We start from the raw sequence: 54,700 nt of genomic DNA, 5'->3' as shown, positions 1-54,700 counted from the left end.
CTGCCCGGGGTCACGGCCACCAAGCCCGGCTCCGCCCAGGTCCCGCTGCCCGGCATCGCCGCGGACGTCGTGGACGAGAACGGCGAATCCGTGCCCAACGGCCACGGCGGCTTCCTGGTGATCCGCGAACCCTGGCCCGCCATGCTGCGCGGCATCTGGGGGGACCCGGAGCGGTTCAAGGAAACCTACTGGTCCCGTTTCGAGACCATGTACTTCGCCGGCGACGGCGCCAAGAAAGATGACGACGGCGACATCTGGCTCCTGGGCCGGGTCGATGACGTGATGAACATTTCCGGGCACCGGCTCTCCACCACCGAGATCGAATCCGCCCTCGTCTCCCACCCCTCCGTCGCCGAAGCCGCCGTCGTCGGCGCCGCGGACGAGACCACCGGCCAGGCCGTCGTCGCGTTCGTGATCCTCCGCGGCGACGCCGTGGACACCGGCGACACCATCATCCAGGAACTCCGCACCCACGTGGGCAAGGAAATCGGCCCCATCGCCAAGCCCAAGACCATCCTCGTCGTCCCCGAACTGCCCAAGACCCGCTCCGGCAAGATCATGCGCCGCCTGCTCAAGGACGTCGCCGAAGGCCGCGACGTGGGCGACGCCACCACCCTGGCGGACAACACCGTCATGGCCCAGATCGCGCAGTCCCTGAAGAAGTAACGGCCGCCGTCGGCCCGGTCAGTCCAGCCCCGCCCGGGCTGGACTGACCGGGCTGGACTGACCGGGTCGACGGCGGCGCTGCCCACTTTGGGGGCGGCGCCGCCGCCGTCTGTCCGGATCTCAGTGCCGCGAACGGGCGTCGACGAGGACCGCCTCGAAGGTCGTGGCAGCGGGCGTGGTGAACTTGGCGTTGACCACGGCGAGCGTGTCGCCGAAGAGTGCCGCCGTCGTCGGGATATCGAAGTGCGGGCTGGTGATGACCTCCCGCACCTCACCGGAGGACAGGTTCCGGTCCAGCCGGATGCGGCTGACCTGGTTCAACATGTTCTGGACCGCCCAGAGGGTGTCTCCGCGGACGATGATGCCGTCGACGTAGGGCAGCGTGACGGGGGCACCGGAGCTCTCGGTCAGGGTGATCAGCCGGTTCGATCCGGTGCCCGGGTCAACGGCGTACAGGGCGCTCCGGACGGTGTGGGCGACGATCAGCGTCTTTCCGTCCCGGACCGCAGCGATGCCGTTGAGGTTGAACCCCTTCTCGAGGGCTCCGGCCGGTTCCTTCAGGGCCAGCGTCCGCACCTTACCCGGATCGCCGTGGCGGTTCACCGGGACGAAGTACAGCTCGCCGGCCTGCGAATTGGTGAACCAGGCGCCTTTATCTGTCAGCGTGACGTCGTTGATGAAGCTCGTGCCGCGCCCGGCCAGCTGGTAGACCGCCACCGTCTTCTTCGTTTCGAGGCTGTAGACGTAGGCCTGCCCGGTGGCGGCGCCTGCCACGAAGAGCAGCCCGTGGCGCAGATCGGCCTTCATTCCGACAGCTGCCCTGCCGCCCGGGGCTTCGATGAACCGCTTGGCGGTGCCTTTGTGGACGTCGCCGCGGTAGATGTTCCCGTTGAGCAGGTCCCCGGCGAAGAACGTGGAGCCGTCCCCCGCGGCGATGCCCTCCGCCCCGGTGGCGCCGGGAAGGGTGATCACTGACGGCCCGCCGTCGGATCCTGTCCTGTCCGCCGCCGCCATGGGCGCCGGGGCGAGGAACGCCGCCAAGGCGAGCAGGGCAACAGCGGCCTGGCGGATGAGCTTTCCTGAATAGTGGTTGTTGCGCATGATGACGCTCCCGGATCGGGCTTGTCCGCGGGAACTGGCCAGTACGGGAGCTCCGCACGATGGTCCCTCCAGTCTAGGGAGGGAGGCCGTGGCGGGCCAGAGCCGCAGCCTTTCCCGGGGCCCGCAACCGGCGGGTTTTTGCCGAGGAATTCCGGCGGCATTCCCGTGCGGAGGGGCGCGCGGGCGGACACGCAACGCGATACATTGGCAGGCATGAGCGAAGCCATCCCCGCCGCCTCCGGCCGCGGTACCGTCCTGGTCCTCAACGGACCCAACCTGAACCTGCTCGGCACCCGTGAACCCGAGAAATACGGCACCTCCACGCTGGCCGACGTCGAACAGCTCGCCAAAGACGCCGGCGCCGCGCACGGGCTGGACGTCGAATGCTTCCAGTCCAACCATGAGGGCGCCCTCGTGGACGCCATCCACTCCGCCCGCGGCAAGGCGATCGGCATCGTCATCAACGCCGGGGCCTACACCCACACCTCGGTGGCAATCCGGGACGCAATCTCCGCCGTGCAGCTGCCCGCCGTCGAAGTCCACATCACCAATGTCCACGCCCGGGAGGAATTCCGGCACCACTCGTACCTCTCGGACATCAGCAAGGCCGTGATTGCCGGCGCCGGGATCATGGGCTACCGCTTCGCGGTGGAGTACCTTGCCGGGCTGCAGGGGCCGCAGGGGCCGCAGTCCGGCGAGGACTGAGCATGTCCCCCGCGGACCCCGCCGGCCCGCCGGCCCGCCGGAGGCATCGGCCACCGCGGAGTGGTACCGGCACTTCGGGACCGTCGACGCGCCCGGCAACTCCGCGTGTTACGCCGGGTGGTCCGTGGGCATCGCGGAGGACCCGGAACTGATCCGCCGCATCGAGGAGTGGCCGTACAACAAACGCCAGCCGCTGCTGATGCTCGCCGCGGCCCGGTACCTCGGCGCGCAGATCAGCCCCTACGCTGATTTCCGGAATTTCCTGGACGCACACTGGACGGACATCTCAGGGATCGTGCTCTCCCGCGCCACCCAGACCAATGAGGCCGGGCGCTGCGCCAGCCTGCTGCCGTCCCTCGCGCGGATCGCCGCCGCGGAGGGCCGGCCGCTGGCCCTCATCGAGGTGGGGGCCTCGGCCGGGCTCGCCTTGTTCCCGGACCGTTACGGCTACGAATTCGTCGACGGCGGGAGCGACGGCGGTTCCGCCGGCACCGTGCACCGGCTGGTTCCGGCCTCGGCGCCGCCGGGTACCTTTCCGGTCCTCCGCTGCACCGTCTCCGGCCCGGTTCCGGTCCCGGTTGAACTGCCCCGGGTCGTGTGGCGGGCCGGGATCGACCTCAATCCCCTGGACGTCCGTAACGCCGACGACGTCGCGTGGCTGGAGGCGCTCATCTGGCCGGAGCAGGACTTCCGTCGTGAGCGGCTCCGCCAGGCGATCGCGATTGCCCGGCAGGAACCTCCGCTGCTGGTGGCCGGGGACCTCAACGAACAGCTCGTGTCCCTGGCCCGGCAGGCGCCGGCGGACGCTGCCCTGGTGGTGTTCCACAGTGCGGTCCTGGCCTATCTCGACGCCGGAGGCCGTGACCGGTTCCGCAGCACGATCGCCAGCCTCGCGGCGGAACGGGGCTGCCATTGGCTCTCCAACGAGGGCCACACTGTCATGCTCCAGGAAGACCGCTCCAGCGTGGTGCCGGAAATGGACGACGCCCGGCTCCGCGGCCGGTTCCTGCTGCTGCACAACGGAGAGCCCGTGGCCATCGCCGGACCGCACGGTCAGAGCCTGGAGTGGCTGCGGCCCGCTATTTCTTGATGCACTGCCCGGCCGAGACGGGGTCGCTCAGACCCGGCGCCTGCTCGGCGACCGGACCGAGATCAGCCATGGTGATCGCGAACCCCAGCGAGGACTCGGTGGTGGCCTTCGCAAAGATCACGCCCGCGACCTGCCCGTCGGTGGTCAGCAACGGCCCTCCGGAATTGCCCGGCTGGACGTCACCGGCGAGCCGGTACACGTCTTCCGGGGCCGCGTTGTTGCCGTAGATGTCCGGGACCAGCACGGTGGCGATGTCCTGCACCGTGGCCGGCTTGGACTGGAACGGCCCGCCGTGCGGATAGCCGGCGAACGCGGCCGGACTGCCGGCGGAGAGGTCGGAGCCGAGCGGCAGCGGTGCGGTGCGCAGCCCGTCGACGGCCAGGACGGCGAGGTCGTGCTGGTTATCGAAGTACACGATGCGTCCGGGCAACGCGCCCCCGCCGGGGATTTCCACCACCGGTTCCGGTACTCCGGCGACCACATGGGCATTGGTCACCACACGGCCGGGCGACACCACAAAGCCGGTTCCGGTCTGGTTCTGTCCGCACTGGTACGCGGTTCCGGCGATCTTCAGCACGGAGCCGGCAGCCTTATTCAAGGCAGGGGTATCCGTGCTGGCGTCGGGGACGGCCACCGGCTGGCCCTGCCCGAAGCCGTCCAGCAGGGTCGGAATGCCCTCACCGATCACGGTGGACCGCAGCTGGGCCATGGAGGTCTTGAGAGGGGTCGGCGTCATGCCGTCGATAAAGCGAATCACCTTGGACTCGGCAAGCTGCTGGGAGACGAAGGGGACGCCCAGGGCTCCGATGCTGAACGCCAGCATGGACATGACGAGGGCGGACACCACGACATTCACGCCGCCGCCAACCACGCGGTCTGCGGTCCTGAGCGGGCTGATCCGGACCGCGCTGCGGATCGTCCGCCCGGCCATGGTGCCAAGCCCGTGGCCGATGATCATCAGGAGGACGGCGGCGGCCACGATCGCCGCCAGCCGCCAGCCGCTGTCTTCCACCAGGCCGCTGACAATAGGGACGGAAACGAAGGCGGCCACGGCGCCGGCCGCGAAGCCGGCGATGCCTCCGAGCGTCACCAGGAAGCCGTTGCGCAAGCCATGGATCAGGTAGGACACGAGCGTCAGAACCAACGCCAGGTCCAAAATGGTCAAGCCGAACACCGGGTGCTCCTCACAGACAGGTGAGCCCATTCTACTGGGGGCAGCTGACAGTTCGCCCAACGCCCGATGCCCGCCCCGGGCCGGCACGGGCTCCCGCGGGGCTCCCGGCGGCTCTCCTGCGGCGTCCTTTAGGGCGTTTCGGTGCCAACTACGTCACAGAGGCGCCAAAATTCTGAAACAATGACTAAAGCGCCCCAGCCGACACAGTTAGTCAGGAGATTTCATGGATATCGAGGTATTGCGCCGCGCACCCCTTTTCGCCACGCTCGACGACGAGGCGTTCCGTCTGTTGACGGACGAACTCACCGAGGTGGACCTCTCACGCGGAGCCTCGGTATTCCGGGAAGGGGACCAGGGCGACCAGCTCTACTTCATCGTCTCCGGCAAGGTCAAGCTCGGCCGCACATCGCCGGACGGCCGGGAATCGCTGCTGGCCATCCTCGGCCCGGGCGAGCTCTTCGGCGAAATGGCACTGTTCGATCCGAGCCCCCGTACGGCCACCGCAACGGCCGTCTCGGAAACCCGCCTGGCCGGGCTGAAGAACGAGAGCCTCAATGCCCTGCTCCGCACGCGCCCCGAGGTGTCCGCCCAGCTGCTGCAGGCACTGGCACGCCGCCTGCGCCGCACCAACGATTCCCTCTCCGACCTCGTCTTCTCAGACGTCCCCGGCCGCGTGGCCAAGGCACTGCTGGATCTGGCCGACCGCTTCGGCCGCCCCGCGACCGACGGCGTCCTGGTCGCGCATGAGCTCACGCAGGAAGAGTTGGCCCAGCTGGTCGGCGCTTCCCGCGAAACCGTCAACAAGGCCCTTGCCGAGTTCGTCCAGCGCGGCTGGCTGCGCCTGGAGGCCCGCGCCGTCGTCATCCTCGACATGCAGCGTCTCCGCCAGCGCTCCCGGTAGGGCTGGCACCATACCTGGAAGGCCGGCTCCGCGGAAACGGAGCCGGCCTTCGGTGTTTAAGCATATGAATCCACCGCCGGGACATGCCCAGTCCCGGCGGCGAGGATTGGGCATAATGCCACCATGCCCAACGGCCCAGCCCAGCGGAGGACATGCCCACTCCCGACTCCCGTGCCCGGAGGACATGTCCATCCTTAGCTCCACGGCCCACTGGACCGCCCATTCCTGGCTCACGTGCCCGCGGGACATGCCCATCTCTGGCGGCAAGGACTGGACATAATGCCACTATGCCCAACGGCCCAGCCCAGCGGAGGGCATGTCCAGTGGCGGCACGGGATGCGTGGAGTGCGTCAGCGTTCGCGCTGGGGCTCGCCGGCTACGGTCTTCGCCGCCTCGACCTCGAGCATGAGCCTGCCTTCTTCCTCGACGAGCTTGGGCTGGTAGACGTGGGCCTTGCGCTTGTAGCTCAGGTACGCGATGCAGCCGTTGGCGGCGGCCATCTTCTCGAGCATGATCTCCGAGCCGGGCACAAGGAGTTCGCCCAGGGGCCGCCCGACGGTGTTCTCCTGGCCCACCTCGTCGCCGAGGGCCGGGGTGTCGCGCCCGGCGATGACCTTGCGGACGCAGACCCAGCGGCCCCAGATCCCCTTGCTGGCCAGCAGGGAGGGCTGCTGGTTGACGGGCAGGGTGGCCGCGAAGTAGCGCGTGTTGAAGCGGCGGTGCGGAAAGTCCGGGCTGAGCCAGTTGACCAGCGGCTTGAGCAGGTCCGTCCGCACCGAGAGCCCGCGCTTGGTGAGCGCCTCGGTGAAGGACTTCTCCTGGTTCGCGACGGCCTCGCGGGCCCGCATCCACTCGGGGGTGGAGGTCCCCTCCACCGTCGTGGACAGGTCCGGGCCGGCGAGCAGGATGCCGGTCTCCTCGAACAGCTCACGGATGGCGCCCACCACGTGGCGGCGCGCCAGCCCGACGTCGGACGTCCCCATCTGCTCGGCCCAATGCTGGGGTGAGGGGCCCAGCCAGCCGACGGCGTCGTCGTCGGACGCCTCCAGCGAGCCGCCGGGGAAGGCGAGCACGCCCAGCGGCGAGGACCCGGGCCGGTAGCCCAGCCAGGTCTCCAGGCCCGTGGGCGAATCCCGCAGGAGGACGACAGACGAGGCGAACCTGGCCGCGCGGGGCGTCCGTTCGCCGTGTTCGAGCCAGCTGCGTGCTGCCCCCTCCAGATCGGCGGGAAGGACGAACAGGCGTCGGGCTAACTGAGGCAAGGGAAGTGACCGGTCCTCTAGGCGAATTCGGCGATGAGTTCGACCTCAACGGGAGAGTCGAGCGGCAGGACAGCCACGCCGACGGCGGACCGGGCGTGCTGGCCGGCGTCGCCCAGGACCTTGCCGAGCAGCTCGGAGGCGCCGTTGATGACGCCGGGCTGGCCGGTGAAGGACGGATCCGAGGAGACGAAGCCGACCACCTTGACGATCCTGGTGATGCGGTCCAGATCGCCGATGACGCTCTTGACCGCGGCCAGGGCGTTGACGGCGCAGACGGCGGCGTAATGCTTCGCGGCTTCCGGGGAGACCGTGGGCTCGTCCGAGGCGCCCTCCGTGCCCGAGGACACCTTGCCCGTGGCTTCGAGCTTGCCGTTGATGAACGGCAGCTGCCCGGAGGTGTAGACGTGGTTGCCCGAAATCACCGCGGGGAAGTACGCGGCCACGGGGGCCGCCACGTCCGGCAGGGTCAGTCCAAGCTCGGCCAGGCGCTGTTCGACGGCGGACGACGCGCCCGCGTGCGCGGTGTTCCCGGCGCTGGTCCCGGCGTTAGTACCTGCGGTGGTTCCGGTCGTGCTGCCGCCTTCGACGGCGCCTGCCGGTGTGGCTGCTGCTGGGGTGCTCATGGCTACTGCTTCTCCCTCTTCAGGTAGGCAACCAGGCCGTTTCCGTCGGGGCCCGGAACAACCTGGACAAGCTCCCAGCCGTCGTCGCCCCACTGGTCCAGGATCTGCTTTGTAGCATGGATGATGAGCGGTATCGTGGCGTACTCCCATTTGGTCATGAGCTAGATCCTAGTTCGTTGCCGGTAAAGTGGAAAACATGGCGACTGGCAAGAACCCTTTATTCGACACGGCCACCACCCTCGGAAAGCTCCTGGTTTTCCTCGGCGTGAGCGCCATTTGTGGCGTCCTGGTGGCGGGGCTCCTGGTCCCTGCGGCCGCTGTTTCCGGCAGCGCGGCGAGCGGCTCGATCCAGTTTTTTGACACCCTCCCGGCCGAGCTCAAGGTGGACCCGCCCAGCCAGTCGACGACGATCCTCGCGGCGGACGGCAGCGTGATCGCCAACCTCTATGCGGAAAACCGGACCCGCGTGTCGCTGGACCAGATGTCCCCGTACATCAAGGATGCGGTCATCGCGATCGAGGACAGCCGCTTCTATGAACACGGCGGCGTGGACACCACCGGCATCCTGCGCGCCCTCGTCAGCACCGCCCGGGGCAACAAGCAGGGCGCGTCGACCATCACGCAGCAGTACGTCAACAACGTCATCAACTCCTCCCTCGAGGCCGAGGGCAGGAGCGGCGAGGTCCTCCTCAACGGCGTCAACAAGGGTGTGGGCGACAAGCTCCGCGAGATGAAGCTGGCCATCGCCCTGGAGAAGAAGTTCACCAAGGAGCAGATCCTTGAGGGCTACCTGAACATCGTCTTCTTCAACCGGGACGCCTACGGCATTGAAGCCGCCTCCAAGTTCTTCTTCAGCACCACCGCGAAAGACCTCACCCTGCCGCAGGCCGCGCTGCTGGCCGGCGTCGTGAACAGCCCGTCCTTCTATGACCCGATCACCCACCCGGACAACGCGAAGTTCCGCCGCGACCTGGTCCTGCATTCCATGCTCAGCCAGGGGAAGATCAAGCAGGCCGACTACGACGCCGCCGTGGCCGCACCGGTGACAACCAAGGTCACCCAGCCCCGCCAGGGCTGCGCGTACTCGACGACGGCGCCCTACTTCTGCGACTACGTCCTGCACCTGCTCCTGAACAACCCGGCCTACGGCGCCGACGCCAACGAGCGCGAGCGGAAGGTGTTCCGCGGCGGCCTGACCATCAAGACCACGCTGGACCCGAAGGCCCAGGCCGTCGCCCAGACCCAGGTTGACGCTTCGGCCGGAGCGAACCCCGACAAGTGGGGCGCCTCGCTGGTGTCCGTGCAGCCGGGCAGCGGCAAGATCATCTCCATGGCGCAAAACACCGTCTGGTTCCCCACCGACGGCAAATTCGACCAGACCCAGAACTTCAACGTGGACAGCCAGGACGCGAAGGGCCAGGACCTGAACGGGCTGGGCGGTTTCCAGCCCGGCTCCACCATGAAGCCCTTCACATTTGCGGAGTGGCTCAACGAGGGCAAGTCGATGAGCACCCAGCTCAACGGCGCCGTGCGGCGCTACCCGCAGAACTTCCCCTGGAAGAACACCTGCCCGGCGCCGACGGTGGGCTGGTATGACGCCACGAACCAGAGCCATGACCTGCAGAACGCAGACGAGGACCACTACAAGTACATGTCCGTCCTTGACGGCCTGGCAAACTCCATCAACACCATCACGTTTGCCTCGGCCGCGCAGGTGGACCTGTGCGGCATCCAGAAGATCGTCGACGCCGTGGGTATCCACGGCGGCCTGCCGACGACCGGCGACCCCAACCCCAAGGTGCCCATGACCACCCTCGGTAACCTGATCGGTTCCACCCAGACGGCGCCCCTGACCCTGGCCAGCGCCTTTGCCACCTTCGCGAACGACGGCAAGTACTGCGAGCCGATCGCCATCGAATCGGTGACGGACCAGAGCGGCGCCCAGTTGCCGGCCCAAGCCACCAGCTGCCGGGATGCCGTCAAACCCGAGGTGGCCCGCGGCGTCGCCTACGCCATGCAGGAAGTGCTCAACCGCGGCTCCGGCTCGCTCATCCAGCCCCGGATCTCCACCAGGACCAGCTTCCCGATCGCAGGCAAGACCGGAACCAACGACAACAACAGTTCCACCTGGGTGGCGGGCTACACCACAGGCCTGGCGACCGCCACCTGGTTCGGCGACCCGCTGGGCAACCAGCTGCGTTCCGGCCAGAACGTGACCATCAACGGCAAGTTCTACAAGGGCATCGACGGCTACATGATCGCGGGCCCGCAGTTCTCCAACTACATGGCCCAGGTGGCGCCCGGCTATGGCACCAACCCGTTCCAGGCCCCGCCGTCGAGCATGCTGGGCGTTCCCGCGGCGCCGCGCCAGACGGTCCCGTCGGCTCCGGCGCAGGCTCCGGCACCAGCGCCTGCCCCGGCACCCGCGCCCGCGCCCGCGCCGAGCACACAGGCTTCGGTCCCCGCGGCGGCCCCCGGCGTCGCAGCCCCGCCGGCTCCCTCTGCTCCTGCCGCGCCGTAGCCGATGACCGCCACAAACGCGCTGGCACGCCGCGCCCGGAGCATCGGGCGCGGCGTTGCCGTCACCGCAGCGGTTGGCGCCGCGACCGGAACCGCGCTGGCCGGCTACGGCCTCTGGGAGAAGAACCAGTTCGTCCTGCGCGAGGAAACCGTGCCCATCCTGCCGGCCGGCTTCGGCCCGCTCCGGGTGCTGCACCTGTCCGACATCCACTTTGTGCCGGGCCAGCGCCGGAAGGCCCGGTGGCTCGCCTCGCTGGCGGAGCTGGAACCGGACCTGGTGGTGAACACCGGCGACAACCTCAGCCATGCCAAGGCGGTCGAGCCACTGCTGCAGGCACTGCGTCCCCTGCTGGAGTTCCCGGGCGTCTTTGTTCCGGGCTCCAACGACTACTACGGACCCCGGATCAAGAACCCCGCCTCCTATTTCCTCGGGCCCTCCTCGCGGCAGAAAGACCCGGAGACGCTGGACTGGCCGCGGCTGCGTTCGGGCTTCGGCATCTCCGGCTGGGTGGACCTGACCAACCGTTGCCAGTCCCTCGTGATCAACGGCCTGCGCTTTGACTTCTCCGGCGTCGACGATCCGCATCTGGGGCTCGAGCGGTACGCCGGCTGGCCCCGCGGCACGAAGGGCCAGGACACCACGCCGCACCTGCGCGTCGCCGTCGCCCATGCCCCCTACCAGCGCGTGCTGGACCATTTCACCGAGGCGGGGGCCGACCTGCTGCTCGCCGGCCACACCCACGGCGGCCAGATCTGCCTCCCGGGCTACGGCGCCCTCGTCGCCAACTGCGACCTCCCCACCTGGCGCGCCAAGGGCCTGAACACCTGGGAAAGCAACGGAAGCACGACGCCGGTGAACGTCTCCGGCGGGATCGGCACCTCCCGCTTCGCCCCGGTCCGCATCGCGTGCCGGCCCGAGGCCGTGCTGCTCACGCTCACCTCCCGCGACTGAGCGCGACTGAGCATGCCCCGCCGCGGGGCACAGCAGTGGACATGCCCTCCCGTGTTTCCCGGCCCCCTCGGGACATGCCCTCCCCCGGGCGGGACCGCTGGACATAGTGGCATCGTGCCCACTCCTTGCGGCCAGGACTGGGCATGTCCCCTGACTCGGGAATCCCTTGCGGAACGGCCTCGGCGGGCGGGATGCTGGGGGCGTCCGATATCGTGTGAACCGGGTCACCCGTGACCTAGGGTAGTTGCTACAGGAAACTACATCCCCGGTGCGTTTTAAGAAGCAGGCATGGCCAAGCAGACTCCATTTTTCACGTCAATCAGCCGACTCTATCCGCACGTGCGGCCGATCCTCCCCCGGCTCTTCATGGGCCTGGCCTGCGCGCTGCTGGCGAGCGTGGTGGCGCTGGCCATCCCCCAGGTGCTGCGCGTGCTCATCAACGAGTCCCTGAAGCCCGGCGGAAGCAGCCGGGCGGTGTGGATCGCGTCGCTCGTGGTCCTGGGCCTGGGAATCGCCGAGGCCGGCCTCGTGGCGCTGCGCCGGCAGTTCGTCATCAACCCCGCCACGACCGTGGAGACCCGGATGCGGGTGTCGCTGTATGGCCACCTCCAGGACCTGACGGTCTCCTTCCACGACCGCTGGGGCTCCGGGCAACTGCTCTCCCGGGCCATGACGGACCTGAACTTCCTCCGCCGCTGGATGGCGTTCGGCGCGATCATGCTCGTGGTCACCACCCTCACCGTCGTGATCGGCGTCGCCGTGATGTTCTCGATGAGCTGGCAGCTGGCCCTGATCTTCCTGACCGCGGCCGCCCCGATCATGGCCTACGGCTTCCGCTTCCGGGCCCGCTTCAGCAAGGCGACGCGCCGCAGCCAGGACCTGGCCGGGGACCTCGCCACCACCGTCGAGGAGTCGGTCCACGGCATCCGCGTGCTCAAGGCCTTCGGCCGCGGCCGGGAGGCGCTGGAGAACTTCAACGAGCAGGCCGAGGAACTCCGGCGGACCGAGATCGCCAAGGCCAGGCACCTGGCCGTCTTCAGCCTGGTCGTGACGCTGCTGCCCGAGCTGGCCCTCGGCGCCGGGCTCGTCGTCGGCGTCGTGCTGGCCGCCCGCGGTGAGCTGAGCATCGGCGCCCTCGTGGCGTTCTTCGCCACCGCCGCAGTGATCGCCGCCCCGGTGGAATTCTCCGGCATGCTGCTGGCCATGGCCTTCACCGCCAAGGCCGCGCTGGACCGGCATTTCGAGGTGATGGACTCGGTCAACACCATCGCCAGTCCGGAGAGCCCGCGCCGGCCCGCCGTGCTCAAGGGCGCCCTGAGCTTCAACCACGCCGGCTTCGCCTTCGAGGACGCCCCGGACAAGCCGGTCCTGAAGGACATCACCCTGGACATCCGGCCCGGCGAAACCATGGCCCTGGTCGGCATCACGGGAAGCGGCAAGAGCACCCTGCTCCAGCTGGTCCCGCGCCTCTATGACGTGACGCAGGGATCCATCACCATCGACGGCGTGGACCTGCGGGATTTCAGCGTCGAGGAACTCCGCAGCGTGGTCGCCGTGGCCTTCGAGGACACCACGCTGTTCTCCAGTTCTGTGCGGGACAACGTCCTCCTCGGCGCCCCGGGCAGCGGCGCCCCGGGCGACGGCGCCGCAAACAACGGTTCAGGAGGACGCAGCGCGGAGGCCCTGGAGGAGGTGCTGGCGGAGGCCCTCGACGTCGCCCAGGCGCACTTCGCGTATTCCCTGCCGGCCGGCGTGGACACCCTGATCGGCGAGGAGGGCCTGAGCCTCTCCGGCGGGCAGCGGCAGCGCATTGCGCTTGCCCGCGCCATCGCCGCCCAGCCCAGGGTGCTGGTCCTCGATGACCCGCTCTCGGCGCTGGACGTCCACACCGAGGAACGTGTCGAGGCCCGGCTCCGCGAGGTCCTCGCAGGGACCACCACCCTCATCGTGGCCCACCGGCCGTCCACGGTGGCGCTGGCGGACCGCGTGGCGCTGCTGGAGGACGGCCGGATCGCCGCCGTCGGCACCCACGCCGGGCTTCTCGCGGAGAACAGCCACTACCGCCACATCATTGCGAGCCTGGACCGGGGACCGCGGGACCTGGATTCGGAACTGTCAGCCCTCGAGGCCGAGGAGATTTCCCAGTGAGCAGCACGACCTTCGGCACCGCCAACGAGGACAACGCGCACCTGAGCAGGAGCGAGAGCAAAACCGTCCGGCGCCGCTCCCTGGCCCTGCTGGGCTCCCTGATCCGCCCCGTCCGGCGGCGGTTCTGGCTGACCATCGCCGCCGTCGTGCTCTCCCAGGCCGCGCGCGTGGCAGGACCGGCGCTGATCGCGTTCGGGATCGACCGGGCACTGCCGGCGCTGCGCGCCGGCGACAGCCTCCCGCTGGTGCTGGCCGGCGTCGCCTACGTCGCGGCGGCCCTCACCACCGCGGCCCTGACCGCCCTGTACGTGACATCGACGGCGAAGCTCAGCCAGGCGATGCTGCTGGACCTCCGCGTCCGGGTCTTCCGGCAGACCCAGCGGCTGAGCCTGGAATTCCACGAGAAATACACCTCGGGACGCATCATCGCCCGGCAGACCTCGGACCTGGAGGCCCTGCGCGAACTCCTGGACTCAGGGGTGAGCTCGCTGGCCTCCGGGATGCTGTTCATGGTGTTCACGGCCGCCACGGTACTCGCGCTCGACTGGCGCAGCGGGCTGCTGGTGCTGGCCGCCGGCGTCCCGATGTACTTCCTGGCCCGCTGGTACCAGGGACACTCGCAGACCGCCTTCCGGGAATCCCGCGTCGTCTCCGCCCGGCTGATAGTGCACTTCGTGGAGACCATGACGGGCATCCGCGCGGTCAAAGCCTTCCGCAGGGAACGCGGGAATGCCGCCCGCTACGCGGAACTCTCCGAGGACTACCGTGCGGCGGTTGTGCGCTCGATCAACCTGCACGGCATCTTCCAGCCCGGCCTGGTGCTGATCGGCAACGTCTGCGTCGCCGTCGTCCTGCTGGCCGGCGGCTTCCGCGTGCTCGGCGGCGAACTGGCCGTGGGCGTGCTGCTGGCGCTGATCCTGTCCACCAAGCGTTTCTTCCAGCCCGTGGACCAGATGGCGATGTTCTACAACTCCTTCCAGAGCGCCCAGGCCGCCCTGGAGAAGGTGTCCGGCCTGCTGGAGGAGGTGCCCACCGTCCGGCCGCCCCAGCACCCGGTGACCCTGCACGACGCGAAGGGCACCATCGACTTCCATGCGGTCGAGTTCCGCTACGGCGACGGCCCGCTCATCATCCCGCCGCTGGACCTGCACATCCCCGCCGGGCAGAGGGTGGCCCTGGTGGGACAGACCGGCGCGGGCAAATCCACGCTGGCCAAGCTGATCGCCCGCTTCTACGACGTCTCCGGCGGTTCCCTGACGCTCGACGGCGTGGATCTGCGCCAGCTCACGACGGCGGACCTGCGGCGGAACGTCGTCATGGTCACCCAGGAGGCCTTCCTGTTCAGCGGCTCCGTGGCCGACAACATCGCGCTGGGACGCCCCCAGGCCTCCCGGGAGGACATCGAGGACGCGGCCAGGGCGGTGGGCGCCCACGGGTTCATCACGGAACTCCCGGAAGGCTACGACACCGACGTCAACAAGCGCGGCGGCCGCGTCTCCGCCGGCCAGCGGCAGCTCATCAGCTTCGCGCGGGCCTTCCTGGCCCGGCCCGCCGTGCTGATCCTGGACGAGGCGACGTCCTCGCTGGACCTCCCCTCGGAGCGGCTGGTCCAGAACGGGCTGGCCGGCCTGCTGCGCAGCGTCCGGGACGGCGCCGCGTCCGGTGCCAGCGGCAACGGCTCCAGTGCCGGTGCCAGCGGCAACGGCAACGGCCCCGGCGGGAACGGCTCCGGTGCCGGCCGCACGGCGCTGATCATTGCCCACCGGCTCTCCACGGTGGAGACGGCGGACCGGGTCCTGGTGGTCCACGACGGACGCATCGTCGAGGACGGCACCCCGGAGCAGCTGATCGGCGGCGGCGGACGCTTCGCGCGGCTGCACGGAGCGTGGAAAGACTCGCTGGTCTGAGCCGGTGCGGTGCGGCCGGCAGGCGTGCGTGGGGACGGGCCGGCATCCGATTTCGCATCCGGGGCCTTCATCAGCTATCCTTGTGAAGTTGCTTTTGCAGCGGATCGGGATGTGGCGCAGCTTGGTAGCGCGCGTCGTTCGGGACGACGAGGTCGCAGGTTCAAATCCTGTCATCCCGACCAAAGTAAAGAGGGTCTTCCATTCGGAAGGCCCTCTTTTTTGTGTTCCGGCGGGCCGCCCGGCACCCCGACCGGCACCCGGCGCCGCGCACAAGAAAGCTCCGGGACATGGTTCGCGCACGTCCCGGAGCGGTGAAACGGAGGCTTCTGGAGGCTACATCGGATCGGGCCAGTTCCCGACCGCGGTGATGCTCGGGGCGTCAAAGTTGGACTGGGCGGACAGGACGGCCGGGGCCGCGACGGAGAAAGCCAGTGCGGCCGCCAGGGCGGCTCCAGCTGCGATCTTCTTCAACATGAAGTTCCTCAATACGAGTCGGGGTCCTTACCAAGTCAGTACTACCCTTGTTGACATACATTGTAAAATGGGTTCCACAGAGGCTGTCAAGCATTTTGTACATGGAATGTCCGGAATCAGGAGGTATCCGTGGGGAACGGATTTGGGGAGAAGCTCCGCGCGGAACGGCTCGAACGGGGCCTGACGCAGGCGGAACTGGGCCGGGACCTGTACTCGCCCAGCTACATCTCGCTGCTCGAAACCGGACGCCGCGAACCCACCGCGGACGTCATCGAAGAGCTTGCCCGGCGCCTGGAACTGGCGCCCAAAGCGCTGGAGGCCTGGAGCCAGCCGGTCTCCGTCAGCGACGCCGAATACGTGCTCGCCGGACTCTACGCACGCCAGGCCTGGGACCTGCGGGACTACCCGCTCGCGGCCAGCCACGCCGCCGCCGCCGCGCGGATCGCCCTGGAGGCGAAGAACACCAGCGCCTGGTGGAACATGAGCTACATGCAGGCCGAATGCCTGATCAAGCAGGGCAACTGGCAGGAGTGCAAGGACATCGTCCAGCACCTCCTCGAACACCCCATGGCCGCCGAATCCGCCGGCCTGGGCGTGCGGGCACGCCAGATGCTCGCGGCCGCGTCGCAGGGCCAGGGCCAGCTGACCGCCGCCGTCGAACATGCCGAAGAAGCGGTGAAGCTCTGCGCCAAGCTGCCCAAGGGCACCACCATGATCATCGGGGCGCTGCGGGCGCTGATCGGCGCGCTGGCCGAAAGCGGCCGGCTGGACGAGGCCTGGGAGTACTGCCAGGCCATGAACGGGCAGATGGATGACCACTCCATGTCCCAGCTCGCCGGCGAAGTCGCCTGGGTCATCGGCAACGTCGCGTTCATGCGCCACGACTACCCCGAGGGGATCAAGCACCACGAGCGTGCCGCCAGGCTGCTGTCCCCCGCCAATGACATCGACCTCTGGGCACGGTTCAACAAGGCCTCCGCCGCCGTCCGGCTGTCCTCGGGGATCGTGGAACCCGAGACGCTGTCCTCGATCGAACGCGCCGAACTGGCCCTCTCGATCGTGGGCGGCAACAGGACCGACGAGCTCGAGGTGGCGTTCATCCGGGCCCGGTGGCTCTACCTCACCGGGGACATCGTCGCGGCCGTGGAGAAACTGCGGGAAATCCACGCCGAAAAGGACTCGCTGGCCCGGCATACCGCCGGCGAGGTCTCCCTGCTGCTCGGGAAGGCGCTCAAGGCCGCCGGGGAAGCCAGCGAGGCTCTCGTGTACCTCGAGGAGGCCCAGAAGGAATTCAGCGCGGCGGGAGCCTCGGACCGGGTCCAGCAGGCCATGGACGCCGTGCTGGAGATCCGGCTGGCCCAGCGCCGGGCCGAGGCCTCCGGCGCCGGGACCGCCGGCTGAGGCCGCCGGCGCGGCGGACCCAGCCGCGGCGGGGAACTAGGCGAACGTCCGGCCGGTGAGCTTTTCGTAGGCCTCCACGTAGCGGCCGCGGGTGCGGTCCACGACGCCTGCCGGAAGCGCCGGCGGCGGCACGTCGGAGGACTTGTCCCAGCCGGACTCGGCCGAGGTCAGCCAGTCCCGGACATACTGCTTGTCGTAGGACGGCTGGGCCTGGCCGGGCCGGTACGTCGTGGCGTCCCAGAACCGGGAGGAGTCCGGCGTGAGGACCTCGTCGCCCAGCGTGATGACGCCGGTGGCGGCGTCGACACCGAACTCCACCTTGGTGTCGGCCAGGATGATGCCGCGTCCGCGGGCGATTTCCTCGGCCTTGGTGTAGATCTCCAGGGTGAGCTCACGCAGCCTGGCGGCCACGTCCGTGCCCACCAGGTCCACGACGGCGTCGTAGGTGATGTTCTCGTCGTGCTCGCCCACCTCGGCCTTGGCCGACGGCGTGAAGATCGCCTCGGCCAGGCGCGAGCCGTCCACGAGCCCCTCCGGAAGCGGGATGCTGCACACGGTCCGGGACTGCCGGTATTCGGCCAGCCCGGAGCCGGTGAGGTAGCCGCGGGCGATGCATTCCACCGGGAACATGTCCAGCTTCTTGCAGATCATCGCGCGGCCTTCCACGGCGGCGGGAACACCGCCGTCGACGGTGGACGCCAGCACGTGGTGCTCGACCCCGAGCTGCTCGAACCACCAAAGGCTCAGCTGGGTCAGGATCCGCCCCTTGTCTGGGATCTCACTGGCCAGCACATGGTCGAAGGCGCTGATCCGGTCGCTGGCCACGACCAGGACGCACTCCCGCCCGAAGCGCCCGGTGATGGACGCGTCGACGGGGACATAGAGGTCCCGGACCTTGCCGGAGTAGATGTGCTGCCAGCCCGGGAGGTCCAGCGTTTCGGTGTCCAGGCCGCCGCGGGGGCCGGCGGCCTCATGTGATCCGGTCATGGTCAGGCCTTCGCTTTCGAGGCGGCAGGGGCGCCCGGCGTCGTGACATGGATTTCGCCGCGGGCGGCCTTGCCGCCGATGTCGGTGCGGAACTGGCCGCCGTCGAGCTGGACCAGCTCGACGCCGTCGTACGCCCGTTCCCGGGCCTCGACGAGGTCGGTGCCCAGCGCCACCACGGCGAGCACGCGCCCGCCGGCGGACACCACCTTGCCCTCGGCGTCGAACGTCGTCCCCGCGTGGATCACGTGGACGCCTTCCAGCGCCTCCGTCTTCTTCAGGCCGCGGATGCGGTCCCCGGTCCGCGGGGTGCCGGGATAGTTTTCGGCGGCAACGACGACGGCGACCGCGGTCTCCCTGGCCCAGCGCAACGGCTGGACCTTGTCCAGTCCGCCCCTGGCCGCTGCCATCAGCAGGCCGCCGAGGGGGGTCTTGAGCCGGGCGAGGACGGCCTGGGTTTCCGGGTCGCCGAAGCGGACGTTGAATTCGATGACGCGGGTGCCGCGGGATGTCAGGGCCAGGCCGACGAACAGCACGCCGACGAACGGCGTGCCGCGGTGGGCCATCTGGTTGACCGTGGGCTGCGCGACCCTGTCGATGACTTCCTGGACGAGGCCTTCGGGGGCCCATTCCAGCGGGGTGTAGGCGCCCATGCCGCCGGTGTTGGGTCCTTCGTCGTTGTCGAAGATGCGCTTGAAGTCCTGGGCCGGGGACAGCGCCACGGTGTTGCGGCCGTCGCAGAGGACGAACACGGAGACCTCGGGGCCGTCCAGGAATTCCTCGATCACCACGGTGCCGCCGGCGTCGAAGCACGTCTGGGCGTGGGCCAGGGCCTCGTCGCGGTTGTTGGTGACCACGACGCCCTTGCCGGCCGCGAGGCCGTCGTCCTTCACCACGTAGGGGGCGCCGAAGGTGTCGAGGGCGTCGGCTGCTTCCGCGGCGTTGCTGGCCACCCGGGCCATCGCGGTGGGCACGCCGGCCTCGGCCATGACCTCCTTGGCGAAGGCCTTGGAAGCTTCGAGCTGGGCCGCGGCCTTGCTGGGCCCGAACACCGCGATGCCGGCGTCGCGGACGGCGTCGGACACGCCCGCGGCGAGCGGCGCCTCGGGACCGACCACCACCAGATCGACCGAGAGCCTGGTGGCCAGCGCGGCGACGGCGCCGGGGTCGTTGGCGTCGATGGCGTGGGTGGGGACCAGCTTGCTGATGCCGGCGTTGCCCGGGGCCGCATGGACCTCGGAAACGTTCGGGTCTGCGAGCAAGGATCGGACAATGGCGTGTTCGCGGCCGCCGGGGCCGATGACAAGTACCTTCACAGTCTCCAAGGGTACTTTGTGCACCCCGCAGGCTCCTAAGCTGTGTCAGCCCCGCCAGTGGACATGCCCGGCCCTGCCCGCGGCCACTGGGCATAATCCCACTATGTCCATCCCTGGGCGCAGGCGGAGGGCATGTCCCGCCCGGGCCAGCCTGACCCTCCACGGGACATGCCCGGCCCTGCCCGCGGCTACTGGGCATAATCCCACAATGTCCATCCCTGGTCGCAAGGGGAGGGCATGTCCCGTGGGGAGGCGGGCCCATCCCGGGGCCGTCCGGCTACGAAGACCGGGTATGGACAAGCCCAGCATGAAGCAGCCCACGCAGCAGCCCGCGAGCCGGCACACCCGCCCCACCCGCCCCGCCGCCCTGGCCGCGCTGGCCGGCGTGGCCGCTGCCGCCGTCGTACTGTCCGTGGCGGAACTGATCGGCGCCTTCTTCACGGCGCGGGCGACGCCGGTGATCGCCCTCGGTTCGACCTTCATCGATTTCACGCCGCCGTGGATGAAGGACTTCGCGATCGCCACCTTCGGCACCAATGACAAGGCAGCGCTCTTCGTCGGCATGGGGGTGACCATCCTGGTCCTCGCCTGCGTGCTGGGCGTGGCGGCCTACCGGAAGTGGTCGCTCGGCGTGGCCGGGGTGCTGCTGATGGGCGCCGTGATCGTCGCCAGCGTCGTGACCCGGGCCGGCGTGAAGCCGCTGGACGCGATTCCGTCGCTGGCCGGCACCGTGGCGGGGCTCCTGGTGCTGCGGCTCCTGGTCCGGCGGCTGTGGCGGATGCGACCATGGCCGGAGATGGCCGCGGGCCTCGCCTTCAAGGAACCCGAACGCCCGGCCACCAGCCGCCGGGACTTCTTCATGGCCACCGGCATCACCGTCGCCGCCTCGGCCCTTGCCGCCGGCGGCGGACGCCTGCTCAGCGCGGCCCGCAGCAACGTGGCCCAGGCCCGCGGGTCCCTGAGGCTCCCGTCCCCGGCGAAGGCTGCGGCCGCCGTACCCGCCGGCGTGCAGTCCAAGGCCCCCGGTGTCACCCCCTGGCTGACACCGAACCAGGACTTCTACCGGATCGACACCGCCCTCAGCGTGCCGGAAATCAACGCCCGGGACTGGGAACTTCGGGTCCACGGCCTCGTGGAACAGGAGGTGCGGCTCAGCTTCCAGGACCTGCTGGACGCCAAACTCATCGAATCCCATGTGTCCCTGACCTGCGTCTCCAACCCCGTGGGCGGGAACCTGGCCGGCAACGCCAAATGGCTGGGCATGCCCATCCGCGATGTGCTGGCCATGGCCCGGCCCAAGGACGGCGCGGACATGGTGCTCTCCACCTCCATCGACGGTTTCAGCGCCTCCACCCCGCTGGAGGTCCTGCAGGACGGCCGGGACGCGATGCTCGCCATCGGCATGAACGGGGAGCCGCTCCCGCTCGAACACGGCTACCCGGTCCGCATGGTGGTGCCGGGGCTGTACGGCTTCGTGTCCGCCACCAAATGGGTGGTGGACCTGGAGGTCACCCGCTTTGCCGACAGCAAGGCCTACTGGACGCAGCGCGGCTGGTCCGAGCGCGGCCCCATCAAGACGATGGCCCGGGTCGAGGTCCCCCGGTCCTTCGCCAGGGTGCCCGCCGGGCGGGTGGCCATCGGCGGCACGGCCTGGTCCCAGACCCGCGGCATCACCAAGGTCGAGGTGCAGATCGACAACGGCACCTGGACCGAGGCGGTGCTCTCCGCGGAGGCGTCCGTCATCACCTGGCGCCAGTGGTCCTTCGACTGGGACGCCACCCCGGGGCCGCACTACATCAAGGCCCGGGCCACCGACGGGACCGGCGAGCTGCAGACGGACAAGCGTGCCGATCCGGTCCCCGACGGCGCCTCCGGCTGGCAGTCGGTCATGGTCACGGTTGAATAGCGGGTCCGTGGCATACCCGTGGTATCGCCTGCGGGCACCATACACTGGCAGCATGCCCCTGAATTTGCATGCCACCTTCACCGTCGACGCCGCCGTCGAACTGGCAGTGATCGAACGCAGCGGCTTCGTCGAATCCCGCCACATCGGCTCGGCGGTCCTGATGGCAGCGGACGGAACCGTGGTCACCGAGCTGGGCGATATCACCACCCCCATCTTCGCCCGCTCCGCCCTCAAGCCGCTGCAGGCCCTCGCCGCGATGCAGGCAGGCGTCCCGCTGCGCGGCGCGCAGGCTGCGATTGCCTGCGGCAGCCACGTCGCCTCCCTCGACCACATGGACGTCGTGGCGGGCATGCTCAAGGCAGCCGGGGTGACGGAAGAGCAGCTGCAGTGCCCGGCCGGCTGGCCCCAGGACGAGAATGCCCGGAACTGGCTGGTCCGCTCCGAACGGGGCAAGTCCAAACTCGCCTTCAACTGTTCAGGCAAGCACGCCGCGTTCCTCTGGGCCTGCACCGAGAACGGCTGGGACACGCGCAGCTACCTGGAACCCAACCATCCCCTGCAGCAGCGCATCCGGTCCGTGATCGAGGAATACTGCGGCGAGCGCATCGCCCACCTCGGCATCGACGGCTGCGGGGCCCCCGTCGCCGCCGTCTCCCTGACCGGCCTGGCACGTGCCTACTCCAAGCTGGCCAAGGCCCCCGGGGACAAGAACTCCAACGCCCGGGCTGCCACCATCACCACGTCCATGCTGGACTATCCGTGGGCGGTGCAGGGCCGCGGCGAAAGCAACACGATCGTCATGGACGAACTGGGCATCCTGGCCAAGATCGGCGCCGAAGGCGTCCTGGTCATGGCCACCCCGAAGGGCGTGTCCGTCGCCATCAAGGTCCTGGACGGCAACGTCCGGGCCACGACGCTGGTCGGGCTGACCATGCTCGCGGCCGCCGGCGCCATCGAGGTTCCCGAGGTCTCGAGTGTGCTGGAGAAGGTCGTCGATCCCGTGCTCGGCGGCGGCCGGCACGTGGGCAAGATCAGGCTCGGCCGCGCCGTTTCGGCGCTGCTGGACTAGGCCATGGCCGTAGCCCGACGCCGGATCGCGCCCGACGACGGCCGTGCGGCGCTCGCCGCGTGGCTGGACGCCAACCCGCCGGACGCCGCCCCGCCGGAAACCCCGATGGACGCGGCATCCGTCTCCGCCGGCGCTGCCGCCGCCGTGTCCCGCAACACCCTTGCGACGGCGGTGCGGTACACCCTGGAGGAAGTCACAGCGCGGGCGCCCGGAAACTCGGTGGAGGTGCGCGTCCCGCCGTTCGGCGTGACACAGTGCGTGGCAGGGCCGCGGCACACCCGCGGCACTCCCCCGAACGTCATCGAGTGCGACGCCGCCACCTGGCTGGCGATGGTCACCGGACAGCTGGGCTGGGCGGACGCCGTCGACGCCGGCCGGGTGGCCGCCTCGGGCCTCCGGGCGGACCTGTCCGGACTGCTGCCGCTCTAGCCAGGCGGACTGGCCAGCAGGTTGGCCCGGTTACCCCCGCCCGATGAACGGCATCCCGGCCGCCGTGACCACCAGGGATCCCACACTGGCCGAGGGCGGCATCCCTGCCATCAGCAGCACCGCGCGGGCGGCGTCATCCACCGGGAACACCGGCTCCACCATGCGGCTGCCGTCGGCCTGGACTGCCCCGGAACCGACCCCGATCGTCTCCATGAGCTCCGTGGCCGTGTTGCCGATGTCGATCTGCCCGCACGTTATGCCGAAGCCGCGCCCGTCCAGCTCGATGCTCTTGGTCAGCCCGGTCATGGCGTGCTTGGTGACCGTGTAGGCCACCGTCCGGGGCCGGGGCGAATGCGCGGCGATGGAGCCGTTGTTGATGATCCGCCCGCCCTGCGGCGACTGGGCCTTCATGGCCCGGACCGCGGCCGCGGCGCACAGCATGGAGCCGGTCAGGTTCACGGCCACCGTCGCCTCCCAGTCCGACAGGCTGATTTCGTCCACCGAGGCGGCGGGGCCGAACACGCCGGCGTTGTTGAACAGCACGTCCACCCGCCCCCAGCGCTGGAGCGCGGCGGCGAAGAGCCGCTCGACGTCGTCGGGCACCGTGACATCGCACGGAACGGCGAGCGCCTGCGCATGGCCCGCCGCGGTCTCCAGCAGCTGTGCCTCCCGCCGGCCGGCCAGCACCACCCGGTAGCCCTCGGCCATCATGAGCCGGGCGACGGCCCGGCCGATTCCGGATCCTGCGCCGGTGACGACGGCGACCCGGCCGGGCTGGTGATGAGGTGTCATGCGGTGCTCCTGACGGTTGCGTGGTATTGGATTCCGGCCCAGCGTATGCCAGACGGCGCGCCCGGGGTAGGCGCCGCCCCGGGGAGGGCAGCGGCGCCCCGGGGGGCGGTCAGCCGTGCGGGCGGGCGGCGAGCCGTCCGATCGCGCTGCCCTTGAGCCGGTCCAGCAGCGCCCGCGGTGATTCGTAGACCTCGACGGCGCCGGCGTCGCGGAGTTCAGCTTCGCTGGTGCCCCCGCAGCTCAGCCCGATGGCGGGGATGGCGAGCTTCCCGGCGGCGTAGATGTCCCACACGGCGTCGCCGACGTACACGGCATCCGCGGCCCCCACGCCCACGGCTTCGAGGGCGGCAATGAGGATGTCGGGCGCCGGCTTGCTCTCGGCGGCGTCCCTGGCGCTGGTCGCGGCATGGATGTAGGCGTCGGCACCGATCGTGGACCGGAGAACTTCGAGGTCCCGCTCCGTGGCGGAGGATGCGAGCGCAACGGCCAGGCCGCTCTCGAAGCACCGTGCCAGCAGCTCCTTCGCGCCGTCCAGCGGGCGCAGGGCCGGCCAGAAGGTTGAGAACACGGCCGCGTGGGAGGTCATGATGGTGTCATCGCCGGAGCTGTCCCGGTCCGGCGGCAGCAGGCGGGCGAGGATCCTGTCCCCGCCCATGCCGACGGCACGATGGATACCGGCCATGGGGACGTCATGGCCGGCCTGGCGGAAGGCCTGCCACCAGGCAACGGTGTGCAGGTAGGTCGAGTCCACCAGGGTCCCGTCGACGTCGAAGAGGACGGCGGCTTTCCGCTGGCCGGCCGGCGACAAATGTGAAGACTCAGCGGTGTGCATGTGCTCCCTTTCCTGCTCCGCCGGCCGCTCAGACCTTGATGATGGACAGCACGTTTCCGGCCGGGTCCTTGAACCAAGCGATCTCGGGACCCTCACCCTCCGCGATCCCCTTGCTGTCGGTGGGCAGCTGCGGATCGTCGTAGATCTTGGTCTGGACACCGCGGCGGTTGAGTTCGTCGACGGCCTGCTCGACGTCGTCGACCACCAGGTTCAGGACGGTGAACGAGGCTGGCTCGTGGTTGTCCTTCGGATAAATCATCACCCTGGAACCGGACGCCAGCCGGAGCGAGAGCGTCCCCATGCCGCCCTCCTCCACCGCCATCCCGAGCGTCTCCCCGTAAAACTGCTTGGCCTTGGCCAGGTCATCAACGCTGAAGCTGGAAAATGCGTCCTTGGCCGTGAACATGCTGTCTCCTTGAGCTGGATTCTGTGCTGATAGGCCAAAGGGTGCCACATGACGGCGGCCCTGACTACGGGTTCCGGGAAGCCCGGAAGCTCCCCGGGGTCATGCCCTCCGCGCCACCCCGGCGCGTTTCCGGGCTCCGGCGCCGGTCAGCGGGGTGTCGCTGCGGTGCACGGCGTCGTCGTGCAGCTCCAGGGCACTCATCACCAGGGCGAAGTGGCTGAACGCCTGCGGCGTGTTGCCCAGCTGCCGCCCGGCCACCACGCCCCACTCCTCGCTGAGGAGCCCGACGTCGTTGCGCAGCGCCAGCAGCCGCTCGAACAGTTCCGTGGCCTCGTGGTGCCGGCCGGCCCCCACGAGGGCTTCCACCAGCCAGAAGGAGCAGGCCAGGAACACGCCCTCCTCGCCGGGCAGGCCGTCGTCGCTTTCGGCGGGCTTATACCGGCGGAGGAAGCCGTCATGCGTCAGCTCGCGCTGGATGGCGTCGATGGTTCCGATCACCCGCGGGTCGTCCGGCGGCAGGAATCCGACCCGCGGAATCAGCAGCAGGCTCGCATCCAGCTCGGGCCGCCCGTACGACTGCACGAAGGTGTTGCGTCCGGCGTCGAAACCCTTGGCCATGACCTCCGCGTGGATGGTGTCCCGGAGTTCCTCCCAGCGGTCCGCCGGCCCCGGCAGGCCAAAGTCCCGCACCCCCTTGACCATGCGGTCCGCCGCCACCCACGCCATCACCTTCGAATGGGTGAAATGCCGCTGTGGCCCGCGCATCTCCCAGAGCCCGTTGTCCGGGCGGTCCCAGGCGGTCTCCAGATGCTCCATCAGGGCCACCTGGACGTCCCAGGTTTCATCCGTGTGCCGCAGGAGCGAATTCCGGGTCAGGGACAGGCAGTCCAGCACCTCCCCCCAGACATCCAGTTGCAGCTGTCCGGCCGCGCCGTTCCCGGTCCGCACCGGTGCGGACTTCTCATAGCCCTGCAGCCAGGACAGCTCCATCTCCGGCAGCCGGCGTTCGCCGTGGAGCCCGTACATGATCTGCAGGTCCGCCGGGTCCCCGGCCACGGCACGCAGCAGCCAGTCCCGCCACGCGCCTGCCTCCTCCGTGTAGCCCGCGGCCAGCATCGCCTGCAGGGTCAGGGTCGCGTCGCGGAGCCAGCAGAACCGGTAGTCCCAGTTGCGGGTGCCGCCGATTTCCTCCGGCAGCGAGGTGGTCACCGCCGCCACGATGCCTCCGGTGGGGTCGTAGGTCAGGGCCTTCAGCGTGATGAGGGACCGCTGGACCGCGTCACGGTAGGGGCCGGTGATCTTGCATTTGGCGATCCACGTCCGCCAGAAGGTCTCGGTGGACGCCAGGACCGCCTCCGGGTCCACGGCGCGCGGGCGGTAAAGATGGCTGGGAGTCCAGGTCAGCACGAAGGGCACCCGCTCCCCCGCGGTGACAGTGAAATCGCTGATCGTCTGCATGCGCTCCCCGCGCAGGGGCGCCTTCGTCACCAGGTACGCCGCGTCCGGCCCGGCGATCGCGTGGATGCCGTGCTCGTCATGGCGGACCCAGGGGACGATGTCGCCGTAGTCGAACCGCAAGGCCAGCTCGCCGCGCATCCTGACCGTGCCGCGCACCCCCACCACGATCCGCACAATGTCCGCCACGTTGTCCCGGGGCGGCATGAAGTCGATGATCCTGACCTTGCCCTCCGGCGTCTCCCATTCGGTTTCCAGGATGAGCGTGCCGCGGCGGTAGCGCCGCCGCGTGCATTCGCCGCCGCCCGCCGGCGCCAGCAGCCAGCGGCCGGCCTTCGGCGTGTCCAGCAGGGCGGCGAAGCAGGCGGGCGAGTCGAAGCGCGGCAGGCAGAGCCAGTCGATGGAGCCTTCGGTGCTGATGAGGGCCGCCGTGTGCAGATCGCCGACCATTGCATAATCCTCGATGCGTGCCATGACACTTACAGTGCCATACCCCACCACCCCGTACGAGGGCCGGATGGGCGCGTCCGGCGGCCCTCCTGCCGCCGGGGACTAGGATTCCATCCATGTGGAACTTGGGACCTTCGTCCGGGCAGGCCACGGCCGCCGGGGCCGGCCATGGCACGGCCGCCGGCTTCGGCGGGTAGGCCGGCACGCATGCACACCGGCTCTCATCACATCGGAACGAGCGGCTGGAGCTATGACCACTGGGACAACGTGTTCTACCCGCCGGGGCTGCCGGCGCGCCGCCGGCTGGAACACTATGCGGCCCACTTCGGCACGGTGGAGCTCAACGCCAGCTTCTACCGCTGGCCGCGCGAGACAGGCTTCGTGGGCTGGCGCCGCCGCCTGCCGGAGGGTTTCCTGCTCTCCGTCAAGGCCCCGCGGGGCCTGACCCACGCCAAGTTGCTCTATGCCCCGGAGGTCTGGGTGGAGCGGATTGCCCGGTGCTGGCATGAACTCGGCAACAGGCGCGGCGTGCTGCTGGTGCAGCTGCCGCCGGATTTCGGCCGCGACGACGCGCGGCTGGACTACTTCCTGGCCGCGCTCCCGGAATGGATCAGCACCTGCGTCGAGTTCCGCCATCCCAGCTGGGACCACCCCGAGGTCTACGCGCTGCTGGAGCGGCACGGTGCCGCGTACTGCGTCATGAGCGGCGCCGGGCTCCCCTGCATCCTGCGAGCCACGGCCCCGTTCGTCTATATCAGGCTGCACGGACCGGACCACGAGCACCTCTACGGCGGCTCCTATTCGGATGCGGAGCTGGGCTGGTGGGCGGACCGGATCCGCGAATGGGAGGCGGCCGGCAAGGAGGTCTTCGCGTATTTCAACAACGACGGCGGCGGCAACGCCGTGCGGAACGCCGCCACGCTGCGCCGGCTGTTGGGTGACGCCTGAGCACGGCCGGCCATCAGGCATCGCTGCCGGTGCCGCTGCCGGTGCCGCAAGCCCGCCAGAGCGGTCCGGAGTTATTCCGGGGGCCGGGTTACTCCGGTGTTGGCGCTGTCATCACCATCGCTGTCCGGACCTTCGGCGGGGTCCTGGGAATGGGCGCGGATCTCCGTAAATTCCAGCGAGGAGTCTCCTTCCGCCGGGGCCTCACTGTGGACGCGGTTATCGTCTGCTGACGCTGGGCGGTTCATTGGTCAACCTTTCTGCTTGTCCAGGAGCAGGTAGGCGCCTGCCCCCATGAGCAGGAATCCGCCAACACCGAGGGCGATGATTTGGCTGCTGATTCCTGCAATGAGCAAGGCAACCCCGATCAGGCACGCCATTGCCCCGAAGGAGGTGCTGGTCCTGAAGCTGTGCCCCACGGAGCCGGATAGGAGGTCGTGGGCAAGGCGCGGATCCTCCGCGGTCAAGTCCGACTCCAGCTCTTCAAGCTGTTTCCGCTCTTCTTCGGACAGTGGCATCGCGAATCCCCTTTGGAATATTTGCGCACCGTTCGCGATGCGCTCGACGCCGGCGCCAAGGCAGGGTTCCGTACCAGGCCTGCCGGAGCCTCCGGCGTTGCGGGTTGTTCTAATTCTAAATCTCATACTGGTGAGTTGCTCGATGGTGAGGGCGGAATCAGTGGAGCGCATGCAGGATGCGAGGGGGCCTCATGTCTGCGGACCGGACGCCGGGGGTGAAGCGGGTTGGATTAGTGCGGACAGCACTGCCGCCTCGCTGATGGCTGCGTCCTTGGTGGCCGTCAGCAGTGTCAGCGGTCCGTGCCGGGACAGAGCGCGGAGCCGGTCGAGGGCTGCTGCAGCTTCGGGTGCCTCCAGTTCAATGCGATAACGGCGGCCGAACTCTTCGAAGCGACCAGGGTCGTGGGCGTACCACTTGCGCAGCGCAGGCGATGGGGCCAGCACTTTGCACCATTCGTCAATGTGGGCTTTTTCCTTGGTCAGGCCCCGCGGCCAGAGCCGGTCCACGAGAAGGCGCGTGCCGTCCGACTCCAGCGGATCCTCATAGATGCGTCCTACTTTCACTGCATGCCGCGTGACCATGGGATGTCTCCTTCGGGATGACCGTCATCCATTGAGGACGGAGCGGCGGGGTCCGGTGTTCGGAGAGCCGGGTCATCGGATTTGCGGACGGCGTAGCGGTGGCCGCCGGAATCAGACCTGATGCTAAAGGTGGCGAGTTCTTTGTCGGATGCTTCTTCGTCGTAGTCGTGCCGGTGCAGCACGGGAGCGCTTGGGTCGCCGTGATCTGCTGGGCCTAAAAGAGGCCGCAGCCGATCGGTCATGTGCATGAAGTCTCCGGCCATATCGCGGTCCTTGTGCATGATGTTCCCTCCCTGGGTGTTCTGCTCGCTGTCTTCTCTACGGGGTCTGTTTCCGGGAAACCGGGGAGGCAGTCCTTTGCTCCTCCTGGTGCCCCGGCGCATCCGGGAAAATGAAAGCTCGGCGGCCACGGTCAGTGGCATCCCCACCCCCGGCGGTTCGGGTGTCGCGGAGGGCAAGCGCTGCCTGGACGAGCGCGGCATGGGTCAGGGCCTGCGGAAAATTGCCCAGGAGGGCACCGGTTGCCGGATCAATTTCTTCACTGTAGAGCCCGAGCGGGGTGGCGTTCCCGAGGAGTGCCGTGAAGAGTGCGGTGGCTTCGGCGTGCCTGCCGGTGTGGGCGAGGGCCTGAACGAGCCAGAATGAACACGGCAGAAACGCCCCCTCGGTTCCGGGCAGCCCGTCCCGGCCGGGCGGGTAACGGTAGAGGAAAGGGAAGCCTGCGGACAGTTCGCGCAAGGTGGCATCCACTGTTCCTTTGACGCGGGCGGAGCCGGCCTCCTCGAGGCCGATGATGGGCAGGACAAGCAGTGCGGCGTCCAGGTCGGAGGATCCGTAGGTGCGGGTGTAGGTGTTCCTGGCGGGATCAAAGCCCTTGGCCCGGATCTCGGCGGCGATATTGTCCCTGGCACTCTGCCACCGCTGGCGGTGCCGTGCGCTGAGGTGATGGCTCTGGCCGATGCGGAGTGCACGGTCCAGGGCGAGCCAGCCCATCATTTTTGAGTGCACGTGCTGGGCGGCGTCGGCGCGGATCTCCCATATTCCGGCGTCGGGCTCCTGCCATCGCAGGGCTACGAGGTCGGCGAAACCGCGCATGGCCCGCCACGTCTCCGAATACAGCCGGTGTCCGCCCTGCACGAGCACCCAGGCAGCGTCCAGGACCCATCCGTAGCCATCGAGCTGGTGCTGGCTGGCCGCGCCGTTGCCGGTGCGGACCGGGGTGCTGCCGGCGTACCCTGGCCAGCCCTGGAGCGTGCGCTCAGCGGGCACATGTCCTCCGGCCAGGGTCAGCAGCGCCGGCAGCCGGGGGCGTTGGAGCCGGCTGGCATGGAGCAGCCAGCCGAGGAATTTCCGCGCTTCGGCGGATTTGCTTGCACCCAGGAAGGCGCCGACGCCGATGCTGGCGTCCCGCGGCCAGGCGTATCGGTAATCCCAGTTCCGCATGCCTCCGGGGTCCTCGGGTAAGGACGTGGTGGGCGCTGCCACGGGCGCGCCCGAAGGAGAGTATGTCAGGAGCCGGAGGGTCAGCAGGCTCCGCAGGACCGGTTCCCGGAAGGGAATCCGTTCGTCGACGTCGTCGGTCCAGGCCCGCCAGCGGGCCTCGTCGGCCTCGACGAGGCCCCAGGCGGTTGCCGGGTCGAGGTGGATGAGCGGTTCGCCGTAGGCCAGGGCCAGTACGAGGGTGACGGGCCGGCCGGGACTGACTGTCAGCAATTTCGGCCGGCCCGGCTCCAGGTCCAGCTCCGGGCTGCAGCCCAGGGACAGGGCCAGCGGACCCCACCCGCAGACCAGGTCGCGCCCGCGGCGGACGCGCGGGCGGCGGTGCTGTTCGCCCAGCCTGGGGTCAAAGTCGATGACGGCGGCCATGGGTGACCCCTCCGCGGTGAGCCGTCTGATCAGGACCGTCGTGGGCAGCAGTTGGCCGGCCACCTCAGCCACCATGGCTTCGGTGAGGGTAAGCCGGCCTGCTCCTGATGACCACACTGTTTCCAGGGTCGTGCTGTGGTGGCGGTAGCGGCGCGCGATCCGTTGTGCCGGCAGGACCGGCCCGGCCAGGAAAGTGCCGGCCTCGGGTCCGCCCAGGAGCGCGCCGAAAACCGGCTCGCCATCAAACGCCGGGGCGCAGAGCCAGTCCACTGCGCCGTCGGCGGAGACCAGGGCTGCCGTGCGGGTGTCACCGAGCAGCCCGTAACCGGCGATGGGCGAGGGCCGCCACGCCGGCGTGCCGCGCGGGAGGGGTTCACTCCGGTCCGCTTCCGTTGTCCGTGGCGGGCGCGTGGCTGTCATGACGTCCTCAGGAGCAGCCCGAGGACGGCGCCGTACAGCACGTGGGCGGCGACCGCGACGGCCGGTGTCTGGATACCGTAATTCAGGCCGAGCAGGCCCGGGGGCTCCAGCACCGCCCTGTTGGCCGGGCCTGCCCTGGTCGATGCCATCCGGGGGTGAACGCCAGGCAGCAGGGGCAGGATCACCGTAAGCGCGACGGCCACGTGGAGCAGCCCCAGCAGCGCCCCGGTCCACCAGGTTGCCTGGCCCAGGAGGGCGAAGGTTGCGGCGTATCCCAAGGCGAAGGCCTGGCCGGCGGCAAGATGGATGAAAAAACCCGCGACGCGTGCCCGGTCCGGATCCGGGGTCAGCAGGGTGCCGAGGACCAGCGGCAGGTCAAGACGTGTCCAGCCCGCCATTTGCGCGGCAATCATCACCACCGTCAGGGCGCCGGTGGCCAGCAGACCGAACAGGGCCCACCCTTGCCAGTCCATTTCACATGACGCCCCCTTCTAAAGTTGGTTCCCTTGAATTTAGAACGTGGAATCAGGTCCGTCAAGACCTCCTGCGGCCCGGCACACCCCACCGTCACCGGACGAATCAACCCGCTGTGGGAGAGTGGAGGCATGCAAATGGCCTCGCAGCACGCACCGCGGCAACCGGTGTCCGGGAATCGGGTATTCCGGCTGGCCCATTGGGCCTCGGACACGGTCAACCGCCTTCGCGTGAAGACCGCCAGGCGCTCGAAGTTCGTCCCGCAGATCATCGCGTACCAGGGGTATGGGTCCACGGAATGGGTCCGGGTGCTCGGCCGTGTGCTGCTGACCAGCAGGCCGGTTCCCGGCAGCCGGGCGGAACACGCCGCCCAAAACGGCAACCAGAACATCCGCGGCTGGCGCGCGTTCACTTCCGTGCCGATCCAGTTCACCGAGGTGGACATCGAGATCGGCGGCGCCACCACCCGCGTGCGGGCGGACCGCGGGGGCCTCGTGGACGCCGTCGTCCCGGTCGCGCTCACACCGGGCTGGCACACCACCGTCCTGCGGGCCGAAGGCACGGAGCCGGCCACGGCGCGCATCTTCGTCATCTCCCCTGATACCCGGCTGGGGATCGTCTCGGACATTGACGACACGATCATGGTCACGGCGCTCCCCCGGCCGTTCCTGGCGCTGTGGAACACCTTCGTCCTGAACGAACGTGCCCGGATGGCGACCCCCGGCATGGCCGTGCTGCTGGACCGGCTGACGGTGGAGCATCCGGACGCACCGGTGATCTATCTGTCCACCGGCCCGTGGAATGCCGCCCCTACGCTGGCGCGCTTCCTGTCCCGCAACATGTACCCCTCCGGGGCCCTGCTGCTGACGGACTGGGGGTTGACCCAGGACCGCTGGTTCCGCAGCGGCCAGGAACACAAGCGCCGGAACCTGGAGCTGCTGACCAGGGAGTTCCCGAATATCCGCTGGCTGCTCTTCGGGGACAACGGCCAGCACGATGAGGATATCTACTCCCAGTTCGCGCAGCAGCATGGCGCGAGTGTGGCGGCCATCGGTATCCGGCAGCTCTCCGCCAGTGAGGCCGTGCTGGCCGGCGGCCATTCGGAAAACGGGGACCACACCGGCTCGGCCGTCCCGTGGATCTACTCGCCGGACGGCGCAGGGATGGCGAAGGGGCTGAAAGGCCTAAGCCTCCTCTGACGCCGCCCTCGCCGGCCAGTCAGGCTGGATTCACTGGTCCGCCGGGGCGGGCCGTTCGACGTCGGCGTCCTCCGCCGGCTCGCCGGCCTGCGGAGTGTGCGGGGCGGCGCCGTTCCGGGACGCGAGCAGCTCCTGAAGCCAGTAGTAGGAGGCCTTCGGCGTGCGGACCTGCGTGTCGAAGTCCACGTGCAGCAGGCCGAACTGCTGCTTGTAGCCGCCGGACCACTCGAAATTGTCCAGCAGGGACCACACGTAGTAGCCGCGCAGGTCGATCGACTCGGCGGCCCCACCGGGCAGGGTCGCTTCGACGGCGGTGCCGATGTGGTCCGCCAGGTACCGCACGCGCCGCTCATCCGGGATGATCAGCCGGTCCGCCCCCACATCCCTGATCTGAAGGTCCTCGAAGCTCGCCCCGCCCTCGGTGATGTAGACCGGCGGGAGGTCAGGGTAGCGTTCGGCCATCTCCGCGAGCGCCACCGACATGTACTCCGGCTTGATCGGCCAGCCATAGGCCGTGATCTCGGTATCAGGGAACGCCGCGATGTGGAACGGGGCACCGGGGGTTCCGCTGAGGTCGTCCCCCATCGCCTCGGCCATGCCTTCCGGCACGGTCCCGTCGCCGGCACCGGAAGCCACGCGGGTGGGCATGTAGTAGTTCAGGCCGTAGAAGTCCAGCGGCTGCGAGATCAGCTCCAGGTCCTCGCTGGACGGGCTGAAGGATGAGAAGAACGTTGCGGCCCGGATCACGTCCGGATATTTGCCCAGCAGCACGGGATCCGCGAAGAGGCGGTTCTGTGCCACGTCCATGAGTCCCGCACTGAGCTTGTCCAGCGGATTGGCGGAGGCAGGCACCATCGGAGAGTAGACGTTCGTGATGCCGATCCCGCCGGCCACCTTCGCCGCCCGCAGCGCCTGCATGGCCAGGCCGTGGCCCAGCAACTGGTGGTGGACGCTGGGCAGGGCCTTGAGCATCAGTGCCTCACCCGGCGCGTGCAGGCCCAACGCATAGCCGTTCGTGGTGACGGTGGCCGGTTCGTTGACTGTCACCCACCGCACTACCCGGTCCCCGTACGCGGCCGCGGCGATGGCGGCGAATTCCCCCAGCCGGTAGGCCGTGTCCCGGTTCATCCAGCCGCCGGCCTCGTCGAGGGGCAGGGGTGTCTCCCAGTGGTACAGCGTGGCCATGGGGGAAATCCCGTTGGCCAGCAGCAGATCGATCAGCCGGTCGTAGAAGTCCAGGCCGGCGGGGTTGACCGGGCCGCTGCCGCCGGGCTGGATGCGGGACCAGGACAGCGAGAACCGGTAGGAATCGATCCCCAGTTCCTTCATCAGCGCCACGTCGTCGGGCATCCGGTGGTAGTGGTCGCAGGCGACGGCGGGGCTGTGGCCGTCGACGATCGCGCCGGGCTTGGCGGCGAAGACATCCCATCCGGACGGGCCGCGTCCGTCCTCGTCAAGCGCGCCTTCGATCTGGAAGGCCGCCGTCGCCACGCCCATGGTGAAGCCGGGCGGGAGCAGGGCGGCCAGTTCTTTGGCGGAAGCATGCATCGCCGGATTCCGTCCCTAGGTGTGAAAGCGGTTGACTGATTCTAGGCCGTGGCGGACCCTCACGCCACGAACCACTCGCCGCGAACGGCGCCCCTCGCGCCGCGGCTGCCGGCCCTGCATCAGTAGCCTGAGGTCTCCGGCCCGGAGATGAACTCCTTGGCATGGGCCACGGCCTTCTTGAAGGCGTCGTTCCGCAGCGCCACGAGGTGCTCCTTCTCGGAGGAGGAGGGCTCAAGGTACTCCGTGAAGCCGGGCCGCAGGACCCAGATGTCACCGGCCGGCGGCAGGTAGAACACGCCAAAGGAGCGGCGCTGGCTGTCGTCGTCGGTCCAGATGGGGACAACCGCCAGCGCCGCACCCGTGTCGATGTTGATCCATTGGGCCCGGGGAAGCGGCGATTCGAGCGCCTCGGGATCCAGGAAGGGCGCCGTGCCCTTGCCCCAGCGTTTCTCGAACCTTTCGTGGAATACCGGCATCAGGTGGGCATCGTAACGGCGCCACTCGCTCATGGCGGCCTCCTTCTCTTGCAGTCTTTCTCTTGCAGTCTTTTCTCTTCACCGCCGCACTCGTCCTGCAGGCGGACTATCAGGAACCTCGCCAGGGCCCGCGTTCCCACCGCACCGGGGTGACGCGCAGCAGCGGCTCCCGATGCCGGACGTGCCGCACCGGAATGTCCCGTGGACCATCGACCGCGCGTCCCGGCCGGCCCGCCGGGCCCTGTCCGCGGTCATAGGCGGCCCTGGACCTGGGATCCCGGAGCACGGCGAAGGCCTCCAGGACGCTGTGTACGTCGTCCCCTCCCGTCGGGGTGCCGACGTCGGGGTGCCGCTGGCGCATCAGCGCACGGAAGGCGTGGCTGATCTCCTGCTGCGTCGCATCAGGCGCAACCTGGAGTGCGGCATAGTAGCCGCGCGAGTCTGCATGCACGGTTCCGGCTCCATCGGATCAGGTCAGGATGGGCGCAAGGTCAGCGGGCGTGGGAGTAGTGGCGTGGGACCGGGGCGGCGCCGGCGTCACCGGGCGCCGCCCCGGTTTTCCAGGCGGCGGGAACCCCGCGCGCCCTCGCCCCGGGACTACTTCCCGATCTCCTGCATCTTGTTCTGCTCGTGGGAGATTTCGATCTTCCGGGGCTTGGCCTGCTCGGCCATGGGGATGCGGAGGGTCAGGACGCCGTCGGCGTAGCTGGCCTTCACGTGTTCGGTGTCCAGCGTGTCCCCCAGGATCAGCTGCCGGCTAAAGACCCCCCGCGGGCGCTCCGACGCGATCAGTTCAACGTCGGGTTGCGTCGGGTCGCGCCGCTCGGCCTTCACTGTCAGGACGTTCCGCTCTATATCGAGGTCAACCGAGTCCACGTTGACTCCGGGCAGATCGAACGCGACGACGAACTCGCCGTCTTCCTGCCACGCGTCCATCGGCATGGCAGCAGGTCGTGCTGCCGTTCCGAAGACCTGCTGGGCGAGCCGGTCAAAGTCCCGGAACGGGTCCGTACGCATCAACATCATTTCCCACTCCTTCAGTAATGGTTCTGTGCATTTCCCTATATCCACCGAGACTGATTATCTATGTTGGTGGATATAGATTTTTTATAGCACCCGTGGGAGACTGATGCAAGCGGAATCCGGCGGACGGCTGAGGAGAACCATGACGGAAGAGGCGCACGAGGTGAGTCTGTACGCCATCTCCGTGGTGGCCCAGCTGGTGGGCACCGGGCAGCAAAACATCAGGCTCTACGAGCGGAAAGGCCTGCTCACACCGGACCGCACGGCGGGCGGCACGCGGCAGTACAGCGACGCGGACCTGGCGGTGCTGCGGCGGATCAGCGAACTGCTGGATGAGGGGCTGAACCTGGCCGGAGTGGCCAAAGTGCTGGAATTGGAAGCTGCCAACGCCCGGCTGCAGGCAGCGCTCAACCGGGCAGTCCTCAAGCGGGGCGCCCCGCAGCAGACCCGGGGGCATTGAGGCGGCGGCGTGACAGATAGGCTGCGGTCCGGGGCTACTTTGAAGCCCGCAGCCGGCTGATCCCGGCCGGGGGACGGCGTGTCCGTGTCAAAGTGCCCCCGGACCGGTCGCTCCCTTCGAAGGTGGGAGAATCTGCGCCGACGGGGGGCGCCGGGCCAGGACCTGCTCCGGCCCGGTCCCGGGTTAGTCCCAATGCCGTTCGGTTAGGCGTTCGGGTCCAGGGTCAAGTCCCGTCGAATCGGCGTGTCCGTGGGGATATGGGTGTGGCTCCTGCTTGAGTAGTTCGGTCCACCAAGACTGATCCACCCCCACGGGAGCCACTATGCCCGATTCTGCCATCAATCACGCTCCGGGGGTATTCGCACCCGGGCATCTGGGCGAGCTGACCCGTGTCGTTCCCTTCGACATGGTTGATGCCGCGCTCGAGGCCGCCGGAGGCCGGGAACGCCGGGTGCGCAGGCTGCCCTCACGGGTGGTGATCTACCTGCTGCTCGCCGGGGTCCTGTTCGCCGACCAGGGCTGGAAGCAGGTCTTTTCACGCCTGGTCACGGGGCCGCCGGCACCGGTGAAGACACCTTCGGCCTCATCCTTGAGCCAGGCCATGCGCCGGGTGGGAACGGCCCCGCTGCGTGAGCTGTTCACCCTTCTCAAGGGCCCTGCGGTGTGCGGGTCCCGGCAGGTGACCCGGTTCGCTGGCCGGCTGGTCGTGGCCATCGACGGCACGCAGATGGCCGTGGCCGATACCGAGGCCAACCGGGCCAGGTACCCCAAGCCGCGCGGCGGCGTCAACGGGGAGGCCGGGTACCCGATGATCCGGCTGGTTGCGATCCTCACGGCCGGGACCCGTTCGGTGATCGACGCGGCCTTCGGCACCGACGCCGTGGGCGAGCTGACCTACGCCCGGCAGCTCATCTCCTGCCTGCAACCGGGCATGGTGCTGCTCGGGGACCGGAACTTCGCCACCTACGGCTTCTTCCGTGAAGTGGCCGAAACGGGCGCGGACTTCCTTTTCCGCGCCAGGACCGGTCTCAGCGCCATGAAACTGCCGGTCCTTCAGCAGCTGGCCGACGGTTCCTACCTCTCCCATGCCGCCGGCCAACGCGTACGGGTCATCGACGCCGAACTCACGGTCACCACCGAGGCCAAAACGCTCACCGCCGAATACCGGCTGGTCACCACGTTGCTCGACCCGATCCAGGCTCCCGCCCTGGGACTGGTCAGGCTCTACCATGAGCGTTGGGAGATCGAAACGGCCTACTGCGAATTGAAATCACGCATCCTGAACGGCCGGGTGCTGCGCGGCCGGCACCCTGCCGCGGTCATCCAGGAGACCTGGGCGCTGCTGTCCTGCTACCAGGTGTTGCGCACCGCGATGACCGATGTGACGCTGCGGCATCCCGAGATCGATCCGGACCGCCTGTCCTTCACCATCGGACTGAGGTCCGCCCGCGACCAGGTGGTCCAGGCCCGCGGGATCCTCAGCGGAACCGTGGTGGACCTGGTCGGTCGCATCGGGGCGGCCATGCTGGCCGAACCGTTGCCCGCCCGCCGCATCCGCTCCCGGCCCCGGGTGGTCAAACGCGCGATCTCCAAGTACCGCGCCAAGGAACGGGATGTCGACCGTCGGACCTATCCCGCGACACTCGACACCAGGATCTTGACACCGGATCCCGGCCCCTAACCGAACGGCATTGGGGTTATTCCGTGCCGTTTTCTTGGGCTTCGAGGTGTTTGGCCATGGCCTCCATGGCTTGGTTCCAGCGTGCTGTCAGGGCCTGCCGGCTCAGCGGTTCGAACATGCTGGTCAGTACCTTTTCAACTGCATCGTATGCGGCGTCTTTGGCCCGGTCCTGCGCCGCGGGGCTGTAGTAGTTCATGCCTGTTATTCGATGCCGCCGCCTGAAAAGATGCCCTGCCAAGGCCGTCCGGCGGCCGGCGCCGGGGGAACCGCTCTCCTGTTCCTGCGGCACCTGAACCTTTACCGGGGTTCTCCTGTCATGATGGCTGTTGAGACCGTGGCTGGGCTCGTTGACGCTCGAGGCCGCCGCAGGTGGGGATTTGCGGTGTTATGGCAGGCGGAAGGCATTCTTAGTCCTCCAGCTGGGGTTTTGAAAGACCGGTCCGGGTACGGCCCGGCCGCGAATAACCACCAGTAGGCGCCGTGACGCCCCGGTGGAGACCGTGAAACCCTCTACCAGTACCTCAAGGCAGGCAGCTGAGCCGCCGTTGCACTTCAGTAACGCGGCCATTCCGCCGCCATGAGAACACGGGCTTCCCCGTCCGGTTCCAGATCCGGCCGGTGTTGTTGCCCGCACCCCGTCAGCACCGGAACCTGAAAGGTAGCGTCTTTTTTGGGGGGGGGCCGACGACGGCTGGGGAGAGCGCCCCGGTCTCAGAGGGCGCTCGTCACGTCGCCGGTCCCGTCCATTTCCGGACCGCTTCGGCTCCGGAAACCTCGACGCAAAGCGCGCTCGGGCAGTGCTGGGTGAAGTCTGCTGTCATAGACAGTCAATACCACGGCGGCCCGCACGGCACGGGTAGCGTGTACCTGTTTTTCGCATCTTGCGGTTACCCGTGTGCGTAGGTTCCCGAAGTGCGGATCCCGTTCGGGCCGAGACGGGCGCGGGCTGAGCCATTCGGCCGTGCAGATTATCTTGGTACGCGGCCTGAGAAGCGAATCCCGCGGATACCGGTCTTCCCCGACGTCGAGGGTGGCCTGCCCGAGCGGCTCCCCGGTCTGCCCTGACCTGCAACACTGTCCCGCCGAACCGTCGTGGCTTCAACCGTCCCGAATGCCTGCACTCTTCGCCCCGCGGCAGTCCCTGGGCACGCTCATTGCCGCGCGGGCCTGTGACCCCTCCCGGGGCTGATCTTCCACCGGACGGTTCGTGGGACGATGTGAGGATGAACGAGGACGAGACCTCCCAGGTGCCAGGCTCCGGAAGGGATGACCGGACCGATGATCGGGCGGCGTCACTGCATCGCGGATCCGAATCGACCCGGAAGCTGCGGGAGATGGCCCGGCGCCGCCAGGAGGCCGAGGCGAAACTGGGCCACCACCTCCTGGACGCGAAGCAGCACCAGTCAGAGTGAGGCTGCAACCCGCCGATACCTCGGGCATCCACGGTCACGGATGAACGGAAGCGACCCGTGAGCACGCCAGCCAACACGTGCCCAGCGGCGGGCAGCGGGAGCCCGATCCGCCCTGCAGAACACCGTTCTCAGGGCTGTGTGGCCTCACAGAAACGGTATTCCGTTGGATCGGCCCGTGTGCCGTTCTCCTTGGCCCGGATGAAGTCACGGTCCTCCTGGGACAGCACGAACCCCGCCCACATCTCCCGCATGGACAGACCAGTCAACGGCCTCCGGAATGAAGCTGCCTGCCCAAAATCCTTGACAACATCGACGCGGGGGTTTCAGCTGGCTCTGTCCAAAGAGCACCACCCGGCAACTTGAGGAGACTTTCCGTGAGCATCACACTCAATCCGTACCTTAGCCTTGATCCACCGATCCGCCTGGGTGGATGGTCTGTATCCGGTTTCGGCTCGTTGTGCGGCCTGAGGGTATGCCGGGGTGCCGGGCCTCGCTGCCCTGGGTGTTCCACGGGTTTCCTGGTTGCGCCGTGCGGCTGGGTGGACGGGTTCAGGCGGCTTGCGGCGGCGGGTAGAGCTGGTCGAACAGGTCCTGCCATGATGTTTGCCAGGGCCAGGCTTCGGGGAGGTGAAGACGGATGCGTCGGGCGCTGGTGGCGATGCGGGCCGGGACGTGGATGAGTTTGCGGCGGATCGTGCCGGTACGGGCCTTGCCGAAGGGCCCGGAGGCGAGGATCCCGGCGGCGCGGGTGAGGTTGTAGGCCATGACCGCGGCAACGAGCCATGCCGAGTTCGCGGCAAAAACGCTGGAGGGCAGGTGCGCCAGCGCACTGTCCTTCAGGTCTGCATTGACCTGCTCGATATTATGCAGACGTCTGCATAATATCGATTATCTTGATGTCCGGATTATGCCGATGTTTCCCTGAAACTGCTGGTCAGCGTCGTGTTGGTGGCGAATACTTCGGCATAACTAGAGAGCCTCGAGGAACGTGAGCATGTGATCTTTCGGGATGAATCGAGGCCCGTTGGATCCGAGTGGGGCGATTCGAGCCATCGCACGCTCCTTCATGCCGAGGTCGGCGTGAAGGTAGGCCTGAGTCGCTTGAGTGGATTCGTGGCCGAGCCAGAGGGCGATCGTGGTGATATCAATTCCCGCGTCCAGCATCCTCATAGCGGTAGTGTGGCTTGTGTCCGCAGAGGCCGTGTGCGGTCGGGTTTGTGTGGTCATTGGTCCGGGTTCGTTAAGGACGATGTGATGGTGACGTGGATCGTCCAGCGTGTTGCATTCGACCGCTGACGCCATGACAGAGATCACATTGCGGACGCGTTGTGAGTACCCGTGTGGCGCGGAGTCGCTGTCGCGCAGATGCTGTCGGGTCGGCTGGGCAGCTCAGCATGGTCCGATCGATGGGGTCTTCGCTCGGCGTACCGGGAGACGGGCGACGCGGCTCGATGTGTCGGCGACGGCGCGGAGTCGGATGATCTCCTCGTGCTGCGCGGCCAGACGGGCCAGGGTCTTGCCGCGGAAGTCGCCGAGTTCTGCGATGGCCTGTTCCGCCTGTGTGAGACGGTCCCTGAGCTTGGCGTTCTCAGTCTTGAGTCGATCGACCTGCGCGATCTTCGGGTCGGGGGTGGTCCCGGTGTCCTGAAGGCGCTTGAGTCGGTCCTCGAACTCGGCGCGCAGGTGGGCGTAGGGGCGGCTGCCGTAGAAGGCGGTTCGGTCGACGCCGGATTCGCGGGCCAGGGTCTTGATGTCGCAGTTCCCGCCGGGCGGGATCTCGCCGCGCAGCAGGCGGTCCATGGCGGCGCGGATGCGCATCTCGTTCTCGGTGCGGGCCGCGGCAGTAATCCTCACGCGTCGTCCTCCTTCGTGATCTGGGACGAAGCGACGTCGATCTCGGCGATGACGCGCAGGGCCCGGTCGTAGTCGCCGCTCAGACGTGTGCGTTCGGCGGTGCGGGTCTTGCCGAGCTGGCCGAGGAACGCCTTGGTGCTTGCGGCGTGCTCGGCCCATACCGGGCGGTGGGCCAGGTGGTGGGTGGCCTGCGGGCAACGGGCCGAGTCACACATTCCGGCTAGCGGCCGCGTCGCGGCAGGGGTGCCGGCCAGCTTCAGGCAGAGCGCCCGGGAGGGGTCGGTGAACCAGCAGTAGTTCGCCGGCCCCAGGTGCAGCACCTTCGCCCGCTTGCTCAACAGGTTGAGGATGTCGCGGTCGTTGCGCTGGATCGTCGGCGCCGGGGCGGAGCCCTCGTTAGGGGTGCCGTCGATGCTGGCGAAGAACTCTGTCAGGGCCCGGGCGCCGGGTCCTGCCGGCAGGATGCCCTGCTGGTAGTTTCGGAACTCGGCCAGGACCAGCTCCAGGTTCCGGTCGGCTTCATTCTTGTTGACCTCGGCTAACAGCATGGCTTGGGCGCCGCCGGGGCGAGAGCTGTAGCCCTCCGTTGTGGCGACGGCGATGTGTTTCAGGTGGATCTTGGTGGCGAGGACGCCGCCGGGCCGGTAGGCCATCTCCAAGGACAGTGTCCGCCTGAGCATGTCCGGCCTTCCGGGATCGGGTCCAGGCCGATCCGCCCCGGCCGGGGAGTTGACCCAGGCCCGGAACCAGGCGTAGCGGACCGAGAAGGCGAAGCGCCCGAACAGCGGCGCCCCGTCGTGGGCGTCCTCGTGCAGCCGTTCGGCGAGCTCGACCGCCCGGTAGAGGATCCACTCAGGGGCCCGGATCCTTCCGGGATCGGGTCCAGGCCGCATCCCGGAGACCGCGGCCAGGACGATGATCGAAGCGGTGCGGACGGTTCCGATCAGCGCGACGGCCTGGGACCGGTGCAGCGGGAGTGTCCAGGGAAGCGTGCCGGAGCCGTCGGCGGCCGGGGTGTCGGCCGCGTCGCGTCCGAACACCTTCTCAACCCCCACCGACGCCACCGCCTGCTCCAGTGGCCCCCGCATGGTCGGGATCCACCGGGCCCAGAACTGGCTATAACCGGCCGTCCTGGCCAGCGCTCCGGTGGCCAGTGGCAGCAGCGGGTCCTCGGCCGCCCAGCCGTCGGCGATCCGGGCGGCGATGTCGTGGTCTTCCATCATCGGGAGCCCCGTGCCGGCGGATGTGTACTGGGCCAGCACGGCCTTGATGTCCTCGGGGAAGGACGGGGAGCTGTGGCGCAGGCCGGCTGCCTTGAGCGAGGAGACGCGGTCGACGGCGCGTACTTGCTGTTGCAGTTCGATCACGTGCGGGCCGAGCACGCCGACCAAGTGCAGGGCCGCGGCGAGTATCGGCTGCAGGACGTGGTCGGGGACCGGCTCTGTGGCGTTCCCTGTCCGGCCCGAGGGCATCTCGGCGACCGCCGAAGCCGTGGCCCCGCCCCAGGGCCGCAGGTCTGTCCGGACGCGGTCGGCGGTGAACAGCTCCCGGTAGTTGACCAGATCGACGATGACTTGGGCGGCGGTGCGTCGGATGCCGTGGCTCTGCTCTCCGACGACGACGCCTTCGTCATCGACGATGTAGCGCCGATGCCCCAGGTAGGCCTCGCAGTCGGCGGTCTCCAAGTGTTCCAGGCTGGGCAGCCCGCGCTGGGCGAGCCAGGCGAAGAACCTGGTGATTTCCTTCAGGCGTCCGTTGCAGCTGCGCAGGTGCAGCGGCGTGCGGTAGGCCCGTGGCAGCAGCGCGACGGCCTCGTGCCGCGGGGCCAGCAGTGCCAGGACGAGTTCCTTGGCGACCATGCGCCATCGCGGATCGGTGATCGCGGCGAAGTCAAAGCGCCGGTTGGCCAGAGCCATGTCGACCGGGAGGCCGACGACGTCGGTGAAGTCCCAGAGGTCCTCCTCGAACACCGGACGGTAGGTGTCGGGCGGGAGTGTCAAGCCGGCCTCGCCGCAGATGTCGGAGCCGGTGAACGGGGCGGCCCGGCGGTCATCGGCCTGGATGGGGGAAACGGCGGATCTCATGTGGTGCATGCCGAGTTCGCGGCCTGGAGGGCAGGTGCGCCAGCGCACTGTCCTTCAGGTCTGCATCCTCCACGATCGTCTGACCTGCTCGATATTATGCAGACGTCTGCATAATATCGATTATCTTGATGTCCGGATTATGCCGATGTTTCCCTGAAACTGCTGGTCAGCGTCGTGTTGGTGGCGAATACGCCCAGCGCGGCGGCGAAGCCCGGCATCGGGCCGCTGCGGGCCAGCTTCTCCGAGCCGGTTCGAGGAACGTGAGCATGTGATCTTTCGGGATGAATCGAGGCCCGTTGGATCCGAGTGGGGCGATTCGAGCCATCGCACGCTCCTTCATGCCGAGGTCGGCGTGAAGGTAGGCCTGAGTCGCTTGAGTGGATTCGTGGCCGAGCCAGAGCGGCGGCCTTCGACAGGTAGAACACCAGCGCCGCGTCGGCGTCAGCGTCCTTCGGGCGTCCAGCATCCGATCATCGCAGCGTGGTCGCCGATCGCGGCGTTGCGATATCATACCGGCTCAACCCGGCCTTCAGCCGCTCCCGCGAGTCGAACAACGCGATCCCGTGCACGGCGAGGAACTCCGCCCACTCCTTCACCGCCCGCGCGTAGTTCTCCCATGAACTCGGTGCCCGAACAGCGTCCAGCATCCTCATAACGGTTGTTGACCAGGCTCCAGGCTCGGGCAGAGTATGGCTGCAGCAGCGCAGTGAACGCGAAGACGTGCTGCGATCGCGTCGCGGCCAATCGCCCGTGCGCTTCCTTGCGCCGTGAATATCGGGTCTTGCGGGTGCGCATCGGGCCTTCGGGCGACCCATTCCCGCAAGGCGATCGTGGTCTGCTTGTTGAGTGGCGTGATGCGGTCCTTGCGGCCTTTGCCGTGGCAGAGGAGGTGTGCTGGTTTGCTCAGCTGCAGGTCCTGCGTGGTCAGTGCGGTCAGCTCGCTCACGCGCAGACCCGTTGTGAGGAAAACCAGAATGATCGCCTGATCGCGCCGACCGGTCGTGGTGGTTTGGTCGGGCGCCCTGAGTAAAGCGTCGGCTTCCGGGTCGGTGAGATAGGTGAGCACCGTCGTGGTGGTCTTCTTGGACTTTATGGCCAGGACCCGCGCAATCACGTCAGCGTGTTCGGGATGCTGGTAAGCGGCGTAGGCGAAGAACGCATGAACGGCAGCCAGACGAGCGTTGCGGGTCCGGACCGTGTTCCGAACGGCCTCCAAATATGTCAGGAATCCAGCGATCGCTTCAGCGTTCAGGTCGGTGAACTCGACCGTGTCAGGCGTCGTTCCGGTCGTGTCGTGCAAGTAAAGGAGGAGCATTCTGAAGGCATCCCGGTAAGCGGCGATGGTGTGTTGGCTGGCCGCTTTCTGGCCCACCAGGAATGTTGTGAAGAAGGCCTGCAGCGTCACGGTGAACGTACTCATGGTCGGTCTCCCTGAACGTGCTTTTCAATTCGGTCGCTGACCAGGTGGAGCAGTTCCGGGCTGGCTGAGAGATACCAATAGGTATGGATCGGACTGCCGTGGCCGAGGTAGGTGGCCAGTGCGGCGATGCGTGCGTCGATGCCGGAACCACTCCTGTGGGCATCGATCAAGGTGTTCACCGCGAATGTATGCCGGAGGTCATGGAGGCGGGGATCCCGCTTCCCCAGACCCGGCTGCAAATGGCAGGCTGTGGCGACTCGTCGGAAAGCTTGTTGGACAGTATTGGCGAGCAGCCTCGATCCTGCCGGACTTACAAAGAGCGCATCATCGTGGGGCGTCAAGGCGCGACTGCTCGTGACGTAGCGGGCCAGCGCCGCTATCGTCGAATCGTGAACCGGCAACAACCGCTGCTTGCCGCCCTTGCCTCGGACCAGAATCGTCCCCTGCCCGGCGTCAACGTCTGCCGTATTCAGCGCAAGCGCCTCCTCGGTGCGCATTCCCGTGGCTGCCATCAGCCCGATAATGGTCGCCAGCGTTTGACCCTGCAGTGCCGGGCGCATATTGATGGCTTCACGGATGAGCGCTTCCACTTGGTCGAACCGATAGAGGTAGGGAGCAGACCTCACCACCCGAGCTGGCAACAGTCCAGGCGGAATCAGCTCAGCTGCATCAGGTGCACTGGCGCGCAGGTGCGCAGCGAAGAGCCGGATGACCGTGAGCCTTTGGGTGCGCCACCGCGATCGGGCATTCACCGGTAAACACGCCCAGGCCAACGCGTTGGACACCGTGATCGTTGTGAAGCCCTGCAGATCGAGGAAGTCCAGATACTCCCGGATCAACCATTCTTGATCGCCGGGCTGGTATCCCCTCAGACTGCGCAGGAGTAGGTAATCGACAGCGCTTTTGCGAAGCAACTCACTCATGAGCACTGTCCTGCCTTGTTGAACCGGGCCACGGCCGCGCGAGTTGAGCCAGCGCGCCGAGGTCAGTTTTCGCATAGATCATCGTCGCGTGGGTGCTTCGATGACGAAGAAGTTGCCCCACCTCCTCCAGCGTCCCTCCGCCCGCGAGGACCGCTGTCGCCGCGGTGTGGCGGAGGCGGTGTGCCCCGACACGCCCAACGATCCCGGCACGTTTGGCCAGGTAAGTGACCACCATCGAGATCGAGGACCTGTTCAAAGGACAATTCGGGGTATAGACGCCCAGAAACACCTCACGGTATGGCGACTTGGTTCTTCGCTGTCCGGATAAGTATTCGGCGATGGCTTCACCAACGTCGGCAGGCACCGGCATGAGTTGGGAATCGTTACCCTTGCCGTGGATGAGAACCGTTCCGGCGCGCCAATCAAAATCGTCGACGGTCAACCCTGAGACCTCATTTGCCCGCAGTCCCATTCGCGTGAGCACGAGAAGAATCGCTCGGTCTCGCACCGACATTTTCACAGAAAGCAGAGTCTTAACGTCCGCGCCGGACAATGCCTTGAGCAAAGCGTTCTGTGAGGTGTCCTTAACAGTCAGGATGGCAGTCGACAGATTCAGCGTCGATCGGCCAGTAAGAAAAAGCCATCGAGCCAGAGCGCGCAGGGCGATCGTGGACGAACGTGCGGATGACGTCGACCAGATGCCCCCGCGATCAACATAGAACTGATCGACCGCAGCGATCGTCATCACAGTCAGATCCGAACCGAACCGTGCAACGAACCACAGCGCAAACAAGCGAAGCTGATACAGGTAGAGAGCCCTGGTCGTTGCCGTCAGGCCCCGTTCGTCGCGAAGAATTCGCCGAAGCACGCCAACAATTCTTCCGTCTCTGACGGCAGAACAGCGCCTGGTCGCACTGCCCTTGACGGCACAGCCTCCGGGCGGATCAAACTCATCAAGATCATTACCGGCGGCGGTGCACACCGATGAATGCAGGACAGGCCGTAGTCCGAACAGAAAAAGGCGATGTCCGCCCACGAAAGTTCCCCTGCGCCGACCCCTCGCGCGGTCATCCACCGCGACAAATGGGCCAAGAGTTGGAGCTGGCGGGCAACTGTCGACGGGGCATAGCCGAGTCGAACAAATTCCGTTGTCAGTTGCTCCCGCAAGACGGCCAGCGGGCCGACAATGACGACCTTTGACGGATGGCTCATGAGTCCAGTCCTTCCACGCAATCGGAAAGGACAAGCGTGGACCTCCTCGCTCTAGTTATGCCGAAGTATTCGCCACCAACACGACGCTGACCAGCAGTTTCAGGGAAACATCGGCATAATCCGGACATCAAGATAATCGATAATGGCGTGTTTCCGGTGGGTCTTGTCCGCCGCGACGGTGTCCAGGACCCCGGCGTCCACGGTGGTGAAGAACCCGTGGTGCCGGTGAGTTTGGAACAGGGTTTCCTGCCCCTCGTCGGCTTTGCGGTTCAGTTCCGGGATGCGGCGCACGACCAGGCGGCCGGTGATCTGCTCGTCCTTTTTGCGGGAGCTGAACGCGGTGAACACGGTCTCGGCGACCTCGGCCTTCGAGACCCAGGTGTTGGTGGTCTCGTCGAAGACCGCGTCGGTGTATTCGATTGTTTCCCACGCCGTCTCCGGGATCCCGGCGATGGCGCGTTTGACGGCCGGGTCCATGCGCGCGGTCACCGAGACCTCCGCCCCGCCGGCCAGCGCTGCGGACACCGCGGCATGGCCGTAGAAGGCCGAATCGAAACGGCAGAGCACCCGCCCGCCGGTGTGGACGCGCTTGAGCGTGGACAGGGCGTCGGTGATCAGGCGTTTGGCTCCGCGGGCCGAGTTCGCCGCGCCCTTGCGCAGCCGCTGGGCGGCGACCACGGGGGCGGTGTCCTTGGTGGAGACCGTGGCCAGCAGGGCGTTCAGCCCGCGGACTCCCGAGTATCCGTAGCCGGAGCCCTGCTTGGCGTAGCCGTGGACCTCGATGATCGTGTCATCGACATCGACGAACACGAAGTCCTCCACCCCGGGACGCCCGAGCAGCGGGGCCCGGGTCCCCAGGTTGGCCAGGAAACGGGACGCGACAGCGTCCAGTTGCCGCACGTGACCGAACGTGAAGGACCGAAGAAACGAACCCAGCGTCGAGGGCGCGTAGCAGGCCTTGAAAAGCCGCTTCATTCCGCCGTGGCGCAGCAGGGCCATGTCATCGATGCTGTCCGCGCCGGCGACCATCCCGGCGACCAGGGACGCGACCTTCAGCCCGGCGTTCGCACCCTTGTCCGTCGGGACCGACAGCCATTCATCGGCCAACTCATGCAGCCCGGCGTCCCGGGCCAACGTCATGACCGGCAACAGCCCTGCCGCCGACACGAGATTCGGCTCGTCAAAGGAAACTGACACCGCGGACGGTTTATGGGAAACTTCCACTTACGAGATGCCTCTCTTTTCGGTGGTCAAAGGGTTCTAGACAAGCTCCATTTTCCTTGAAAAGACGGGCATTCTCGGTTTAAACCGCCGTCGGCGCCCCGACCAACATCGGTGGATCAAGGCTTAGCTTTCGCGACACGGCCAGGGAGGCGATGGAGTTCTACCAGTCCGTCCTGGGCGGCGAACTGACCCTGAGCACGTTCAGCGAATACCAGGCCAGTGAAGATCCGGCCGAGCAGGACAAGATCATGCATGGCATGCTCGTCACCGAAGCGGGCTGACGCTGATGGGCGCCGATACCCCGAACAGCATGCAGTACACACCGGGGGATAAATTTTCGGTCTCCCTCAGCGGCGACGATGAAACCGAACTGCGCCGCTGCTGGGAAGGCCTCTCGGAGGGCGGACTCATCGCGATGCCGCTTGCGCCCGCTCCCTGGGGCGACGTCTTCGGAATGTGCTCGGACAAGTTCGGCGTCAACTGGCTGGTCAATATCACCGCCTCCCAGTCCTGGTTTCATCTTCGGAAAGACGGCGGCACCCGGTCATGCGGTGGGTGCCGCCGTCGGCCATCCGGGGGCCGGCTACGCCAATACGCCACCACGGAAACGTCACGCTGACCGTCCCCGTGCAGGGCGGACGGGCCCGGATCGAGCACGAACCGATCACCGACAATTAACCACCACCCGGTAATGGGCGGCTGACCTCGGCTGGGACGGACACAAGGTCACCATGCCGCGAGGAACGCCCCCACGGTGCCGAGCCGTCTGGGCGACAGGAAGCGGTGGCCCGGGAAGCCCTGGAGCCGTCCCGAAGCCTCGGATTTACGGATGCTTCAATACCACTCCGGGGTCCGGGGGTGTGCCTCACCTTGCCTGCGCCTCAGGCAACCTTGTGCAGGCCGGACCCGACAGGCACCCGGCGTGGAGCTGCCGGCCGGTAAGATCCCGTGGCGCTGGCACGCCGCGGCGCCCCAACGGGACGGTCAGCCGGGGACCGCGTGGCCTGCCGGGTATCGGGGGCCGGAGGCGCGGCTGATGATCCGTGGACCGGGACCTCTGGGCACAGGTCGGTGATCAGGCCCATTCCGGCATACTCGCGCACGGCACTGATGCCGGACACCGCAGCCGGCTTGTCAGGAAAGGACCGGGAGACGGCCACCACGGTTCCGTCAGGGGCCTTGAGCCTGAACCTGAAGCACTCGTCCTCGTCGATGAAGACTTCAAACATACCGGTCATGGGTGTCCTCCTGAACGCCGGACGACGCCCGGTATTTTCTCGTCGGGTCCGGGACGCGGCGCTGCGTTCCGGTCGTTCTGGTCCGGCAAAAGGATCATCTGTTTCACTTTGATGTGAAGCGCGCCACACGGCGCCGTTATCCAAGTTACGGGGAAGAACCGCCTCTGGCTAGTACACCGGCAGACGGCCCGAGGGGCAGGACCGTCCCGGGACCTGTGGTGAACTTCCCACTCCACGGGCTCTTCCGTCCGGCGGTGACCCGCGGGATGCCGGCCGAGGGGGCCGTCCCCGGGCCCGCCGCCGCTGGATGTGCGTCAATGACTCCGCCGGCTTCGCGTGCCAATCCGTCGATGTCGAGGATGGTGACGCGGCCACGACCGAGGGAGAGCAGCCTAGGGTCCGCGAACTCACCCAGGACCTTGGTGGCCGTTTCCCGTGATGTGCCCGCCAAAGCGGCCAGCTGTTCGTGGGTCAAGGAGACCTGTACACCCTTGGTGAGAGGCCGGGGCTGCCCGACCGGCGGCCATCACAGTCAGGTCCCGGCGATTCGTTCGGGGACGCTATTGAAGATTGCAGGACTCCCCTAAGACAAGCCCGGACCACGGCTCTGTGTCCGGTGGAACCTCCACCCTGCCGCAGCCGGGACGCCAAACCACGGTCGTTGACGGCGCAGCGCCCCAAAGCCGGGACGGCATCCGGCCGGACCTGCCTCTGTTCAAGGCTGGGTTGCGTCGAAGAAACGGTGCTCCGGTCCGGTTGGCGGGGCCGGATCGGCCTTGGCCCGGATGAAGTCGCGGTCCTCCTGGGAGAGGGTGGTTTCGCCGTGCTGGTCACAGTCGGGGCTTAGGCCGGTTTCCTCGCAGATGGTGGCGACCAGTGTGCGTGGCAGGATCAGGCACCCGGGGTTATCGGTCAGCCATTGCCGCGTGGCGGCGCTGAGGCTGTGCCAGTTGTCCCTGAGGTTCATCTCCATCGCTGCTGCCTTCCTGTGCAGGCCAAGGCGGAAGCGCCAGGTACCTGGAAGCGGGTCATGCTCAGGGTACGCCCGGTGATCGGTGAATGACAGATGCCGGCGATGACTCACATAAAACCCCGGCCAGCCCGGTTGCAGCAGCAAGCTCAACCGCTACGGCGTGGGCTGCCAGCAGCAACGCGGGGTCATTTACGGCCCGATCCCGGAGCGGGCTTTTGGCCGGGATGTGACCCCGCGTTGCTTTGCCTGGTCGGGCGGCTAGCTGAGGTATCCGTTCGGATTGAGAACGTACTTCCGGGCGGCGCCGGCGTCGAACTCGGCGTAGCCCTTCGGTGCGTCCTCGAGGGAGATCGCCGTGGCGTTGACGTTCCGGGCGATGTGGACCTTGTCATGCAGGATGGCCATCATCAGGCCGCGGTTGTACTTCATCACCGGACACTGGCCGGTGGTGAAGCTCAGCGACTTGGCCCAGCCGGTGCCGAGGCTGAGCGACAGGGAGCCCTTCTTGGCGGCCTCGTCAATGCCGCCCGGATCACCCGTGACGTAGAGCCCGGGAATACCGAGGGCGCCCCCGGCCGCGGCCACCTCCATCAGGGAGTTCAGCACCGTCGCCGGAGCCTCGTGCGCACCCGCGCCGTGGCCCTTCGCCTCGAACCCGACTGCATCCACACCGCAATCGACTTCCGGAACGCCCAGGATCTGCTCAATCTGTTCCGCCGGGCCGCCCTTGCTAAGGTCGACTGTTTCGCAGCCGAAGCTGCGGGCCTGGGCCAGGCGGTCCGTGTTCATGTCACCGACAATCACGACGGCGGCGCCCAGCAGCTGCGCGCTGGTGGCCGCGGCGAGCCCCACGGGGCCGGCGCCGGCGATGTAGACCGTGGAGCCCACCCCGACTCCTGCGGTGACGGCACCATGGAATCCTGTCGGGAAGATGTCGGACAGCATGGTCAGGTCCATCATCTTTTCCAGGGCCTGGTCCCGGTCGGGGAACTTCAGCAGGTTCCAGTCCGCGTACGGGACCAGGACGTAGTTGGCCTGGCCTCCCACCCAGCCGCCCATGTCCACGTAGCCGTAGGCGCTGCCGGGGCGGTCAGGATTGACGTTGAGGCAGATGCCTGTCTTGCGTTCCTTGCAGTTCCGGCAGCGGCCGCAGGAGATGTTGAAGGGAACCGAGCAGATATCCCCCACCTTGATGAATTCAACGTCGGGCCCCACTTCCACCACCTCGCCGGTGATTTCGTGGCCGAGGACGAGGTCCACGGGGGCTGTCGTGCGGCCCCGGACCATGTGCTGGTCGGAGCCGCAGATGTTGGTGGCAACGGTTTTGAGGATCACGCCGTGGCGCACCTGGCGGCCCACGTTGGCGGGGTTTACTCCCGGGCCGTCTTTGAGTTCGAAGCTGGGGTAGTCAATATCGATGAGTTCGACCTTGCCTGGCCCCTTGTAGGCAACGGCTTTGTTTCCTGTCATCTCTTTCCTCCTGGTGTCACGGGCCCTCCCCAATGAAGGGCCGGCTGTGATTCATGAAGCGTTGATGCACCCTCCAAGTGCAGGCACAGGCGGCAGGCCAGACGGCATCCTCAATGCCTGGGTGGTGGAGGGTGCCGCCAGTCTAGAACGCCCGCCGCCGTCAGGTCCATGGCCCGCGGTGACTCCTGAAAAATGACCGCGAGGGGGACCCTCGAAGAATCACTTGGGAATGCCGTAGCGGCGGGTCCGCGGGGTCTGCGGTTTGCTGCCCGGCCACTGGGCCTGGCAGCTTCCGATGAGTGAACGCAGGGGGAGGGCGGGACGGGCCTGAATGGGCGTGTGGCATGCTGGCCCATGCCGTTTTATCTTGAGTACACCGTCAACCAGACCGCCGGCATCCGCTCAGCCGTGCATGGCGCTGATATTGAGGAGGCGCTTGCTGCGGCCTCCGATGTGCTGACAGCGGCAGGCTGCAGCACGGCGCTGCTGCGGTTCTGCCCGGATGCCGGCCCGACCGCCGGGGAAGGGGACGTTGTCGCCGTCCACACGCAGACCGGCGGATGGGAACCCGCGTAGGGAAATCCGCCGGGCACCGCATCCCGGGCCGGGATGGAGCGGGGCAAGCCCGGAAAAGCAGCAGCGAGGCCCCTTTCGTTCTTCGCCTGCTGCGACCCGGGCTGCCGGGCTATGGGCTGCCGGTCCCGTTCCCTGGTCCGTGCCGCCGGCTCCTTCTCAGAAGGAGATGAAGGTGACGAGCTCGCCGACGCGGTCTTCCGGATAGTTCCGGGCGATGTCCGCCTGGCTCAGGATGCCGACAGGGTCGGGGTCCGGCGGCACCGGGCCTGGAACGGGCAGGGGACCGGGCGCCGGATTCGGGTCAGGGACAGGACCAGGAGGGAAGGGATTGGTCGGGTCCGGGGAACCAGACGGCGAACTGGGCCGGGGCGGGAACGGTTCGGGCTCGTGCTGGGGCGGTAAGGTCACGGATTTGCTCCCGGGATTGGTTCGGATCCAATGCTGCGGATGGTAGCCCAGCATACGTCCCGTCAGGAGAACAGGGCGGGACCACCATCCGCAGCCGCGGGCCACTTCCGCACGGGCAGCAGGGTTTTCGCAGCGCTATCTGTCAGAGCACCGCACGGGTACTACGGAAGCCGGCCCAGCCTGCAGTCGATTACGGTCGCCTCCCCGGGCATCTCAAATACGATCCTTTATCAGGACGGGATGGCCGGGGGACTGTCCGTGACGGAGCCCCCGGCTTCGGGAACAGTTTGATGCTGCTGGCTTCGGCGTGAGCGGCTGGAACGGGGGCCAAGTCCTCGGGTCCGCTGTCCGGGGCATCATGATGATGGTGTGGGCGGCGCGAAGCCTGCGCCACGGGGCGCCGGAGGGGAACCCGATAATCCGACGGCCTGTGTTTCACGGAGAGTCTCCGTGCTGGCCGTGGATGGCTGCCACTAAACAGGAGTCGTAAGTCCCCGGACCAAACACGTACTACCGGGACCACCTCTGCTTCATCGCCCTTCCGTCGATGTCCGGATCAGCCAGGTGTCGTCTGCCCGCCGGGACCCGATCAGGCCGGTGCGGAGCCCGCCGACGCAGGGTCCGTTCTGCGCCGGCCGGGCAGGCGGCACACCTTTCGGGTGCCCGCCTGCCCTGACCCACACGATCCTGCTGTCGGTGTCGGTGTTATGAGCCGCCGGCGCCTGCGCCGGCGCTGGTGTTGATCTCGCCGTTGACGCCCTGGGGGAAGAACCCGCCTTCGCGTACTGCCTTGGGGGTGAGGTAGACGATGTTCAGGACCTGTCCGGCGCTGCGGCTGAAGGCGATGCCGTTGGCGTCGGTGGGGACGAGGTTGGCGGTTTGCTTGGTGCCGATGCCCTGGTCGAGGTCGGTGGGTCCGTCGAGGCTGTCCCGGGCGTCGGAGATGGCTTGGGCCGGTGCCTGCAGTCCGAGGGCGTAGAGGGTGGTGCGGATGATGCCGGCGTGGTAGGCCTCGACGGCGAGGATGCCCGCGGCGGCTTCGAGGTAGGTTTTGTTGTCGATCAGCGGGGCCGCACCCTTGTAGGCGGTCACGCCGACGTCCTCGAAAATAAACGCACCCAAGAGGAAGCTGGTTTCATCGGCGAAGGGGTTGAATTTCTGGCCTGCCTTGATCAGGCCCGCGGCCCGTGCTGCGGCGGTGAAGCTGGCCTCCAGATCGATCTGGGGCCGGGACACGGCGGCTGAGCCCAGTGCGGTGCGGAGGAACTTGACATGGGATTCCTCGTCGGCGGCAATTTCCTTGGCGTACTTTTCGATCAGGCTGCCGGGCTTGAAGGGTACCTTCGATCCGCCGGTCACCCCGCCCCGGGTGCCCTTCCCGTCCGTGAGCCTGTCGCTGAGGCCGTGGCCGGTGACGGCGCGCAGGTAGAACTCCGCCTCGAGGTATTCCAGGTTCAGGGCGAAGTTCAGGATCGCCCCGTCACTGGGCGCACCGGCCGCCTTCTCCGAGACGGATGCCTGGGCCGGTGAGCCGGCGATCAGGGCCGCGGCCCCGCCGATTCCTGCGATCCCGGCGGCCCGGAACAATAGGCGCCGGTCCATAGGGTTTTCGGCACTGCGGTTGAGGGCTTCGGCAATGAATTTCTGGTCGAACATCGGTGTGCTCCTGTCATGAGTGCGTTTTTGAGATGATCCGCTGAAGCCGGTGGGCCGTCTTGTTCTAAAAGGGCGGAACAGGACTGGACGGAATAGGTGGTGTTCAGACCCGGTCCTCTGCCCCGCCGACCCAGGCAGGGAGAGGGCGTTTTCAGTAAGCGGCAGCGAAAGATGCCGCAATCCGCTCCAGCGCCTCTTCCTTGGATACACCGAGCATCTCGGCGATCATTCTTACCATCGCCTCGCTCACTCTGCCGAGCGCGACGATGGCCTCAGAGGATCCGTCCGGAACCTCGCCAGCAAGGACGGTGAAGGCGTGCGGGTCGTCGTAGACGAAAGTCGTGAGGATTCCTACGCCCAGACCTAAAAGTTCGTCGGGATTCGGTCGTTTCTCGTTCATCGCCAGTTCTCCTTGAGGTGGGTCGAAGGCGGACAGCTCAGCCGCATCCATGACCTTCGTGTGTAGGGACAGGTGGCCGGGCCTTCGCGCCGGCT

At 67.8% G+C, this 54,700-nt stretch carries 53 protein-coding genes, 1 tRNA gene and 4 pseudogenes (1 of these 58 cut by a window edge); 20 read left to right on the top strand and 38 right to left on the bottom strand.

Features of this window, described 5'->3' with window-relative positions:
* Positions 1–666, top strand: partial view of an acetate--CoA ligase gene (acs, locus tag ACQCSZ_RS00820; protein ID WP_427006263.1) — the final stretch only. Its footprint begins 1,392 nt before the window's first position; the window shows 666 of its 2,058 coding nt (coding positions 1,393–2,058); its start codon lies beyond the left edge, outside the window; it ends in the stop codon at positions 664–666.
* 120 nt (positions 667–786) lie between these two features.
* Here acs and ACQCSZ_RS00815 read toward each other — a convergent pair whose 3' ends face one another.
* Complete coding sequence (locus ACQCSZ_RS00815) at positions 787–1,767, bottom strand: SMP-30/gluconolactonase/LRE family protein (RefSeq protein WP_427006262.1); 981 nt, start codon at positions 1,765–1,767, stop codon at positions 787–789.
* Between the two features lie 213 nt (positions 1,768–1,980).
* On the opposite strand from ACQCSZ_RS00815, the gene aroQ reads away from it, so the two are divergent.
* Both aroQ and ACQCSZ_RS00805 read left to right on the top strand, forming a co-directional pair.
* Positions 1,981–2,472 (top strand): type II 3-dehydroquinate dehydratase, encoded by a 492-nt coding sequence (gene aroQ, locus ACQCSZ_RS00810; RefSeq protein ID WP_427006261.1) that lies wholly within the window; start codon positions 1,981–1,983, stop codon positions 2,470–2,472.
* Positions 2,381–3,562, top strand: a complete 1,182-nt coding sequence (locus ACQCSZ_RS00805) for a DUF2332 domain-containing protein (protein ID WP_427006260.1) — start codon at positions 2,381–2,383, stop codon at positions 3,560–3,562. Before aroQ ends, ACQCSZ_RS00805 begins: the two co-directional genes overlap by 92 nt.
* Here ACQCSZ_RS00805 and ACQCSZ_RS00800 read toward each other — a convergent pair.
* On the bottom strand, positions 3,552–4,736 hold the full coding sequence (locus ACQCSZ_RS00800) for a MarP family serine protease (RefSeq protein WP_427006259.1): 1,185 nt from the start codon (positions 4,734–4,736) through the stop codon (positions 3,552–3,554). The two genes, ACQCSZ_RS00805 and ACQCSZ_RS00800, sit on opposite strands and share 11 nt — an antisense overlap.
* Before the next feature lie 223 nt (positions 4,737–4,959).
* Between ACQCSZ_RS00800 and ACQCSZ_RS00795 the strand changes: the two genes are divergently transcribed.
* Positions 4,960–5,637: a Crp/Fnr family transcriptional regulator gene (locus ACQCSZ_RS00795; protein ID WP_011693220.1), complete on the top strand. Its 678-nt coding sequence runs from the start codon at positions 4,960–4,962 to the stop codon at positions 5,635–5,637.
* A 350-nt stretch (positions 5,638–5,987) separates the two neighbouring features.
* Here the strand turns inward: ACQCSZ_RS00795 and ACQCSZ_RS00790 are convergent, their stop codons facing one another.
* From ACQCSZ_RS00790 to ACQCSZ_RS00780, 3 genes are read right to left on the bottom strand one after another with little or no spacing between them, the layout of a single operon-like run.
* Positions 5,988–6,899 carry an NUDIX hydrolase gene (locus ACQCSZ_RS00790; protein WP_427006258.1) on the bottom strand — a complete coding sequence of 304 codons (912 nt, stop codon included), beginning with the start codon at positions 6,897–6,899 and terminating at the stop codon, positions 5,988–5,990.
* A 17-nt stretch (positions 6,900–6,916) separates the two neighbouring features.
* On the bottom strand, positions 6,917–7,522 hold the full coding sequence (locus ACQCSZ_RS00785) for a RidA family protein (RefSeq protein ID WP_427006257.1): 606 nt from the start codon (positions 7,520–7,522) through the stop codon (positions 6,917–6,919).
* 2 nt (positions 7,523–7,524) lie between these two features.
* Entirely contained in the window at positions 7,525–7,680 is a 156-nt protein-coding gene (locus ACQCSZ_RS00780) for a DUF4177 domain-containing protein (protein ID WP_003797879.1), read from the bottom strand.
* Between the two features lie 38 nt (positions 7,681–7,718).
* On the opposite strand from ACQCSZ_RS00780, the gene ACQCSZ_RS00775 reads away from it, so the two are divergent.
* The 5 genes from ACQCSZ_RS00775 (at position 7,719) to ACQCSZ_RS00755 (ending at position 15,231) form a co-directional block, all read left to right on the top strand.
* On the top strand, positions 7,719–10,043 hold the full coding sequence (locus ACQCSZ_RS00775; protein WP_427006256.1) for a transglycosylase domain-containing protein: 2,325 nt from the start codon (positions 7,719–7,721) through the stop codon (positions 10,041–10,043).
* A 3-nt stretch (positions 10,044–10,046) separates the two neighbouring features.
* Positions 10,047–10,994 (top strand): metallophosphoesterase, encoded by a 948-nt coding sequence (locus ACQCSZ_RS00770; RefSeq protein WP_427006255.1) that lies wholly within the window; start codon positions 10,047–10,049, stop codon positions 10,992–10,994.
* Positions 10,995–11,282: 288 nt separating this feature from the next.
* The gene (locus tag ACQCSZ_RS00765; RefSeq protein WP_427006254.1) at positions 11,283–13,142 is read left to right on the top strand and encodes an ABC transporter ATP-binding protein; all 1,860 of its coding nucleotides are present in this window, start codon (positions 11,283–11,285) and stop codon (positions 13,140–13,142) included.
* Positions 13,139–15,049, top strand: a complete 1,911-nt coding sequence (locus ACQCSZ_RS00760; protein ID WP_427006253.1) for an ABC transporter ATP-binding protein — start codon at positions 13,139–13,141, stop codon at positions 15,047–15,049. The genes ACQCSZ_RS00765 and ACQCSZ_RS00760 overlap by 4 nt, the downstream gene beginning before the upstream one ends.
* 105 nt (positions 15,050–15,154) lie before the next feature.
* Positions 15,155–15,231, top strand: a tRNA-Pro gene (locus tag ACQCSZ_RS00755).
* Between the two features lie 151 nt (positions 15,232–15,382).
* On the opposite strand, the gene ACQCSZ_RS00750 is transcribed toward ACQCSZ_RS00755, so the two are convergent.
* Positions 15,383–15,523: a hypothetical protein gene (locus ACQCSZ_RS00750; RefSeq protein WP_427006252.1), complete on the bottom strand. Its 141-nt coding sequence runs from the start codon at positions 15,521–15,523 to the stop codon at positions 15,383–15,385.
* A gap of 129 nt (positions 15,524–15,652) precedes the next feature.
* Here ACQCSZ_RS00750 and ACQCSZ_RS00745 point away from each other — a divergent pair, with 129 nt between their 5' ends.
* A complete protein-coding gene (locus tag ACQCSZ_RS00745) occupies positions 15,653–16,924 on the top strand; it encodes a helix-turn-helix domain-containing protein (protein ID WP_427006251.1) in 1,272 nt (423 codons plus the stop codon).
* A 36-nt stretch (positions 16,925–16,960) separates the two neighbouring features.
* Here ACQCSZ_RS00745 and ACQCSZ_RS00740 read toward each other — a convergent pair whose 3' ends face one another.
* Positions 16,961–17,911: a phosphoribosylaminoimidazolesuccinocarboxamide synthase gene (locus ACQCSZ_RS00740; RefSeq protein ID WP_427006250.1), complete on the bottom strand. Its 951-nt coding sequence runs from the start codon at positions 17,909–17,911 to the stop codon at positions 16,961–16,963.
* A gap of 2 nt (positions 17,912–17,913) precedes the next feature.
* Entirely contained in the window at positions 17,914–19,224 is a 1,311-nt protein-coding gene (gene purD, locus ACQCSZ_RS00735) for a phosphoribosylamine--glycine ligase (protein ID WP_427008456.1), read from the bottom strand.
* A gap of 307 nt (positions 19,225–19,531) precedes the next feature.
* On the opposite strand from purD, the gene ACQCSZ_RS00730 reads away from it, so the two are divergent.
* Genes ACQCSZ_RS00730 through ACQCSZ_RS00720 form a run of 3 tightly spaced genes read left to right on the top strand, consistent with a single transcriptional unit; the run spans position 19,532 to position 22,628 of the window.
* Positions 19,532–21,130, top strand: coding sequence for a molybdopterin-dependent oxidoreductase (locus ACQCSZ_RS00730; protein ID WP_427006249.1), 1,599 nt, complete (start codon positions 19,532–19,534; stop codon positions 21,128–21,130).
* 52 nt (positions 21,131–21,182) lie between these two features.
* Entirely contained in the window at positions 21,183–22,199 is a 1,017-nt protein-coding gene (locus ACQCSZ_RS00725; RefSeq protein WP_427006248.1) for an asparaginase, read from the top strand.
* Between the two features lie 3 nt (positions 22,200–22,202).
* Positions 22,203–22,628 (top strand): sterol carrier family protein, encoded by a 426-nt coding sequence (locus ACQCSZ_RS00720; RefSeq protein WP_427006247.1) that lies wholly within the window; start codon positions 22,203–22,205, stop codon positions 22,626–22,628.
* 30 nt (positions 22,629–22,658) lie between these two features.
* Here ACQCSZ_RS00720 and ACQCSZ_RS00715 read toward each other — a convergent pair whose 3' ends face one another.
* The 4 genes from ACQCSZ_RS00715 to ACQCSZ_RS00700 all read right to left on the bottom strand — a co-directional run bounded on the left by ACQCSZ_RS00715 (position 22,659) and on the right by ACQCSZ_RS00700 (position 26,587).
* A complete protein-coding gene (locus ACQCSZ_RS00715; protein ID WP_427006246.1) occupies positions 22,659–23,420 on the bottom strand; it encodes an SDR family oxidoreductase in 762 nt (253 codons plus the stop codon).
* Positions 23,421–23,529: 109 nt separating this feature from the next.
* Positions 23,530–24,252, bottom strand: coding sequence for an HAD family hydrolase (locus ACQCSZ_RS00710; protein ID WP_427006245.1), 723 nt, complete (start codon positions 24,250–24,252; stop codon positions 23,530–23,532).
* A gap of 28 nt (positions 24,253–24,280) precedes the next feature.
* Positions 24,281–24,658: a VOC family protein gene (locus ACQCSZ_RS00705; RefSeq protein WP_427006244.1), complete on the bottom strand. Its 378-nt coding sequence runs from the start codon at positions 24,656–24,658 to the stop codon at positions 24,281–24,283.
* Between the two features lie 99 nt (positions 24,659–24,757).
* Positions 24,758–26,587, bottom strand: a complete 1,830-nt coding sequence (locus ACQCSZ_RS00700; RefSeq protein ID WP_427006243.1) for a glycoside hydrolase family 15 protein — start codon at positions 26,585–26,587, stop codon at positions 24,758–24,760.
* 183 nt (positions 26,588–26,770) lie between these two features.
* Here ACQCSZ_RS00700 and ACQCSZ_RS00695 point away from each other — a divergent pair, with 183 nt between their 5' ends.
* Positions 26,771–27,511, top strand: coding sequence for a DUF72 domain-containing protein (locus ACQCSZ_RS00695; RefSeq protein WP_427006242.1), 741 nt, complete (start codon positions 26,771–26,773; stop codon positions 27,509–27,511).
* 71 nt (positions 27,512–27,582) lie between these two features.
* Here the strand turns inward: ACQCSZ_RS00695 and ACQCSZ_RS00690 are convergent, their stop codons facing one another.
* From ACQCSZ_RS00690 to ACQCSZ_RS00665, 6 genes are all read right to left on the bottom strand, one after another.
* Complete coding sequence (locus ACQCSZ_RS00690) at positions 27,583–27,756, bottom strand: hypothetical protein (protein ID WP_427006241.1); 174 nt, start codon at positions 27,754–27,756, stop codon at positions 27,583–27,585.
* A 3-nt stretch (positions 27,757–27,759) separates the two neighbouring features.
* The gene (locus tag ACQCSZ_RS00685) at positions 27,760–28,026 is read right to left on the bottom strand and encodes a DUF3040 domain-containing protein (RefSeq protein WP_427006240.1); all 267 of its coding nucleotides are present in this window, start codon (positions 28,024–28,026) and stop codon (positions 27,760–27,762) included.
* A 189-nt stretch (positions 28,027–28,215) separates the two neighbouring features.
* On the bottom strand, positions 28,216–28,608 hold the full coding sequence (locus tag ACQCSZ_RS00680) for a DUF488 domain-containing protein (protein ID WP_427006239.1): 393 nt from the start codon (positions 28,606–28,608) through the stop codon (positions 28,216–28,218).
* Entirely contained in the window at positions 28,587–28,889 is a 303-nt protein-coding gene (locus ACQCSZ_RS00675) for a hypothetical protein (RefSeq protein ID WP_427006238.1), read from the bottom strand. Before ACQCSZ_RS00675 ends, ACQCSZ_RS00680 begins: the two co-directional genes overlap by 22 nt.
* A gap of 37 nt (positions 28,890–28,926) precedes the next feature.
* A complete protein-coding gene (locus tag ACQCSZ_RS00670; RefSeq protein WP_427006237.1) occupies positions 28,927–30,894 on the bottom strand; it encodes a glycoside hydrolase family 15 protein in 1,968 nt (655 codons plus the stop codon).
* Positions 30,891–31,367 carry a hypothetical protein gene (locus ACQCSZ_RS00665; RefSeq protein ID WP_211879418.1) on the bottom strand — a complete coding sequence of 159 codons (477 nt, stop codon included), beginning with the start codon at positions 31,365–31,367 and terminating at the stop codon, positions 30,891–30,893. Before ACQCSZ_RS00665 ends, ACQCSZ_RS00670 begins: the two co-directional genes overlap by 4 nt.
* A gap of 132 nt (positions 31,368–31,499) precedes the next feature.
* Here ACQCSZ_RS00665 and ACQCSZ_RS00660 point away from each other — a divergent pair, with 132 nt between their 5' ends.
* Entirely contained in the window at positions 31,500–32,567 is a 1,068-nt protein-coding gene (locus ACQCSZ_RS00660) for an App1 family protein (RefSeq protein ID WP_427006236.1), read from the top strand.
* A gap of 30 nt (positions 32,568–32,597) precedes the next feature.
* On the opposite strand, the gene ACQCSZ_RS00655 is transcribed toward ACQCSZ_RS00660, so the two are convergent.
* The 4 genes from ACQCSZ_RS00655 to ACQCSZ_RS00640 all read right to left on the bottom strand — a co-directional run bounded on the left by ACQCSZ_RS00655 (position 32,598) and on the right by ACQCSZ_RS00640 (position 35,614).
* Positions 32,598–34,115 (bottom strand): GH1 family beta-glucosidase, encoded by a 1,518-nt coding sequence (locus ACQCSZ_RS00655; protein ID WP_427006235.1) that lies wholly within the window; start codon positions 34,113–34,115, stop codon positions 32,598–32,600.
* 119 nt (positions 34,116–34,234) lie between these two features.
* Positions 34,235–34,624: a hypothetical protein gene (locus ACQCSZ_RS00650; protein WP_427006234.1), complete on the bottom strand. Its 390-nt coding sequence runs from the start codon at positions 34,622–34,624 to the stop codon at positions 34,235–34,237.
* A 76-nt stretch (positions 34,625–34,700) separates the two neighbouring features.
* The gene (locus ACQCSZ_RS00645; RefSeq protein WP_427006233.1) at positions 34,701–35,042 is read right to left on the bottom strand and encodes a J domain-containing protein; all 342 of its coding nucleotides are present in this window, start codon (positions 35,040–35,042) and stop codon (positions 34,701–34,703) included.
* A 146-nt stretch (positions 35,043–35,188) separates the two neighbouring features.
* Positions 35,189–35,614: an Hsp20/alpha crystallin family protein gene (locus ACQCSZ_RS00640; protein ID WP_427008455.1), complete on the bottom strand. Its 426-nt coding sequence runs from the start codon at positions 35,612–35,614 to the stop codon at positions 35,189–35,191.
* Between the two features lie 142 nt (positions 35,615–35,756).
* On the opposite strand from ACQCSZ_RS00640, the gene ACQCSZ_RS00635 reads away from it, so the two are divergent.
* Both ACQCSZ_RS00635 and ACQCSZ_RS00630 read left to right on the top strand, forming a co-directional pair.
* Positions 35,757–36,074 (top strand): MerR family transcriptional regulator, encoded by a 318-nt coding sequence (locus ACQCSZ_RS00635; RefSeq protein WP_427006232.1) that lies wholly within the window; start codon positions 35,757–35,759, stop codon positions 36,072–36,074.
* A gap of 322 nt (positions 36,075–36,396) precedes the next feature.
* Complete coding sequence (locus ACQCSZ_RS00630; protein ID WP_427004280.1) at positions 36,397–37,755, top strand: IS4 family transposase; 1,359 nt, start codon at positions 36,397–36,399, stop codon at positions 37,753–37,755.
* Positions 37,756–37,771: 16 nt separating this feature from the next.
* Here the strand turns inward: ACQCSZ_RS00630 and ACQCSZ_RS00625 are convergent, their stop codons facing one another.
* On the bottom strand, positions 37,772–37,951 hold the full coding sequence (locus ACQCSZ_RS00625; protein ID WP_427006231.1) for a hypothetical protein: 180 nt from the start codon (positions 37,949–37,951) through the stop codon (positions 37,772–37,774).
* Between the two features lie 1,027 nt (positions 37,952–38,978).
* On the opposite strand from ACQCSZ_RS00625, the gene ACQCSZ_RS00620 reads away from it, so the two are divergent.
* Positions 38,979–39,167 (top strand): hypothetical protein, encoded by a 189-nt coding sequence (locus ACQCSZ_RS00620; RefSeq protein ID WP_427006230.1) that lies wholly within the window; start codon positions 38,979–38,981, stop codon positions 39,165–39,167.
* 549 nt (positions 39,168–39,716) lie between these two features.
* Here the strand turns inward: ACQCSZ_RS00620 and ACQCSZ_RS00615 are convergent.
* From ACQCSZ_RS00615 to ACQCSZ_RS00575, 9 genes and pseudogenes are all read right to left on the bottom strand, one after another.
* Positions 39,717–40,028, bottom strand: a pseudogene (locus ACQCSZ_RS00615) (transposase); the annotation flags it as partial.
* A gap of 108 nt (positions 40,029–40,136) precedes the next feature.
* The gene (locus tag ACQCSZ_RS00610) at positions 40,137–40,337 is read right to left on the bottom strand and encodes an integrase (RefSeq protein ID WP_427006229.1); all 201 of its coding nucleotides are present in this window, start codon (positions 40,335–40,337) and stop codon (positions 40,137–40,139) included.
* 219 nt (positions 40,338–40,556) lie between these two features.
* A complete protein-coding gene (locus ACQCSZ_RS00605) occupies positions 40,557–41,021 on the bottom strand; it encodes a hypothetical protein (RefSeq protein ID WP_427004863.1) in 465 nt (154 codons plus the stop codon).
* Entirely contained in the window at positions 41,018–43,105 is a 2,088-nt protein-coding gene (locus ACQCSZ_RS00600; RefSeq protein WP_427006228.1) for a hypothetical protein, read from the bottom strand. Before ACQCSZ_RS00600 ends, ACQCSZ_RS00605 begins: the two co-directional genes overlap by 4 nt.
* Before the next feature lie 649 nt (positions 43,106–43,754).
* On the bottom strand, positions 43,755–44,525 hold the full coding sequence (locus ACQCSZ_RS00595; RefSeq protein ID WP_427006227.1) for a tyrosine-type recombinase/integrase: 771 nt from the start codon (positions 44,523–44,525) through the stop codon (positions 43,755–43,757).
* On the bottom strand, positions 44,522–45,448 hold the full coding sequence (locus ACQCSZ_RS00590) for a tyrosine-type recombinase/integrase (protein WP_427006226.1): 927 nt from the start codon (positions 45,446–45,448) through the stop codon (positions 44,522–44,524). The genes ACQCSZ_RS00595 and ACQCSZ_RS00590 overlap by 4 nt, the downstream gene beginning before the upstream one ends.
* Positions 45,441–46,316 carry a tyrosine-type recombinase/integrase gene (locus ACQCSZ_RS00585; protein WP_427006225.1) on the bottom strand — a complete coding sequence of 292 codons (876 nt, stop codon included), beginning with the start codon at positions 46,314–46,316 and terminating at the stop codon, positions 45,441–45,443. Before ACQCSZ_RS00585 ends, ACQCSZ_RS00590 begins: the two co-directional genes overlap by 8 nt.
* Positions 46,280–46,660: a hypothetical protein gene (locus tag ACQCSZ_RS00580; protein WP_427006224.1), complete on the bottom strand. Its 381-nt coding sequence runs from the start codon at positions 46,658–46,660 to the stop codon at positions 46,280–46,282. The genes ACQCSZ_RS00585 and ACQCSZ_RS00580 overlap by 37 nt, the downstream gene beginning before the upstream one ends.
* A gap of 126 nt (positions 46,661–46,786) precedes the next feature.
* Positions 46,787–47,884, bottom strand: a pseudogene (locus ACQCSZ_RS00575) (IS1380 family transposase); the annotation flags it as partial.
* A 152-nt stretch (positions 47,885–48,036) separates the two neighbouring features.
* Here ACQCSZ_RS00575 and ACQCSZ_RS00570 point away from each other — a divergent pair.
* A pseudogene (locus ACQCSZ_RS00570) lies at positions 48,037–48,392 on the top strand (VOC family protein); the annotation flags it as partial.
* A 373-nt stretch (positions 48,393–48,765) separates the two neighbouring features.
* Here ACQCSZ_RS00570 and ACQCSZ_RS00565 read toward each other — a convergent pair.
* The 4 genes and pseudogenes from ACQCSZ_RS00565 to fdhA all read right to left on the bottom strand — a co-directional run bounded on the left by ACQCSZ_RS00565 (position 48,766) and on the right by fdhA (position 51,565).
* A complete protein-coding gene (locus ACQCSZ_RS00565; protein ID WP_427008454.1) occupies positions 48,766–49,113 on the bottom strand; it encodes a YegP family protein in 348 nt (115 codons plus the stop codon).
* A 154-nt stretch (positions 49,114–49,267) separates the two neighbouring features.
* Positions 49,268–49,600 (bottom strand): annotated as a pseudogene (locus tag ACQCSZ_RS00560) (Crp/Fnr family transcriptional regulator); the annotation flags it as partial.
* Between the two features lie 237 nt (positions 49,601–49,837).
* On the bottom strand, positions 49,838–50,095 hold the full coding sequence (locus tag ACQCSZ_RS00555) for a hypothetical protein (RefSeq protein WP_427006223.1): 258 nt from the start codon (positions 50,093–50,095) through the stop codon (positions 49,838–49,840).
* A 258-nt stretch (positions 50,096–50,353) separates the two neighbouring features.
* On the bottom strand, positions 50,354–51,565 hold the full coding sequence (gene fdhA, locus ACQCSZ_RS00550; RefSeq protein ID WP_427006222.1) for a formaldehyde dehydrogenase, glutathione-independent: 1,212 nt from the start codon (positions 51,563–51,565) through the stop codon (positions 50,354–50,356).
* A 354-nt stretch (positions 51,566–51,919) separates the two neighbouring features.
* On the opposite strand from fdhA, the gene ACQCSZ_RS00545 reads away from it, so the two are divergent.
* Complete coding sequence (locus ACQCSZ_RS00545; RefSeq protein WP_427006221.1) at positions 51,920–52,141, top strand: hypothetical protein; 222 nt, start codon at positions 51,920–51,922, stop codon at positions 52,139–52,141.
* Positions 52,142–53,254: 1,113 nt separating this feature from the next.
* Here ACQCSZ_RS00545 and ACQCSZ_RS00540 read toward each other — a convergent pair.
* Together ACQCSZ_RS00540 and ACQCSZ_RS00535 are read right to left on the bottom strand one after the other, a co-directional pair.
* Positions 53,255–54,205, bottom strand: a complete 951-nt coding sequence (locus ACQCSZ_RS00540) for a ferritin-like domain-containing protein (RefSeq protein ID WP_427006220.1) — start codon at positions 54,203–54,205, stop codon at positions 53,255–53,257.
* Positions 54,206–54,356: 151 nt separating this feature from the next.
* Positions 54,357–54,605 (bottom strand): hypothetical protein, encoded by a 249-nt coding sequence (locus ACQCSZ_RS00535; RefSeq protein WP_427006219.1) that lies wholly within the window; start codon positions 54,603–54,605, stop codon positions 54,357–54,359.
* Positions 54,606–54,700: the final 95 nt, after the last annotated feature.

Origin of the sequence: Pseudarthrobacter sp. H2 (assembly GCF_050157045.1) — a bacterium.
In the GTDB taxonomy this organism is placed as follows: Bacteria; Actinomycetota; Actinomycetes; order Actinomycetales; family Micrococcaceae; genus Arthrobacter.
This window is presented reverse-complemented; position numbering and strand designations above follow the sequence as displayed.

Excerpts from the sequence above, each read along its gene's own strand:
- ACQCSZ_RS00635 (WP_427006232.1), top strand. The coding sequence starts at position 35,757 with ATGACGGAAGAGGCGCACGAGGTGAGTCTGTACGCCATCTCCGTGGTG.
- ACQCSZ_RS00710 (WP_427006245.1), bottom strand. The coding sequence starts at position 24,252 with ATGCACACCGCTGAGTCTTCACATTTGTCGCCGGCCGGCCAGCGGAAA.
- aroQ (WP_427006261.1), top strand. The coding sequence starts at position 1,981 with ATGAGCGAAGCCATCCCCGCCGCCTCCGGCCGCGGTACCGTCCTGGTC.
- ACQCSZ_RS00545 (WP_427006221.1), top strand. The coding sequence starts at position 51,920 with ATGCCGTTTTATCTTGAGTACACCGTCAACCAGACCGCCGGCATCCGC.
- ACQCSZ_RS00750 (WP_427006252.1), bottom strand. The coding sequence starts at position 15,523 with ATGTTGAAGAAGATCGCAGCTGGAGCCGCCCTGGCGGCCGCACTGGCT.
- ACQCSZ_RS00580 (WP_427006224.1), bottom strand. The coding sequence starts at position 46,660 with ATGAGCCATCCGTCAAAGGTCGTCATTGTCGGCCCGCTGGCCGTCTTG.
- ACQCSZ_RS00660 (WP_427006236.1), top strand. The coding sequence starts at position 31,500 with ATGCAAATGGCCTCGCAGCACGCACCGCGGCAACCGGTGTCCGGGAAT.
- ACQCSZ_RS00705 (WP_427006244.1), bottom strand. The coding sequence starts at position 24,658 with ATGTTCACGGCCAAGGACGCATTTTCCAGCTTCAGCGTTGATGACCTG.
- ACQCSZ_RS00565 (WP_427008454.1), bottom strand. The coding sequence starts at position 49,113 with ATGTTTGAAGTCTTCATCGACGAGGACGAGTGCTTCAGGTTCAGGCTC.
- ACQCSZ_RS00730 (WP_427006249.1), top strand. The coding sequence starts at position 19,532 with ATGAAGCAGCCCACGCAGCAGCCCGCGAGCCGGCACACCCGCCCCACC.
- ACQCSZ_RS00715 (WP_427006246.1), bottom strand. The coding sequence starts at position 23,420 with ATGACACCTCATCACCAGCCCGGCCGGGTCGCCGTCGTCACCGGCGCA.
- ACQCSZ_RS00590 (WP_427006226.1), bottom strand. The coding sequence starts at position 45,448 with ATGAGTGAGTTGCTTCGCAAAAGCGCTGTCGATTACCTACTCCTGCGC.
- ACQCSZ_RS00630 (WP_427004280.1), top strand. The coding sequence starts at position 36,397 with ATGCCCGATTCTGCCATCAATCACGCTCCGGGGGTATTCGCACCCGGG.
- ACQCSZ_RS00770 (WP_427006255.1), top strand. The coding sequence starts at position 10,047 with ATGACCGCCACAAACGCGCTGGCACGCCGCGCCCGGAGCATCGGGCGC.
- ACQCSZ_RS00680 (WP_427006239.1), bottom strand. The coding sequence starts at position 28,608 with ATGGTCACGCGGCATGCAGTGAAAGTAGGACGCATCTATGAGGATCCG.
- ACQCSZ_RS00815 (WP_427006262.1), bottom strand. The coding sequence starts at position 1,767 with ATGCGCAACAACCACTATTCAGGAAAGCTCATCCGCCAGGCCGCTGTT.
- ACQCSZ_RS00675 (WP_427006238.1), bottom strand. The coding sequence starts at position 28,889 with ATGCACAAGGACCGCGATATGGCCGGAGACTTCATGCACATGACCGAT.
- fdhA (WP_427006222.1), bottom strand. The coding sequence starts at position 51,565 with ATGACAGGAAACAAAGCCGTTGCCTACAAGGGGCCAGGCAAGGTCGAA.
- ACQCSZ_RS00775 (WP_427006256.1), top strand. The coding sequence starts at position 7,719 with ATGGCGACTGGCAAGAACCCTTTATTCGACACGGCCACCACCCTCGGA.
- ACQCSZ_RS00740 (WP_427006250.1), bottom strand. The coding sequence starts at position 17,911 with ATGACCGGATCACATGAGGCCGCCGGCCCCCGCGGCGGCCTGGACACC.
- ACQCSZ_RS00690 (WP_427006241.1), bottom strand. The coding sequence starts at position 27,756 with ATGAACCGCCCAGCGTCAGCAGACGATAACCGCGTCCACAGTGAGGCC.
- ACQCSZ_RS00620 (WP_427006230.1), top strand. The coding sequence starts at position 38,979 with ATGAACGAGGACGAGACCTCCCAGGTGCCAGGCTCCGGAAGGGATGAC.
- ACQCSZ_RS00535 (WP_427006219.1), bottom strand. The coding sequence starts at position 54,605 with ATGAACGAGAAACGACCGAATCCCGACGAACTTTTAGGTCTGGGCGTA.
- ACQCSZ_RS00670 (WP_427006237.1), bottom strand. The coding sequence starts at position 30,894 with ATGACAGCCACGCGCCCGCCACGGACAACGGAAGCGGACCGGAGTGAA.
- ACQCSZ_RS00665 (WP_211879418.1), bottom strand. The coding sequence starts at position 31,367 with ATGGACTGGCAAGGGTGGGCCCTGTTCGGTCTGCTGGCCACCGGCGCC.
- ACQCSZ_RS00650 (WP_427006234.1), bottom strand. The coding sequence starts at position 34,624 with ATGAGCGAGTGGCGCCGTTACGATGCCCACCTGATGCCGGTATTCCAC.
- ACQCSZ_RS00785 (WP_427006257.1), bottom strand. The coding sequence starts at position 7,522 with ATGAGCACCCCAGCAGCAGCCACACCGGCAGGCGCCGTCGAAGGCGGC.
- ACQCSZ_RS00600 (WP_427006228.1), bottom strand. The coding sequence starts at position 43,105 with ATGAGATCCGCCGTTTCCCCCATCCAGGCCGATGACCGCCGGGCCGCC.
- ACQCSZ_RS00655 (WP_427006235.1), bottom strand. The coding sequence starts at position 34,115 with ATGCATGCTTCCGCCAAAGAACTGGCCGCCCTGCTCCCGCCCGGCTTC.
- ACQCSZ_RS00610 (WP_427006229.1), bottom strand. The coding sequence starts at position 40,337 with ATGAGGATGCTGGACGCGGGAATTGATATCACCACGATCGCCCTCTGG.
- ACQCSZ_RS00625 (WP_427006231.1), bottom strand. The coding sequence starts at position 37,951 with ATGAACTACTACAGCCCCGCGGCGCAGGACCGGGCCAAAGACGCCGCA.
- ACQCSZ_RS00695 (WP_427006242.1), top strand. The coding sequence starts at position 26,771 with ATGCACACCGGCTCTCATCACATCGGAACGAGCGGCTGGAGCTATGAC.
- ACQCSZ_RS00720 (WP_427006247.1), top strand. The coding sequence starts at position 22,203 with ATGGCCGTAGCCCGACGCCGGATCGCGCCCGACGACGGCCGTGCGGCG.
- ACQCSZ_RS00540 (WP_427006220.1), bottom strand. The coding sequence starts at position 54,205 with ATGTTCGACCAGAAATTCATTGCCGAAGCCCTCAACCGCAGTGCCGAA.
- ACQCSZ_RS00725 (WP_427006248.1), top strand. The coding sequence starts at position 21,183 with ATGCCCCTGAATTTGCATGCCACCTTCACCGTCGACGCCGCCGTCGAA.
- ACQCSZ_RS00700 (WP_427006243.1), bottom strand. The coding sequence starts at position 26,587 with ATGGCACGCATCGAGGATTATGCAATGGTCGGCGATCTGCACACGGCG.
- ACQCSZ_RS00685 (WP_427006240.1), bottom strand. The coding sequence starts at position 28,026 with ATGCCACTGTCCGAAGAAGAGCGGAAACAGCTTGAAGAGCTGGAGTCG.
- ACQCSZ_RS00640 (WP_427008455.1), bottom strand. The coding sequence starts at position 35,614 with ATGTTGATGCGTACGGACCCGTTCCGGGACTTTGACCGGCTCGCCCAG.
- ACQCSZ_RS00780 (WP_003797879.1), bottom strand. The coding sequence starts at position 7,680 with ATGACCAAATGGGAGTACGCCACGATACCGCTCATCATCCATGCTACA.
- ACQCSZ_RS00555 (WP_427006223.1), bottom strand. The coding sequence starts at position 50,095 with ATGGAGATGAACCTCAGGGACAACTGGCACAGCCTCAGCGCCGCCACG.
- ACQCSZ_RS00765 (WP_427006254.1), top strand. The coding sequence starts at position 11,283 with ATGGCCAAGCAGACTCCATTTTTCACGTCAATCAGCCGACTCTATCCG.
- ACQCSZ_RS00595 (WP_427006227.1), bottom strand. The coding sequence starts at position 44,525 with ATGAGTACGTTCACCGTGACGCTGCAGGCCTTCTTCACAACATTCCTG.
- ACQCSZ_RS00795 (WP_011693220.1), top strand. The coding sequence starts at position 4,960 with ATGGATATCGAGGTATTGCGCCGCGCACCCCTTTTCGCCACGCTCGAC.